We start from the raw sequence: 48,279 nt of genomic DNA, 5'->3' as shown, positions 1-48,279 counted from the left end.
GAACATCTTCAAATACCCCCAAGAAACCGATTTATCTCAATCGTTCAATCAATTACTTCTTTATGCTTAATAATTCAACATTGAGAGATAAATATCCTTCTTATGACGGTCAGGTTAATGGGGTTTTTGCAGTGAAATCATTAATTTATTCATTAATAAGAGTGTTTGGGGGATAGTTTTGGTTACAAGATTTTTGAAATTTCCATATAATTTTTTATAAACAAAAATCAATTTTCATGGTTCTTTTATCCTCGAATTTGTATAGGCTTATTTTGCTCAATATACAGCATTAGACGGTAGTATAAGCAAAAGTGGTTAATCCTTCACAGAAGCTATATATCTCATAAGGAAAATACGGATTATATTGAGCTATACCATAGGGAGAAGGAAACACGTTGCACTAATATTACCGATATTATTAATTTGACAATACATCGTACCAAACAACAAAGTAAAATAACGAACAATACTTCTGAAAGTGCTAAAACGCAAATGACCAAAGAATGTTCGGCTTACCTCGGTATGTGAGGGAAAAGATACGCAGACAGCTCCTATCAGTAATAACTCGGAAATGTTTCTTGATTCAACTGTATTTAGTGCAACTAGAGCAATTGATACGAAAGCATCCGAGGTTATGACTCCCAATGGCCTTCTGGTCACACGGGGTACCACTTTGAGGTCGATTCAGGATCATATTCCCTGAGTAATGATAGAAAAAATGCACCGTCACTTTGAAAGGTCATCCAGAAGATGCGAATGGATTCGCGCTACTGGCGATGCTTACTTAAACTGTTACATTTGGTGCAAATTAACAGTCATCACCTCATAGAAAAAACGGGTAACTATCTTATAAAGATTACCCGCTTTTACTTGTTTGTAAAGATTACTTAAGAGGTATTGATAGACGTCAACCGACTTGGAGTATTAGAGCAACTCTAAGGGACCTGATGAATGTTTTTTAGGATTATCATGCAGTTAATGCTGTAAATCTTGATGGCAGGTATTCTTCTGAATGTTTTATAACGGCAAAGCCGAGAACCAGCTTTGGAATATTTTGGCGAGCGTTATATGGCTACAGCCTTTGTCGTTATGCCATAAGACTTCTTGCAATCTCCACCAAGAAAGGATTAGACTTCCACCCTGGTTTTAGGCTTTTTACCGGGGTCTCTTTTCTATAGACATTAAATAACCTAAAAATTAATTGTTCTATCTTACCCTAAATCCTTATTGTTTAGGCTAGAATCCTTGTCTATCCGATAAAGGCCTTTTTATTGAATAGAGTTAGCAATTTTTATAATTTCATCTTCTTCTAATTCGCCTGTAATTTGAAGTAAAATACCTCTCGATTGCCAATTTAGAGTACAAATATTATTTTTACTTTTAAATAACATGGCTGGATTTCCATTAATCAGTAGATTCTTAACGCTTGTATCATCGGTATCATATAATGAACCTCGTGATGAAGCGTTAGAACTATTTTGTTGGTTGAAAATAATTACTTTATTCTTAAACTCATATTCAATGTCAACTTGATAGATATCTGCCCCTAGATTTGTGACAGTAACCTTTCTGATTTTAGTTTCAAGGGGAAGGTAACTCGGCTCTGCTAATTTAAAAGGAACTATTGTTTTAGCTTGTGACAAAGTAACTTCTTTCGAAATAGCAGAACCTAGATTTTTTACCTGAGGTACACCAGTTTCATCGGGTTGTTTATAGATTTCAGTCTTATTTTGTGTAGTTTGGCCTACTATATAATTAAAAAATCCCACTATCTTTTCCCCAAAGGCATTGGAGATAGTTGGTTTAATCAAGCTAATGGAACCGGCAATAAGAAAAATTACAGCAACCCAGGCTATTCTCTTTCGAAATATATTGGAATATTTTCTCTGGTAAATTATATTCTCTTTTCCTAACTCATCTTCAATCTTTTCCCACTGTTCATCAACATTTGGAAGCTCAATTTGAGATTTTAACTCTAATGTTATTTTTTCTTTAATAAGCTCATCAAGTTCATTTTTAGGTATAGGCATTAGAGTCCACCCCCTATTTCTTTGTTAAAAGTCTCCTCAATCAAGCTTCGGAAGCTTTTCCTAGCTCTAAGTAATCTTATTTTTGCATTAGAAATATTTATACCCAATAAATCACATATTTGCCGAAGGGGTAAATCCGTAATATATTTTAGGACTAAGATTTCAGCTTCTTGGTCCTTTAATTGTTTTAGGACATTCTGAACGTCATTTTTTATATCTACGCTCTCCTCTATATCTTTTGAGTATAAGTTTTGATGAATATCAGTTAGAGAAATGATTTTATCTTCGGATTGCTTTTTTAATAAATGTTTAGCTTCGTTAATAGCAATTGAAGTTACCCATGAAACAAACTTATCTTTATTTTTTAGATCGTTTATCTTTTTAAAGGCAATTATAAAAGCCTGTTGAACGGCTTCTTCGGCAATATACCGATCATTAGTATAAAAATATATTGTTAAAAAGATCTTAGTATAATTTTGTTTAAATAAAAGGTTGAATGACTCCAGCTGGTCTGTTTTATCGATAAATGATCCCATCATTCCTCGCCTCCTTATTACTCATTACTTTTCTAGTTTACTTACAAAATTACCTTTTTCTGTTATAGGTCTAAAGTCCTATTTTATAAAAAGAATAAAAAGGACCATGGTGCGTGTTGGATTAGACCCTAAGAGCAAAAAGTGGGTTAGTAAATATTCTCTAGGGATGCATCAACGTCTTGGCATTGCACAAGCAATTATGGAATATCTTTCTATTCCTATATTGGAGGGGCCCATGAATGGTTTAGATAGGCATGGTGTCGAAGATATCAGACAGCTTTTGCTGAAGCTTAAAGATGAGGGGAAAACTATTTTAATTACCTCCCATAGCTCGGATGATATTGATAGGTAATGCGATACGATATGCGAAATGGACGCAGGAATATTGGCTACAATTCGGTAGAGCTTTCCTTCAAAAGTCCCTCATTAAAATATCTACTTTTTGTATAGTAATTTAAGCATCCTATATTCCTACAATTTCTAGTAACTTATGGTTAAACATTCCACAAAATGTCCATAAAGTTATTCATATAGCAAAAGTAACCTTTTTCATTGGGTCCTATAAAATTAAGCGTCAAATTTGACGCTTACAAAACAAAAATCAATACACATTTAGAAAGTCCTAAAGCTAACGATCATTTCAAAATACAATTTGCCTATATCGCTTACGCTCAAAGCCATAACTTACCTGTTGGCGCCTATATTGCTGAAGTCTCTGCAGGCGGGCCTGCCGACAAAGCCGGAATCAAGCAAGGGGATGTCATCACTAAGATTAACGATAGTACCGTAAAAAATTCCGGTGATTTAATTCGTGAGCTCTATAAATATAAAGCAGGCGATACCGTTAAGATTACCCTTATTCGCGATGGCAAGACTCAAGATGTCCAAGCTACGCTCGGCGAACTGCAATCCAATTAAGGGTTGCTGATAACTTATGGTCATGTAGATTCACGTATATCCGTTCACTTAGGCACTTCGGAGCTGGTTCACTCGCTTTCGAAGCAGCTACGCCAAACCCCAGGGAACTCGACCTGATGTGAACCACTGGCTTCGCTACGCTACGAAAGCTTCGTTTACCTGCACGCCCCTTCGTGAATCGTTCACTTCTATACGTGAATCTACGCTATCGGGCATAATCGTTATTTTATTTATCTATATGTAGCTCCGCGCTTTCGCCGACTTTTAACGGAGAATCCTCAGCCAACCGGACCTTTATTTTAACGCTTTTTTTATCCTTGTTGGCTGAGGTTTGCATATCCTTAGGGGTATACTGGGCTTCTAAATCGATAAAACTGACCGTTCCCTTGTACTCCCCGTTTCCGCTTCTGATCACTAATTCCTGACCATAGTCAATTTTCGAAAGATACTCCTCTGGGAGATAGGCGACCAAATACTTTTCGGTTTCAACCGCAATATCCGCCAAATTTGATCCGGCAGACACTAGCGCCCCTAATCCATAATTGGAACTGATAATCGTTCCATCTCCCAGGGCTGTTATCTTATATTTTGTTAACTTCTCTTCTTTTTGACGGATCTGACTTTCTGTCAGGTCAATATCAGCTTGGGCCGAGGTTATTTTCTCCGAATCTCCCTTTTTTTCTAATAAAACTAATTTTTGATTCGCATTATCCAATTGGGTTTTGGCAGCTGCCAGATCAAGTTCTGCAAGCTGCTTTTTATTTTTTGCAGCATCAAGAGCCGTTTGCGCGATTGTCCCTTCATGAAATAAAGCCTGAGCCGTCTCATAATCCTTTTGAGCGCTGTCGAAGGCAATTTGCGCTCGCTCGATCGCTTTTTGCGCAAGGATAACATTGTTTTCTCCCTGCTTAATTTCCGCAGGGTCACTTCCCCCTGTTAAATCCTTGAGTACAGCTTGTTTTATCCGAAGTGCTGCTTTCAGCTGTTCCAGAGCATACTGTTCATCGCTGTCATCCAATTTTGCAATAAGATCTCCCGATTTTACGTGCTGTCCCAGTTCAATCGGTAATTGGATGATTTTCCCGGGAACTTCGCTATAGTGAGACAGGATTTGGGTTTCTACCACGCCTTTCAGCACTAGGCTTGTGCTTTGCTGAAAAGGGGAACACCCCGCAAGGGTTAAGCAGAAAAATAGCAGGCCGGCGATTTTAAAGGCGCATTTCATTGAAATTCCCCCAAACTTAAATGCGACGGTATTTCTTAAGCATCAGTGTATTGAGTACCATAAAAAGGAGAGAACATCCGAGAAGGATCACCAGATCTTCGGCAATGACCGCTAATCCGCTTCCTCTTAACATGACTTCAGTCAAGGCATCTGCCACATAATAAAGGGGCATCGCCCGTCCCCAAAGCTGGATTGAAGGCGGCAGATCAAACAATCCGGAAAAGAAGAGCTGCGGAATAATCACAATCGGAATAAACTGCACCATTTGAAATTCATTGCTCGCCGCAGTAGAGACCAAAATTCCTAAGGTGAGAGCAACAATCGCAGCCAATAAGGTAATGAGAGTGATTAAGGCGAAAGAGCCAACCATCATGACCTTCAGAACATAAACGCAATACCAGGAAAAGATTAAGGACTGTAAAACGGTAAACAGTCCAAAACCAAGAACATAGCCCACAACAATTTCCCAGCGTCGCAAGGGCATGGAAAGAAGCTTTTCCAAAGTACCGCTCGTTCTTTCCTGCAGAAAAGAAATTCCAGCAACTAAAAAGACAAAGAAAAAAATGACAAAACCAATCAAAGTTGCGCCAAAATTATCGAACGAGGATAAGTCCTCCGTACCATAAATGTAATTGACCTCTGGACGCAGATCAGGACGCTGTATCGTGTTGCCAGCCTTAGCTTTTTCGAACGCCGCTATGGCTGTTTTTGCTTTGGTCGGGTTGCTCCCATCAACTTCAATTATCGATTTACCATTGACCATATTGAGTGTGGCCACGACTTTTCTCTGCTCCAAAGCGTCCCGTGCTTCATTTTGGCTAAAGCGGGAAACCGTCACATTATTTTTCTCAAGATTTTGGATATAGTTTTCGGGAGCATTGATCACCCCTACTTTAACTGCGGTTGACGAATCAGCCAAAATAAAATAGACCAAAGTGATCAAAAAAATGGGGGCAACCAGCATCAAGGCCAGAGTCCGCTTATCATGACGCAGTTGATTTAAAATCCGCAATGTCAAGGCTCTAACCCTCATACTGATTTCCTCCATAATAAATAAACGCATCTTCAAGGCTGTGGACACCTATTCTATCCTGTAATTCACGAGACGTCCCCTTCGCAATCAAACGTCCCTCTCGCATCATCGCCAGATTATGACATTTATCCGCCTCATCCATGACATGGGTCGTGACAAGAATTGTAACGCCTTGATCAGCAAGCAAGTTAAGCTCCTGCCAAATGCTTTTTCTGAGGACCGGATCAATGCCAACGGTGGGTTCATCCAAGATTAGGACAGGTGGATTATGTAAAATTGCAATAGCCAGGGAAAGGCGCCGTTTCATCCCTCCCGAATACGACTGAACCGGTTTGTTTAAATGATCGGAAAGATTGACAAGCTGCATAACTTCAGCAGTTCTTGTCTTAATCTGGGCTTTGGACATTCCATACATTGAGCCGAAAAACTTCAGGTTTTCAGCAGCTGTCAGGGACGAGTAAAGTGCATCACCTTGAGCCATATACCCAATCCTTTTCATTAAACTGAGTTTGGGCATGCGTTCTCCTAAGACATAGGCTTCCCCGGAAGTGGGTTCAAGAATTCCAGCCATAATCTTTACAATCGTCGTTTTTCCGCACCCCGAAGGACCCAATAAACCATAGATATGGCCATAAGGAATTTGTAAATCAACATCCTTCAAAATACGCTTTTTGCCGAAATCCCGATTAACGCTCTTGAGGACGATACAACTTTCTTCCATCATTGTTCCTCATTCTTTAGCAAAGCGTAATAGATCGTCCCATTCTCTTGGATTCTTTGAGCCTTACCTTGAAAGACTAAATGCTCTAGATGAGACATGGCTTCCCCGGACGCAAACCATTTCTGTGTTCCGGGGAAGTCTTCCCATTTATCATAACTTAGCGACCACTGCATTTCGGCTGCAGTCTGACTGGCTGTTTTCTTCTCCTTACGAATAATTTGGGAAACCTCATCTAAACGCTCCCCATGATGAGCAATGATTTCTTCAATCCGCTTCCGATAATCTTTGATAATACTGCGATGTGCCGGAAAGACCGTATCGATATCAAGCTCGTATATTTTATTGAGGCTTTGAATAAAGCTACCCAAACTATCGAATTCATGAGCCCAAAACGTAATATTCGGTGTAATCTCATTAAGAATATGGTCACCGGAAAAGAACAGCTTATTTCTTCTATCGAATAACCCAATGTGCCCCGGTGTATGTCCCGGAATATCTACAATTTCCAGCTCATATGAACCGATTTCGATAACATCACCCTCAGCGAGTGGGTAATATTCTAAAATTTCAGTCGACTTTTTACCAAATTCCTTGGACCCGGTGAAACCCTCTTTTCCTAAATCAAGTGCATTATTTAATTCCGCGTATACACTGGAGCCCCAAGTCCTCGTGAAATTAAGCAGCCTGCCGTCCTTGTTGCTGATCAGAACCTTACAGCCTAATTTCTTTAAGTCATCAGCCAATCCGGTATGATCGGGATGCATATGAGTTAAAAGCAAATCCGTTTTTGCAAGGTCGATGTTAAGTTCCTCTACACCCGCCAGAAAAGCATCTTTGCAAACCTTAGTGTTAAATCCCGTATCGATGATGAGATTTCGTTTAGCCGATACAAAAATATAACTATTCAGTGCTTTTAACGGATTATTGGGAAGAGGAATTTCGTTGAGGTAAATCTTCGGGAATACTTCACGTACCATTTTATCACCTCATTTTCCGACTGTTCTTATAGTTTAACACAAGTGTCCCTTTATTTTCTATTCACAAAAACGCCTTGTTTGATAATCTGCCGGTCATCAAGATACAAATCCGGTTTAAGAATAATTCCATCCAAGTGACAATTTGCCTTGTTTACACCGCCAAAGGATGTATTCGTACCGAAGGCAATATGTACCGTACCATAAACTTTCTCATCCTCTAAAATAATTCCACACAAGAGGGCATTTTTATTCGTTCCGATTCCCAACTCACCGACACTGGCATTTTGTTCATTATCAAAGAGAATTTGCAGCTTATCCGCATCCTTCCCTTCAAGTTTTACGAGCTTGCCTTCAGAAATTGTCGCATGGAGAGGTTCGGTAAGTTTGCCTACGCCAACCATACTCCCATCAATAACCGTCTCACCGTTCGCTGTCCCTTCAAGCGGGGCGATATAAGCTTCCCCTGAAGGAAGATTTCCTGAAGATCCGGATTGCTTATAAACCCCTGTGCTTGCTAAACCTTTTCTGCCGTGGAGGCTCATGGTTAAGGCAAAACCATCTTTGACAATTTTAGCGTTCTCCGCTTTAGACAGCAATTCCGTGATTTCTCGTGTTAACTTTTCAACTTCATTATAGTCAGCCGTAATGGCCCCTTCGGAAAACATGGCCTCGGTTATCCCCGGCATGGTAGCAACCCTTGCGCCTTGCTTAACCGCGTTGATTCGGGCATTCGTATGGGTTAAAGAGGCTGCGGTTGGGCAGATCACAACATCGGCTTCGGCCATAGCCTTGGCAACGGGAACCGGAGGCTCCTCCCCGCTCACTTTTCGAGCCTTCATCACCAAAAGTATTGCCTCGGCACCCATCTCTTTCGCTTCTTCATAAAGGGCTTGACCGATGTCAAATTTAACATCATCAGTCAAAACCAAAACTTTTTCATTTTCTTTAACATCCAAGCAGTCCTTTAAGACAACCCTGCATCCTTTTTTCAATGACATATAAAATCCCTCATTCTCATAATTATCGTAGACCCTAAAGAAAAGCAATGGCGCACTAGGGCTGTCGCAAAACAGTCCCTGGTGCGCCCATAATTATGGACTATTACAAAAGACCCGAAAGCGTAGTTTCTCCCCTTCGAGGATAAGTCGACTAAGGCTTGAGTTTCGTACCTCAACTCAGAGCCAGTCTCCTATAGCGCATAGAAGTGAACGATTCGCGGAGGGACGTGCAGGTGAACAAAGCTTTCGTAGCCGAAAGCCCGTGAAGGGGTTTCGCGCTTTAGCTTAGCTCAGCCAGTGGTTCACATCAGGTATTGCCCAGGGGTTTGGCTGCGCTGCTACGAAGGCGAAGTGAACCAGTCCCGGAGCGCCAAAGTACGTGAGTCTCCGGTGGAGATTCACGCCCGAAGGTACGGATATGCGCGAAACTACACGACCACAGCTTTTTTTTATTCACTATTTTCCAAGCGTCTGCAAATGGGTCATTTTCCCATACTTTGCCTCGATCTTCTGATATTCTTCCGGGTCATAGAATTTACATTGACCCCGTCCGAAGGCTTTGGCAACTTCTAACATGAAACGTCCCGCTTCTTCCATATCAACGAAGTGACTGGCACCTGAAGCCGATCCGGGAACAGGCGCTTCTGTAGTAATTGCTACACCGACGACAGGCGCGGCCGTAGCCGTTGCCGGCTGAAGAATACTATTGATATGATACAAATCATTGCCGTAGGGCGTTATATCTTGAGTCGATAAAGCAAATACGTAAGGCAACCGTCCGGTCGTAGTTTGCATGATATTCAGAAGATCATCACTGACCCTTAAGATATATCCTTCTTTGACTGTGGGGGAAATCGCAAATCCGCGCGTATTAACGATATTATTGCCTTTGGTTGTATCACAAGAAAGAATAGCATCTAATTCTCCATTGACTTCTTCCTCATTGACAACCGACATTTCCACAGGAGATCCCATGAACGGTACAGGAATATGGGGTTGTGTCGGAGCATCGGGACATACATGCGTCTTGACAACCACATCGCCCTCAAGATAATCCCCTTTCTGCTGCATATCCAGCAGCTTCGCAGCAACCGTTAGGGCGACCAAGGCCCCATCTCCATCTGAGACCATGCCGATAACTTCCGGTCTTGCTCCCAATCCGCCCAGACGCCCAAGAAGGCCGATTGTCGGAGCATTTCCACCGTTTATTTTACCGTTTTTCCCGGCAATGCGCACTTGAATAAAATCCGTGCTTCCTTGTTTACCGGTGATTTTTTTAACGGTTACATCTGTTGCACTATAATGATGGATTAAAAAATCCTTAACCACAAAACCATTGGCATCCGCACGATCAATAAGCTCATAGATCTCCATTAACTGTTTTAATAACATAAGTACTCCCCACCTTTTCTCTCTGTATACAGAACTCTGAATTTCTCTCTTTTAAAGCTGTTTTAAGCCATTGCTAGAGTCTTTTTGTCAACAACTCGTAAGTGTATGGTTTGCGGTCTTTAAGGTAAGGAATTTGGTGGCGGGCCGATACCAAAATATCGAGATCTATTTGAGCAAAGATCAGATCTTCTTGGAAGCGTGCGGCTTCAACAAGGGTTTTGCCCCGGGGATCGACAATCTTACTTTTACCATGCATAACAAGATCCTCGCCTTCCCGGCCTACGCGATTAACGGCGGCGAGAAAAACGCGGTTTTCTAAAGCTCGGCAGGGAATATTGATATCCCAAATATCCTCATCTTCTTGACACCAAGCCGAAGGGACAAAAATAATCTCCGCACCTTGAAGGGTAAGCGCCCGGGCTGTTTCCGGAAAGCCCATATCATAACAGATCATGATGCCTATTTTCCCAAACTCAGTTTCGAATACAGGATACGAATTACCAGCCGTAAAATAGTGGCCCTCGGTCGAATAAGCATGGCTTTTGCGATAAACTCCTTGGACAAAACCATGCTTATTAATTAAAACAGCACTGTTATGAACGATTCCCGGCATTGTACCCTTTTCAATCATCGGTAAAATCACATAGATACCGAGTTTTTGAGCTAACAATCCGATACGTGCAGTCGTAGGGCCGGGAATAGGTTCAGCCAGTTCCCAGAGTTTATCCCCGAGCAGATCCTGACGATATCCGGTTGTTCCCAGCTCGGGAAAACAAATAATGTCTGCCCCTTTTGATGATGCCTTTTTAATATAGCGTTCAACCTTTTCTAAATTTGCCGAAAGGTTTCCGAGCTCACAATCGTTTTGACCCAGTGCAATCGTTACTTGTCGGCTCATCCCTACTCCTCCCTTACAACATCAAATTACCGGCTGCTTTTACCCGAATCTTTGTTGCATTTCCCGGTAAATAAGCGAGCGGAACATCATCTATTTCAACAATTTCGATCGTTTTCGGATCTGCCCCGGCCTTAGTCGCTTCTTGAATCGCCATTTCTTTGGCAAGAGCTATTGCTCCTTCACGTCCCAGCTCATCAATCGAGAAAACCCGTTCAATCTGCCCGCTCACTTGCGCAATCGCTGAACCAATTGCATTGGCAACTTCATAATGTTCCGGCCTTAAAATGTGGGAGGCCCCTTGCAGCTCATCCGGAAGGATCACGCTTCCTCCTCCGACAAAAATAACCGGAATTGGATCTGCACTTGTTTTCATTTTATCGATAACATCTTCTGTCATCGTCATGATCTTTTCGTAGGCAGAGTTCAGTTGCTCTTGATCGAGGTCTTGTACTTTTTGGGGATCTCCGATGTTTGCTTTGCCAAGGGCTGTAACAACATCAGTGGCTGTTAAGATATCCCCGCCAAAGACGCGGGCCTTTTGTGTAATCTGGTAACCTACACTGTCAGGACCAACGGTTGCCCCTTTATCTGTAAAGCGAACCAAGGAGCCGCCCCCCAGACCAATGGAAATCAAGTCAGGCATCCGGAAATTAGTCCGGACTCCGCCGATTTCAACAGCTATCGATGATTCACGAGGAAATCCATTGACTAAGACACCCACATCCGTAGTTGTCCCTCCTACATCGACGACAAGCGCATTTTGATTCTTGGCAAGATATGAAGCGCCCCGAATGCTGTTTGTCGGTCCGCAGGCAACCGTCAAAATCGGATAACGGATTGCATAATCCACACTCATTAAAGTTCCATCATTTTGACCAAAATAAACGTTTGCCGATACTCCTTCCCGCTTGAGCGCATCAACAAAACTTTGGGCTGTTATTTTAGCAACATCAACCAGGGCGGCATTTAAAACTGTGGCATTTTCCCGTTCCAGAAGACCAATGCTCCCAATTTCATGCGAAAGCGAAATTGGGATATCTCCAAGCTCCTCGCGCATAATTTCAGCAGCCCGAAGTTCATGGGCATTTGATACAGGTGCAAAAACCGAGGTTATCGCTACCGAGTTGGTTTTTCCCTTAACCTCACGGGCAATAGAACGAAGGGCTTCTTCATCCAAAGGAGCTATTTCCCGACCATCAAATTCAAAACCGCCATGAACTAAAAATTGCATATTGCCAATCGCTTGTTTTAGATCTTGCGGCCAGCCTGTCAGCGGCTTGATTGCGGAAGTTGCCGGCAGCCCGATACGAATAGCGGCGACTTGATTCAGTCTTTTGCGCTCGACAATCGCATTGGTCGCATGGGTCGTGCCCAGCATGGCGTATTTGATTTCACTGCGTTTAATCGTGATTTGACTCAAGACTTCGGCCATCGCTCGATCAATGCCTGTCGTTACATCTTCTGTCGTGGGGGTTTTAATTTTGGCAATCGGCCTTAATTGGTCATCGAGGACAACCGCATCAGTATTTGTTCCTCCAACATCAATTCCAATACGATAAGCCATTATTCTCGTCCTCCTTTACCGTTCCTTTTGATCCGTTCTTCCACTGGAATATAGTCAAGATCATAGCCAAAATAGCGCGGGCCGGCGGTTGCAATTCCTTTGGCCGTACGCCATTGATCATTGCAGGGAATGCCGATAACGACACCGCGCGCTCCGTAACGCAGCCCTTCAGTGGTTATAGGCAGTGCCGTCTCCTGATCAAGCACGGCAATCAAGTCAGGGGCAGTCGCTAAAATTTCCGTTTCAGTTTGAGCCACAAGATTCTCATTTTGGAAATTCAGGGTTAACGTATGCCCTTTATATTGTTCGACTCCCTCAAATTTGCTTTCACCCCGGACAAAACCACCATCCGTTTTGCGCGAAATGCTGACAACTTTACCGCGAAACAGTTCAAAGCCCCCAACAACAGAAAGAACGGTACTGATCGGTTCTTGGTGATGTTCTTTCGCCTCACGAATCGCTCGTCCGATCTTTTCCGTAAGTGTTATAATTCCATGAATTCCGGATTCTTTAACTTGCCTCCCGCTCATCGGATAAATGGCCAGCATGACTGAACCACCCATCTCAACCGTTGCATTGCGGGCTAACCGCTCGGTCCAAACGTTATTAATCGTATTCAGCAGCAAGCTATTACCCTTTTCATCGCTGAGCATCATCGGTGTTGCTGATACATTATGCAAATGGAAGGTTACCATTTGAAGCTCGGGAAAGGCCCGACCCATGCCATCAGAATCGATGACAGGAAGTCCTAAACGCGCTGCCAGGGCAAGCGGAATCATTGAATTGACACCGCCGGCTTCAATGGGCATCGTGGCAAAAACCTTTTTGCCCAAATACTCTTTTAAAGCGTCAAAGGAACCAATAACCTCTTCACCGTTCGGTACCTTTTCAACGAGAACGGTAGGCGCTCCCATCATGGCTGTCGGTACAACTAACGCATCCTCAGGGATTTCATCCGCATCGAGAAGCTTAATCGGACCAAATTCCTCTATCGCTTGAATGGCCATGAGTTTACCGACATAAGGATCTCCTCCTCCGCCGGTGCCCATCACAGCGGCTCCGATGGCGATATCTTCAATTGCCTGGATATCGAGTATACGCATAAAAATCCTTCCTTTCCACTGATTAATCGGATATATAAGGATAGGGAAGAGCAGGCGCTCCCCCTATAACTTATGGCTATCATTGATTCACTAAATTATAAAATTTGATCCGTTTTCGCAAATTGAACGTTCTCTTGTTTTGTATAAGCACCGTAAGCTTTCATACCTACGAAATAGAGGATGGCCGCCGTAAGAAGAGAGTTAATGGCCGGAATTCCGAAATCTTTCACTAGGTAACCGACCAAGAAGGAAACGATCCATGCAATAATGGTAATCGGATTCCACTTTTCGCATTCTTGCGGTAATTTCTCCATTGCCCGAGTTTGATCCAGCTCTTGACGATTGCGTTTTAAGACATAATAATCGATAACGATGATCCCGGCGACCGGAGGAATGGCCACCCCAAGTAAGGTCAGAAAGCTTTGGAAGTAGTTGATAATACCGATCATCGATAGAAAAGTTCCGATGATGCCAATGACCCATGTCGCCTTCGTACGACTTATTTTCACATTAAAGAGAGCATTAATCATGGTGGTTATTCCCAAACTGGAGGAGTATAAGTTAATATCGTTAAGTTTAACGGTAGAAAAGATAACAATAGCAGCACCAAGCCAACCTGTAAGAGAAAGCATAATATCGACAACATTACTGGTGCCTACGGCATGGGCCATAAGAACTGCAATAAGGTTCATACCCAGTTCACCGACAAAGGTACCAATCAAAGTCATCCAAAAGACTTCTTTACCGTTCTTCAAAAAGCGGCTTGTGTCTGGCGTCGTCACAGCTCCGATCATGAATCCCCCTGCGACCATGGTTGTAGCAACACCGAAGCTAAGTGCGGGTCCGGGAGCAGCAGAGTGAATCAGTGCACCCAGATTTTGACCGGAAAGCATATGGTAAGCTGCAAACAGTACAGCAGCAATAAAGAGGGGAACAAAAATATCAGCTGTTGCACTAAGGACCTTAAAACCGAAAACAACGATCAAGGTAATACCCATTCCCGTAATAATAGCCCAAATCGGGGTATTGAAAATCCCGGTTGCTTTATATAGTCCCTCTGCAAACACTGAGTTTTGAACCCCAAACCATCCCATCAGAGAGACAGCAATAACACCACCGATGATAGCAGATCCCATTTTACCAAAACCTGACCAACGCGAGAGTAAACTTGTCGAAAGCCCTTCATTGGCAGCCGCAGCCCCGATAGCCCAGCTCACCACTTGGAGTAAAACGCTTCCGCACATGGTTGCCCAAAATGCTCCCCAAAAAGTCATCCCGAAACCCAGAGCAGCTCCCAGCATCAGCTGAGAAACACAAGCCAGAGATCCGATTCTAATGACTAGAACTTCCCACATAGGACGGCGGGCATCCATCGGCACTCTTGACAATGAGTAGTCATCACCTGAATTCGCCATCGATAATTCCTCCTTTTCCTTATAAAAAACGTATAAGACCCATAAGTCCTCCGAACGGAACATGCCGTCCTTTCTTGAACCTTATTAACCTAGTGTACCATTACAGAATGGATACAACCATGTTCTGTATTACAAAAAAAGCAAGGAACATTTATGTGGAATGCACAAATGTCCTTGCAGCATGGCTATACTAATAATTATCAGGCTTATGCCCGATGTCCTTACCTCAGCAAATACCAGGTTATTAAAAGATGATAGACAAAGCTCTGCTGGGCAGAACTAAGATCCAATTCGGCAATTTCCTCAATTCGCTCCAATCGATATTTTACAGAGTTGCGATGAATATATAGACGTTTGGCAGTCTCCTGCATATTTTTTCCCTGTTCAAGGTAGATAAACAGCGTTTTTAAGAGCTCGCTCCCCGTTTCTTGGTCATAAAGGAGAAGCTTTCCCAGCCTTTTATGAAATAAATCGGATAGTTCCTGATTTTTCACAGCATCGGCTAAGATTTTGTAGACTTCGATTTTTTTATAGGGAACTAAGCAGTACTGGGCATACATTTTTAATGTAATTTCGATGGCCTTTCTAGCCTCTAGATAACTTTGATAAACGTTCCAGAGCAAGCATTGGGTCCCCATTCCTATATGAATCCGTCCCTTAGCATCCCCTACATGCCGGTCAATCCATAGCTGAAGGACATCTAACCAGAATATTTCTTCTCCTTTTTGAGAAGGCAAAAGAAGAAGAATTTGTGCCCCTCTTCTTTCCATATACGAACTCAGTTTTTTCCGTTTTCCTTCACTCTTCAATAAATTCTTCAATTCTTCAAGAATGGGCTCATCTAAATCGAAATCAATGCCTTCAATAATTCCAATCTGCCAGAGTTTATCCGGCGCAAAATTTAACTGACGCGCCTTTTTCTGGACCTCAAATTCCGAGGGGGGTAACTCCGAAAGGAGTTCATCAATAAAGTTACCTCTTAGCCTTGCTTCTGTCTGTTCAGCCGTCTTCATACGCATAAGCTCTAATGAAAAAACAACCCTGGCCTGATCAACGCAAACCTTTTCCATGGCATCTAAGGATTCTTTATAAACGATTAACCTCGCTACAGCCTGCTTATTCACAATGATATCCCATTTTAGGCACCCTTTTGAAGATAAAATTACATCCTTGGGGGCTTGGGCGATCACCTTACCCCCATTATCCACAATGGCAATCGGGTTATCTAATATTCCGGATACACTCTCAGCAAGAGCCTGGATCCCTTGATTCTCCAAGACCATGTTCGTAAGCTTAGTCCCAATTTCTTCAGCCCGGCTTAAAAGGACCATTTGCCGATTAAGGACCAACTCCATCACCGAATGCGTAATATCAATGAAAGGAATATCAACCGGAATTGCAATAATCGGTAATTGAAAACGATTGCTGATCTCAATCATTTCTTCCGGGATCTCATGGATAAACCGTCCGGGTTTAAAAGCGAGGGCAGCCGCTCCTGCCTGGGCTAAATCCTCAACTAATTTAATCAAAAGCTTCGGTTCATTGCGGATGGAATAGGTTGTCGTAAGGAGAATTTCCTCCTCCCTAAGCCAAGGTTTAATTTCCGGTATTTCCATATTATCAATGGAACGGACAATTCGGTCTAAGCCTTCATGCCCACTCACAACTGTTGCATCTTTAAAGATAGGGAGGCGTAATACTTCCCTGACCGTGACACCTTGCTTATTTTGAATTGATTCCGTAAAAACACCCCCTGCCTTTTGACCCTAGTAAGCATTATACACCCTATCCTTATCATCCAACTTTTCTTTTAAAAAATAAGCGTCCTATAATTATTCGGTTATCCCGGATAACTATAGGACGCTTTTGCCATTTGCTTAAGAATTCGCGGGAAGATTATTTACTCAATTCTAACATTCGATCCAAGGCCTTGATGGCGTCTGCAGTGATCTTCTCATCAACTGTAATTTGATTGACAACCTTCCCCTGATTGAGATTATCGAGGGCCCAGAGGAGATGAGGCTGGCTGATTCGCCCCATCATTGTGCATAAGCAGCTGCCTTCATTGAGGCTGATAATCCTCTTATCCGGATTTTGTTGAGCTAAACGCTGCACCAGGTTAAGCTCTGTGCCGATCGCCCAAATACTCCCCGCCCTAGCTTCAGAAACCTGACGAATGATAAAGTCTGTGGAACCGCTGAGATCCGCCTTTGCCACCACATCATGACTGCATTCCGGATGGACAATGACTTTGATTCCGGGATATTTCTTGCGAACTTCATCCACCTGCTCAGGTTTAAACCGAAGATGGACCGGACAATAGCCATCCCAGAGAATCAGTTGCGGAGCCTCTTTAGGAAGCTCAACTTCGTCTGAGTTTTCTCGATTCCAAAGAAGAATATCCTGGTCCCGTAATCCCCATTGCAGTCCGGTATTGCGACCCAGATGTTCATCCGGTAAAAATAGAATTCTTTTTCCGTCATCTAATAATTGCTTAAAAATCTTCGGGGCATTTGAAGAGGTACACGTCATTCCGCCATTCCGTCCACAAAATGCTTTGACCTCGGCACTTGAATTAACATATGTCACCGGAACGAAGGTTTCGGAATACTTCGCCATAAGGTGCTGCCAGCATGCTTCCACATCCTCAAGCTCAGCCATATCTGCCATAGGACAACCCGCCCCCAAGTCCGGCAAAATAACCCTTTGCTCAGAAGAGGTCAACATATCCGCTGTTTCACCCATGAAATGAACACCACAGAAAACGATATACTCTGCTTCTTTTTCTTGAGCCGCAAGCTGGGCTAGTTTTAGGGAATCCCCCCGATAATCGGCGTAACGAATAACCTCATCCCGCTGATAATGATGACCGAGAATCACTAATTTCGAGCCCATATTCGCTTTGATCGCACGAATCCGTTCGTCGCGCTCCTTCTCATCCATCAGGACATAGTCATCCGGTATGGGTTGCTGTCTTTTAAACATTACTTTTCTCCCCGCTTACGATATTCAAGCTCAGATCCAAGGCCTTGACCGAATGCGTCAGCCACCCCAGCGAGATTAAATCCACGCCAGTTGAGGCGATTTCTACTAAGGAATCTAAGGTAATCCCCCCTGAGGCTTCGACCAAAACCCTCTTGTCAATGAGCTGAACCGCTTGCCTCATCAGCGCTGTGGACATATTATCAAGCATAATGATATCGACAGGATTCTGAAGCGCTTCCTCAACCTGTTCGATGGTTTCCGTTTCAACTTCGACCTTAACCATATGTCCCACCTTGGCTCGGACTAAGCCCACTGCCTCCGTAATTCCACCCGCTGCCGCAATATGATTGTCTTTAATGAGAATCGCATCAAACAATCCGAAACGGTGGTTATAGCCGCCGCCCGTTTTCACCGCATTTTTGTCCAACCCTCTCAAGCCGGGCATTGTTTTACGCGTATCGACGATATGGCAGTCAAAGTCCTTGATGCATTCCACTGCTTTATTCGTCTCTGTCGCGATACCTGACAGGCGTTGCAGCAAATTAAGCGCAACCCGTTCTCCGCTTAAAAGCGCACGCGTTCTTCCTTCAATCACGGCTACCGCTTGTCCCGAGGTAACCCGTTCACCATCCTGCACGCTTGCCCGAAAATCCACCTTCTCATCAAGCATTGTAAACACTTTTTTCGCAATATCCAAACCGGCGATAATTCCTTCAGCTTTAGCCGAAATTCGCGCTGCTGAAAAATGATCCTCGGGAATAATCGTTTCTGTCGTCAAATCTTGAAACCCAATATCCTCATTGAGAGCCTGTCTGATCATGTCCTCATAATATAGGGGGTTCATGCGGATTGCCTCCTTAAGTTCAAATGTTTCGGCTGCCAGGCAGGATCAACATTAGGATAATCCAACCGGTAATGACTCCCCCTGCTTTCCAAACGCTGCAGTGCCGAAGAAGTCATAAGTTTCGCCACAAGAATCATATTTTTAAGTTCGACATCACCGGCATCGACTTCTTTTTCAAGTTGGCTGAGCTTTTGATAAGCTTTCATCATCCCCGTATTCTCGCGAATAATCCCGACAAGAGACCACATTAGATGCTGCAGGGTCTGAACTCGTACATCCTTTAAATCAATGGGTTTATACTCCTGCGTAATTTCTTTTTCCGCCGAACTTGGCTTTAAGGAATCCACATTGGGTAAAACAAAATTCCCGCTTTGTGAGTGCAAATCCTGGGCCACTCTCTTCCCAAAAACCAATCCCTCCAGCAAAGAATTGCTCGCTAAACGATTGGCACCATGAACCCCCGTATTGGCGCACTCTCCGCAAGCGGATAAACCCTTAATATTTGTCCGTCCAAAGCTATCCGTCTGAATCCCCCCCATGAAGAAGTGGGCTGCCGGAGTAATCGGGATGAGATCCTGACTTGGATCAAGCCCTAACGAATGGATTTTGGCATAAATATTCGGAAAGCGATGCCCGAAATGATCACCCAGAGCAGAAGCATCAAGGTAAACGTGATGCCCTTTTTGCTGCTCATCCACAATGGCCCGAGTGACAACATCCCGTGGCGCTAAATCAGCCCGCGGATGATAATTGGGCATAAAACGCTCACGTTCTTCTGTCACAAGTACGGCTCCTTCACCCCGAACTGCTTCGGAAATGAGAAAAAGAGGATTATCCTCCGAAGCCAATGCCGTCGGATGAAATTGAACAAATTCCAGATCACTGAGTACTGCCCCGGCTTTCCAGGCCAGTGCCAAGCCTTCACCCGTACTCAGCAATGAATTCGTCGTTCGCCCGTAAAGCTCACCGATACCGCCTGTCGCGAGAACAACACTTCGGGCAAGAATCCGCTTAAGTCCTTCTGGGGTTCTAACGACAGCCCCATAACAACGCCCTCCTTCAACAAGAAGAAGCTCTGCTCGAGTTTCCGGGAGGAATTTCACGTTTTGTTCTTGAACCTTTCGGAAAAGCGTCTCCCAAACTGCGGCCCCGGTATCATCTCCTCGGTGAATCACTCGGGCCAGGCTGTGAGCCCCTTCCCGTCCCAGTGCAAGCTCACCGGAATTTGTTCTATCAAAGCACATCCCCATTTTAATTAACTCGTCAATAATGTGGGGGGCTTCTTGTGTTAAAATATGAACGGTCTTTTCTTGACAGGCTCCGGCCCCTGCGATCAAGGTATCTTGGGTATGCACTTCCGGAGAATCATTTTTCCCTACGGCTGCTGCAATCCCGCCTTGAGCTAAGGTTGAATTACATAAATCCGGCCGATCTTTTGCAATAATCATAACCTCACCATAAGAGGATGCTCCCAGAGCAGCAGATAGGCCTGCTATACCGCTGCCGATAATTAGAAAATCCGTCTTCATGTTTTGCATTTTCAACCCAACCCCTACTTATTTATAAGACAGTTTTTATAAGTCAGTTTTACCACTATGTCATTACATGTGTCAAGACATTTGCGTTGACAGTTGTCCATTATACCCGTAGAATCGAATTAAAGTAGGTGATTAAATGCCAGCTAAAAAAGGAAAATCCGGTCTGGAACGGCGCGAATTTTTACTCGAAATGCTCAAAAAAAGTTCAGAACCTCTTAAAGCCGCTCTACTCGCTCAAATCACCGGAGTCAGTCGTCAAGTCATTGTCCAGGATATGGCACTGCTTCGTGCTAAAGAAGAACCTATCCTTTCAACTTCTCAGGGTTATGTCTATATTAATGATTCTCCTTCACAAGGCGTTCAGCGGGTCATTTTTAGCCGACACTCAGCTCAAGATACAAAACGAGAATTAACGCTGCTGGTTGACCTCGGTATAAAAGTTCTTGATGTCGGAGTTGACCATTCTGTTTATGGGAAAATTTTTCGTCCGCTTAATGTTAAAAGCCGCCTCGATGTACAAAACTTTCTCTCGCAAATGACACAGAAAGAAGCCACTTTGCTTTCTTCTCTCACCGATGGCCTCCACCTCCATACCTTAGAAGCCCCGTCAGTTGAACTACTGGATAAAGCCTGCAAAGTTCTTGCCGAAGAAGGCTTTTTGGTCGAGTGGTAAATTCTACTTTCCAAATTGTGGCAATTCAATAAGGCGCCGCGTATGATGTACTATCTTAACAGAAGGGGGAAATTCAAATGGCATTTGGCGCTGGCGTAGCAGGTTGTGGTCCCAACTTTTTACCGGGTATTGCGATCGTAGTCGTTATTATTCTTCTACTGATTGCGATGGGTATCGTTTTTTAAGATCATCTTTAATGGATAGAAGGAGGACGGAATAATGTACGGACTTGGTGCAGGTTTCGGCGGCGCATGCGGCTGTGGCGGCGGTCTTTTTTCCGGCGGTGTCGGAGTAGGAATTATTGCAATAGCTATATTGATTCTTATCGCCCTTGGCGTTATCTTCTAATAACGTAACAGTGCCCCAGAAGCTTCTTCTGGGGCACCCGTTTTCTGGCAAAGTTAATTAGCGATATTTCGCCCTAATCTAACCTGTTGTATTAATCGCTTACAATAATGGATATAATCAACTTATGTGAAGCGTTTAAGGACGAGGATACCCGGATAAGAAGGTGCATGCATGCGAAAGAAATGGTTGGTCCTAATATTGCTCATAATAGGTTTAGGAGTTACAAGCGCCTTTATCTTACATAGCTACAAGAACTTCAAGGTACAACAAGGTTTTGTCCCTATACCGTTATCTTTTGATCCCTACACTTCTGTTTCTTCATATGATTGGAACGGTAATCTCGTCAGCATCCAGGGTGGCTTTGTCAAAGGAAAAATAAGTGAAAACTCTAACCGGGAAAGCTTACTGTTGCGATCCCTTTCACCGACACCCCTCATTACGTTTAAGAGTGAAACTGAAAAGTCATGCAACGTTAGATTAGAAAACGTGAATCCCGCGCAGATAAAGACCAATGACTCAATAGGGAATCTTGAGACGATTGATCCACACACCATTGCATTCACGGTAGACCTACAGGCGAATCAACCAAAAACCATTCAATTTGAACTTACTACTGATGAGAATCCCGAAGTAATAATGCTTGGCGATAATAGAAACGGTTACGGTACATTTTCTCAAATCATCGACCAAATCAATAGTATCAAACCTGCATTTGTTGTAGACAACGGTGATCTTGTCTATGGAGGAGAACCCAATCGCTATCGACTCTTTTATGAAACTATTTCCAAGCTCCAAGTTCCGCTCTATACAACTTTGGGAAATCACGACATCCGAGAAAACGGTCTTCCTATATATACAGGGCTTTTTGGACCTGCTTACTACTCTTTTGACTATTTGCAAAACCACTTTATTTTTTTGGATAGTTCTAGGGGGTGGGCGGAAAAAACTGCAATTTCTCCCGAACAATATCGTTGGCTGGAGTCTGATCTTCAAAAAGCACAGGGAAAACGAATTTTCGTGGTTTCCCACATTCCTCCCACTGATCCCCGATCCAATGTTACTCCGAATACTTATCCCGAATCGCCAAAAACGAGTACACTGCAGAATATAATGAACAAGTTAAGCGGTACCAGTAATATAGATCATGCCTTTAACGACAAAGACGAATCTAAAAAATTTGAAGACCTGATGACTAAGTATAAGGTTGATACTGTTTTTTTGTCGCACATTCACAGCTTTTATAGTTTTGTAAAAGGCAACGTAAGATACGTAATTACCGGGGGGGCCGGTGCTGAACTCCTGTCTAAAGGCAGTGAATATCACTACATTCGCGTTCATATAACCGAAGAAGAGAATTATTTGGAAATCGTCGAATTACCCTCTCCACCTAATCAAATAATCGATAGATATTGGGCTGCGGCACAGTTATTCATCAGTTCTACCTATAAAGAGTATTCTTCGCTTGTTGTAGCTATTGGTATATTTATAGCTTTGATAGTAGCCTGGATACTTTGGGTATTAAGACAACAGTGGTGGCCGTTCCTGAAAAAGTTAGGCCGCTGGATTTACGAAGTTATAAGACTTTCTATTCTTAAATACAAGGAAATCGTTCGGGGCAAATAATCAGGCGGCGCTTAATATTTATCAATAATTACACCGAATGAAGAGGCCTTAATATGTGGATTCCCTATTAAAGAATTGAGTTCTTCCTTTGAGCCTTGAACGATGACCCCCAATAAGGGGACCTTGGATGGGTCTGTATAACCTTTGGAATGGAGTTCATCATATATTTTTTGGTATTGAGGATAGGTTTTTAGATCGAAAAGAAAGTTATTGTAACCGAATCCAAAAGCACCCTCATCCGGCCGATAAACACTCACGCCAAGAGCTTCAAATTCACGGATGAATGCGGCCTTCGCATCGTACTCCCTGGCTTCAGTTGAATACCTTTGAACATCTTCGCTTTTATACGTATCAACCCAATACCAGCTGGCATTAGCATTAGGCAGGATCTGCGATATTTCCGAAATCGTATAGGGTTGATCAAAGGACAAAGCGACTTCTATAATCTTATTCCCAGAAAGTTCCCCCAAATGATCTAAATCATTCTTATATTCTTTATAGGAAACCTCAGGGTGGAAGAAGATCATCTTGTAATACCCGAACTCCCAATAGCTCGTTGGCCATTCCCCTTCACTATGACCACCTACAGTACGTCCTCTCGTCATTATCAATTGGGGGACTATGCCAAAAGGTTGAACTCTGTTTTCTAAAACAACCGGTCTGCCGCCTACTTTACGACTTATGGTATAATCACTCAACCCTCCTAAAAAGCCAAAATCATCTACGGTAGAACTGATATATCCATTAGGGACGGTTAATCTTACAAAGGCCTCCAGCCTCTGAAAAGCATTATTGCTTGCGTGTACCGTTAGGAGAAAATTACCTGCATTAAACAAAATCATTACGAACACAGCCACGATGACCGAGATGAGGACTGTCTTTTTGGTTGATTTTCGTTTGCCCTTTTTAATGGCTTTGTCAAGTTGATCCTCATCAAAGATTTGGTCCAACCGGCTATCTATGGGTTGATCATTCTTTTGGTCTGTCATCGCGTCCCATTCCTCCATACTCTTTTAAATTCATTACGAGCCCGATACAAATAGGTTTTGACTGTCTGCTCGGGGAACCCCAACATTCTTCCAATCTCTTTATTCGACAAGTCCATATCGTATTTTAAGATTAACAATTCCTTATAACTGGTTTTTATCCCATTCAGACACTCGCGTATTTCATAGGCCCTTTCCTTTACCAAGTGAACGTCCTCAACCTGTTGATCAGCGGAAAAGCTCTCTAAAAAACGGTTCTCGTCAAGAAGCAATACCTCGCGGGCAGCCGTTTTCTTAAGGTAATTACGATAATTATTAAGAGCCACCTTAAAAATCCAAGCAGAAAGCTTTTGCGGATCCACATCTTCAAAATGCTCAATGGCCTTAACAAAGCTATCGTGAACAAGCTCCTCAGCCACTTCCTTCCGGCAGCCATGCTTTAACAAATATCGATATACAATTAACGCATGGTCGTTATAGAATTGAGTCAGTACATCTTTTTTCATAAAGGTAACCCTTCCCCAATTATTCTGGGCTCTATATATTAAGACAATTATGGCATCAAAAAGTATACACTTAATTGTTTCTGCAAATAAAAAAGGCATACCTCCTGCTACTTTCTTTACAAAAGGTATGCGTCGCCCTTTAATATGAAGAAAGCGCAGTCCCCTGACCAGGGAAAGCGCTCTCTCCGTATCTCATATTCACTTATTCTTTGCGTAACTGCCATAATGAAAGAGGCGAATTCCAAAGTCTGTAATAGGCCGAAATAAGGAACTAAAATGCCACATCAACCGGCCGCTAAGCGTCCCAATGATAATGCCGGCAATAACATCCGTCGGCCAGTGAACACCGGTATAAAGGCGGGCCACAGCATTAAGGACTGCTAAAACAGTAAAACTGACAGTGATCCATTTAGACGCTTTTCCCCAGGATGCAGCTGCAAATCCAAAACTACCTGTTGTATGATCACTGGGAAAAGAAGCATCCGGACTATGGGGAATAAGTTGAGTAAACGTACCCTCATTTAGAACCACAAACGGACGCGGCCGGAAGTAGATATGCGATATAATCACATTGATAATTAACCCTAACACACCTGCAAAACCCATAATAATCAGGGCATGCCGCTGTTTAACTTCGGCCTTGGGCAGAGTCAGCCAGGCGATAACAAAGAGAACTATATAGAGTTCAAGCGAGTATTGGGCGATAAACCCCAATATCTTATCCATCAATTCGTGATGACCTGCGAATTGATTAAAAAAGTGATATACTTGCACGTCAAATGAGTTCATTTCCTAAAATTCCTTTCCTTATGTCTTGGATAAATCAAAAACGACAAACTATATTATAGTATATTCTCTTTATCAAAACCTGAATGTTTCCTTAAATTTTGATTAAAAATGATGCCTATAGGAGGGATCTTTGAGTGGGCTTCAAGCGCAACCTAATTCTTGCGGGGATCAGTCTTTTTATTTTAACGATAATTCTATTCAACTTTAAATGGCCCTTAAACTTTACTTTCGGGGATCACCATTCAGAAGTAAAATCGGCAGAACAGGTTGCCCCGACTTCAGACCCGTCAAATTCAACTCCCACACCTGCACTAACCCCAGATAATCAAGACAAGCCAAAATTAAGCGAGTTTCCCAAAGAGGGCATCCCCGTTCTTATGTACCATTCTATCAGTACGATTCCCGGTAATACCCTCGGTGTTCCGGTTAAACAATTTACCGAAGAAATGGAATGGCTTCATCGCCAAAATTATCATTCTTTATCCCTTGAAGAGTTTTACCAGGCTTTAGCTAACGGAACCCCGGTACCGGAAAAGCCCATTTTGCTCACGTTTGATGACGGATATTCGGATAATTATAATGATGCCTGGCCGATCTTACGCCAATATGGCTTTAGGGCTACCTTTTTCATTACCACGAATTCCGTAGGCCCTGGGATGATGAACTGGGATCAACTGAATGACCTCGCCCGCCAAGGAAACTCCATCGGCAGCCATACGGTAAATCATTTAGACCTAGCGACACTTTCTGATAAACAACAAAAAAGCGAGCTTACAAATTCAAAGCAGGAACTTGAAAAAAACCTGGGCATCAGCGAAATTGCGCTTTGCTTTCCATCCGGCCGTTATAATAAAACAACACTGGATTTGATGCCGGAACTCGGATACAAGCTCGGTTTTACAACGCAACCCGGTAAAGTCCATTTAGGTGACGACCTATTGACGCTCAAACGCGTACGCATTTCCGGCGGGATGTCTCTTGCTTCCTTCCGGGAACTATTTCCCTAAACACGCAAATCTTTACTGGTCTGACGTGTAATCGGTATAATCCGGCTTGAACCATTTTATTCCTATACTTTTCTTACCCGTATTGTCCTGGGGATTGCGCTGTATTTCTTCTTCATTAATCGGGTTTAGGTTGAGAAGTAAGTAAGTGTTATCCGGATCATCAACATAAAAAGTAAGGCCGCGAATTTCATCCATTTCAGGGATACTTGTACCTAATACCGGGTCGTCAATGATGTTAACATTGATGTAGGTCTTGCCCTCTACTTGCGCAACCGAATAATGAACATATTTATGACTTCTCGCATAATTCAACAAACGTGAAGTGCGCGCAACAAGTATTTTCCCGTCATCATTATAGCTTTTAAGTAAATTTAGAGATTGTACTCCTTCCGGGGTAAAAGGAAATTCTTGACTTTCTTTGCCCAAATGCTGAGTCACGATTGAATACTTTCCTTCTTGGTCGAGTTGATCTAACCGTGCTTTTGTGATTTGACGTGATATCAACGGTGTTTCCCAGGTCCAATCTAGCTTCCCCTTATTTAAATCATGGGTATAGCGATGGAAACCCCATACCTTCTGACCATCCCGTAAATCAATGGGAAATAGGGGATCATCCCAGCTAAACTGATTTGATCCGGCGGAATTCCAGACATAACGAATCCCATTCTTCAGGGTTAAATCTGTATGGTAATACGGTGATTTAGGATTATCACCTTCTTGATAGTCAAAAAAATGGCTCTTTGGGCTATAGGCCCCAAAATTTTGGGCATTTGTCGGACTACCATGATTGATCCAAACTTCAGGTTTAAATCCGCTCTGATTCATTTCCTTCCATGCAGCGACAGCTAAATCCCGTGTGAATTTAATCGAACGATCATTTCTGGAGAAATCCCCGAAAGTATGGATTGAATCAATCCACCCTGCTTTAAAGTAATGGACAATCTTCTCAGCATCTTTCGGCTTATTCGGATCAGTTCCTTGGAAATAGGACATCGAATAGTCAACAGAATGTCCCTCTCCATCCACTTTTCCCGATGTGTCATTTGCAATGTAAAACCAGGTAGAATCTCCAATATCTAAACCCAAACCCGGCCCATAGGGGGTTTGTTCCTTCGTGTTTAAAAAACGGTGATACGTCTCAAACTTCTCCACAGTGTTCATATCTGTATCGGAAGAAATCGCCAACATCGCATCATAGGGATAGGGAAATTTCCGTACCAGATCAGCATGCTTTGTCGCGGTTGTTTCTTGGAGAGCGTTCTTTACTGTATCAGAGACATTAGGAATAGCGGATTGGGACGTCGTATCAGCTATTCCATTCGCTTTCATTTTAGAAGCGTGTATAAGCACTGCCGCTCCGATGATGACTATGAGGAGACTAAGCGCAATAATCACCGTTATCCTTCGTCTTTTCATCATTCGTCTTGTTGTACGGCGACGCCCAGCCTTAGAATGCTCTATCACACTAAGTTACTCCTTCCGTTTAGTCCTCTTCTTTTTCTAAAAATAACTGGCCAACATGCTCATCATAGGCAAACAGCTCCGCATACCTACCCCAATCTATAATCGTGTTAAGCTGATTTTGAGCCTCTTCTTCACCAAAATGACGGGTTAGTATATTTAGAAAAAATTCTTCCGGCATCTTCCCATTTGATTTAGAATTTAAAGCCGAAAAGACTGTATTTAGACTTCCCACACGTTGCAAAGCCTGTTCTCTAAAGATTTCTTTTCTCTCTAAAACTGTTGCTTCAGCAAACGCTTTCCCGATAGGGGTTAGTTCAATATCCCCTTCCTTAATCATTACCAGTTGCAGCATTGAGGCAGCTTCCACAATCGGCAAAAGGTCTTCAAGGTCTAGATTCAGTTGGTCTCCTAATTTATATAAATCTGTTTTTTGACCGATATCCTCAAGTAACTCGATAAAACCCGTTAAAGCTCCGGAACGTGCGTTAGGTAACTGAGCTAATTTCTTGGTTTTATCTTCTTTGTAAGTTGCAGCTCCAACCTCTTTGGTCGTCAAAATCGAATAGATTTTGTCTACCAGAGCTGTAAACATTCTATCTTGTTTATCCCGCCAGTGCGGTAAGTTAATTGGAATATTGGCAACTACTCTAGCCGGGTCTCTGGATAAAACGACTGCCCGATTAGCCATATATACCGCTTCTTCAATCCCATGGGTTACCATAATGATTGACTTTGTGGGTATCCGTTTCTCCATCCAAAGCTCCAGTAAATCACGTTTCAGGTTCTCGGCGGTTAACACGTCCAAGGCGGAAAACGGCTCATCCATCAACAAGAGATCCGGTTCCATCACCAAAGCCCGGCCCAGTCCAACCCTTTGTTTCATACCACCGGAGAGTTCTTTGGGGTAAGCTCTTTCAAACCCGTCTAATCCTATCATATCAATAATTTCTATGGCCTTTTCTTCTTTCTGCTTTTCGTCAAGGCTATGGTTATTCTTTAAACCCAACTTGACGTTTTCCAAAACGGTAAGCCACGGAAACAAGGCAAAGGATTGAAAGACCATACTCATTCCCGTTCTGAATCCTTCACCGCTTTCATTTTTGTAGTATACTTTCCCCTGACTCGGTTCTACCAATCCGGCAATGATTCGCAGCAAAGTCGATTTACCGGAACCGGAGGGTCCCAAGATAGCCACAAATTCGCCTTCCTGTATTTCCAAGTTTATATCGGAAAGTACAGTAGAATTATTGTTTCCGGGCAAGTCATAGGTCTTAAAGATATGATCCAATTTGATTAATGCTTCTGCCATAAGACTAACCCTCCTTCTAGGCGATATTGAATTTCTCGTTTGCGAGTTTATATAACTTTCGCCAAATCAGTCGATTGGTAAAAACGACAATCAGAGCCATTACTGTAATTCCCCAAATAATTTTCGGCCAGTTGCCTTCATAGGTTGCAGAGGCTATATAAGCCCCTAAACCGGTAGCGATCAAATCATGGTTTTGCCAGGAGACAATTTCGGAAACAATGCTTGCATTCCATGCTCCGCCGCTGGCAGTAATCCAACCGGTAACAAGATAGGGAAATATCGCCGGTAGAATGAGCTTTTTCCATCTTTCGTAGCAATTAAGCCCTAAAACCGTACTGGCTTCCTTTAAATCATTGGGAATTGCTAAAGCACCGGCGATGACATTAAAGAGAATGTACCATTGTGTACCTAAAATCATCAGGGGCACGGCACCTATTTCAATGCTTATATGGTAGTTAAGATAAAATAGAGTGATAAAAGGGAAAACCATGTTGGCCGGGAAAGAAGCCGCAATTTGAATCAAAGGTTGGGCGAAACGAGCAAGTTTGGGGTTTAATCCGATGGACACGCCCACAGGTACAGTCCACAGGGTGCCGATCAACGTCCCCGCCAAGACACGCAAGAAAGTATAACCCCCATAGCCAATAGCCTTAAGCAAATCGCTTTGACTGAGCTGCAAAACCAATAAGAGTCCATCAAAAACATGATTGATTATAACATAAATTACTCCAAAGGCTGCGCCCCATTTGAGTAAACGGACCCAAAATTTTATAAGGGTGTTTTCTTTTAGATTAAGCTTATTACGATTAATTCCTTTGATTGATGATTTGATTTTTAAGGCGATGGTCCTGACAACAGTTTGTACTTGAGAAATGACAACAGACTTTCTCAATAGATCCAAAAACCAGGATTTCTGCTCATCACCTTCAGACTGCTCCATCTTGAATTTCTGCGACCAGGCAACCAGAGGTCGCCAAAACAATTGGTCTACAACAACAATCGTAATTATCATTGTGACAATGGATAGATAAATTGCATTTATATCTCCCTTGTCAATAGCTGTTGCCATGTAAGAACCAATTCCCGGTAGTTTAATATCTTTACCTAAAACTGTAATGGCCTCACTGGCGGCGAGGAAAAACCAACCTCCTCCGAATGACATCATACTATTCCAAACCAATCCGATCATGGAATAAGGGAGTTCCAGCTTGGTAAATTTACTGAATACGGACATATTTGTCATAGCGGAAACTTCCCGCAACTCGCTTGGGATGGCCGTTACCGAGTAGTAAAAGCTAAACGTCATGTTCCATGCCTGCCCGGTAAAGATCGCAAAAATCGAGGCTAACTCGGGTCCGAGCATACTGCCGGGAAATAAGCCGATCAACCCTGTGACGGTCACTGACAAGAAACCTAAAACCGGAATGGATTGTAAAATATCAAGTAATGGAACCATAACTATACTCGCACTTTTATTATAGGCAGCAATATGACCATAGACAAAAGTAAATACAAGAGACAAACCATAGGCTAAGAACATTCTTATCAAAGACCGTCCGGCATAATAAGGAAGCAGCAGAGGATCAAGGCTTATCTCAGAGATCTGCTCAGGAACAACGGGGGCTTTCATTCCGCTTCCCAGGGAAAGTATAAAGTAAAGTAAGCCAAAGGATAAAACAATGACTAAAATATCTACCCACCCAAATTTCCTTGTCTGTTGAGTTTGAATAAATTCCCTACGCATCAGTAACACTTCCAATCCACACCACTATCTTATGGCTGCCTTTAGTTTGCAATAGTGGCAATAAAAATAACCTGGGAAAAGCACACAAAAAGTGTACAGCCCAGGTTAATAACCAAGCCTCGCTTTCCCCGCTCGTTTGAGTTTTGGCACTACACGACGTAGAATGAACATTCCATTCAGCCACCTTAAGTAAAACCTTAATCCGGTAATACCTGTTCTACCCATTGGCGTCTCTCGACATTTCCGGGCAGTGGCCTTTGTTCGTATAGGAGCCTCACCTAACGAAGAATTCAATTATATTGAAGGATAATACTATTCTCAGCATTTGTCAATTGAAAATTCAAAGTCATACCTGCAGACTCGCCTTATAATCGTAAATTAACTGCCTGAACTGCTCAACACATGCCCCCTGCAGAATCAAACCTTGGGCCGTTTGAAAAAGGTGTTTGTGTACATCTTCCCTGCTCCCTAAGAAACCGATCATTTGCTTAAGGCCGGGGTCCTGAGTCATCGTAAAATGTTGATTGTATAAAGCTTGGGCTCGTATCTCTGCTTCAGCATCCGCTTGAAGCATGGCAATGGGATCAAGACTTTGATCAACATAGCTGAGATTCCAAGGCGTTCCTTGGGAATTCACATAACTGAGCGGAGGTCCGCCTAACCGCTTGATCGCCACCGCAATCATTTCCATATGACTTGCTTCTTCAGCCGCAATCATTCCTAAGAGTTTAGCTACATAAGGATTAGGCATGTTCGCTCTGTGATTTTGATATTGAGTTGCGGCCGAAAACTCACTGTCCTTTCCCCCGTAATGTTCGAGAAGAATTTGACCAAACCTGGGATCTTGACGTTCGACCTGAACCGGATACAAAAGTCTGTTGCAAAAGGTAAACATGATCCTCCCCCCTAAATCAGAGCCTACCTCACTATATGAAAACTAGAACCTATTGCTACTTAACAGCACCACTTAATGGGCGAGAAGCTTAATGATTTGCCGTTTATAATCTATAAACGCATCCGAAACCAAAAATGCATCTCCACGGGGTCGTGGTATATCGATAACAATCTCAGAAGCAATCATCCCCGGCGGGCCCGTCATAATGTAGACCCTGTCCGAAAGAAAAATCGCTTCATCAATATCGTGCGTTATAAACAAGGCGGACATATTAATGCGATCCATCAGTGCCAGATACCATTGGTGCATTGCACTTTTGGTGATGGCATCCAGAGCCGAAAAAGGCTCATCGAAAAGGGCAACATCCTGGGAGAACAAATACGTTCTTAAAAGTGCGGCGCGTTGGCGCATGCCTCCTGAGAGCTGCGTTGGATACTTCTTTTGCGTACCCGCCAGTCCAAACTCCGCAAAAAGGCTCAACGCCTGCTCTCGGGCCTCACTTTTGCGCATCCCGCGAATGAAAAGCGGCAAGGCAACATTATCAAGCACCGTCATATGGGGCTGCAACAGATCCTTTTGCTGCATATAGCTCACTTTGCCCGCTTGTCCGGTGATATCCTCACCATTAAGGAATACTTGTCCCCTATCCGGATGAAGGACACCGGCAATCACGTTAAACAAGGTGCTTTTTCCGATACCGCTTACACCGAGCAGGCTCACTAACTCGTTTTCTCTAAGGCTGATATTGATATCCTTAATAATGAGTTCACCCGCATAACATTTAGAGATATTTCGTGTCTCAAGTTTTGTTGCCGCCATTTTCACTCCTATACGCTAGCTTATCCTATTGTGGCAGATACGCATTGGTAAAGCCTGCTCCGGCCTCAAGTTTCTTGGGGATAAGCTTCTGGTCATACATCCAAGCATAGAAATTGTTCCACCGATCCGGATCGATATAACCCCACTGTTTGACCTCAGCTTTATACTGATCGGCTAAATACTTCTGACCTGCCTTTGCAATCTCGGGGTCAATCTCAGGCACATTCTTTACCAAGATATTAGCAGCCTCATCAGGGTTGTCAATAGCATATTCATATCCTTTGGCAACAGCGGCTAGAAACTTCTTCGCTGTCTCCGGATTTTCCTTAAGATAGGTCTGGCTCGTGGCAATGACCGGGGTATAGTAATCCAATACCGGATCAATATCCTTAAAGGCAAAGAAATGGGTATCCAACCCCTTCACCTGAGTGGCCACTCCCTCCCATCCGTAATAAACCCATACCGCATCAACATTACTTTGCAAAGCTGACATAATATCGGTTACTGTGTTTGGGATCATTTTTACTTTGTCGTAGTTTCCGCCATCCTTGGTGATCACTTGTTTCAAGATTGCCTTTTCAACAGGGGTATCCCAGGTTGCATATACCTTATTCTCCATATCCTTGGGTCTTTGGATATTATCCTTTTTTAAAGAAATAATTCCAGAGGTATTGTGCTGCAAAATGGTTCCTACGGCTACAACATCCAAAGGACTATCCGATGTTAAGGCAGACGCAATTTCCTCCTGGAAACTAACGCCGAAATCGGCCTTGCCCGAAGCTATCAAGGGCAGAGCCCCTCCTTCAGGCGGCTGAATGATGTCGACGTCCAAGCCGGCATCTTTAAAATACCCCAGTTCTTGAGCCACATATAGTCCGGTATGGTTGGTATTGGGGGTCCAGTCCAGAACAAACGTAATCTTTTTAGGGGTTTGCTCGGCAGATTTCGGCGTATTGCTCTGCCCGCATCCCGCTAATCCTATCACCATAAAAAGCACCATGATCATCGCCATTAACTTTTTCTTCACGAAGCCATCTCCTTAACATTATACAGAATTCTTTTCCTTCTCAATCTGTGTCCAAGGCATTGTTTTTCGCTCCAGCAGCTCTACGCCTTTCATCAATAACAGACTCAATATAACAATCAGAAAAATAACAGCAAACATTTTATCAAAAGCATAGGATTTGCGCACCCGGGTCATATATACGCCCAGTCCGCTGTTCCCGCCCAGCCATTCCGCGATGACTGCGCCAACGATGGAATAAGAAACCGATATTTTAAGACCTGAGAAAAAACCGGGCAGGGCATTAGGCAGCTTAATATAACGATAGATCTGCCGCTTATTAGCTCCCATCGCCCGCATTAGATTCATGGCATCCGCATCAGAGGATTTAAATCCACCCAAAAGAGCAATGGTCATCGGGAAAAAACATGTTAAGACCACCAGTGTTATTTTAGGAGCCATATCATACCCTAACCACAGCACCAGCAGCGGTGCAAGCGCAACGGTAGGAATGGTCTGAGTGATGACTAAAATGGGATGCATTGCTTTATACAAACCCTCATACCGGTCCATCATAAGGGCAATAATAAATGCTAAAACAATACTGATACCCAGTCCGCTAAACGCTTCAGTGAGCGTTACCCGAGCATGCTGCATCAGTTCCGGAAACGAACGAACGAAAGCTCGAAGCACATCCGCCGGCGAAGGCAGCATAAACTTGGGAACCAGGCCAATTTCGGTCACCAAATACCATAACAGGAACAAAAAGAGTAATAGTGCTGTCGGATAAAGCTTATTGGTGATGCTTTGTAACCTTTTCATCGATCGTCAAAATCCCGCCTTCCGGCTTATAACTTATTTTTACATAGGACATGACACTGGGGGCACCTTCCTCGATACAAATCAGCTGACAGCGTTTTACGATGTCCATAAGCTGCTCATATTCTCCTTCAATGGTTGTTTCAAAGGGACCCACATATGTATTTAATCCCGTCGATTTTATGTAGGCGATCACCTTATCCACGACACGAATCAGTTCTTCGTCCTCAACTTTCGGTAAAACTTGAATTGCAACGCTCGCATTAATCATGTGTAACTACTCCTCCTTATTGGTATTTTGCTAAAGGAAACTTACTTCAGGTGGAGTTTTGACTCCATCTGAAGTTTAGTTGACTTATCCAGGGACTTAGCGCCACTTATCTCCGACTTAAGAAATGGGAGTCTTAGTGGCGGTTAGTCATCGGATAAATTAAAAAAACCTTCTGACTGGCAGAAGGTTTTATTCACAGGATGCACATCATGTGATACATGGATTTTGTCCCTCCGCTAGCATTACCTAGATCAGGTCATTGGGTCGGAAACACTATTTCCCTCTCAGCCGATTGTTCAGCTCCCCCACAACTTTATGAATTTAATTCATCATAGCACTAGGATATCTACATGTCAACTTAGATCTGTTCTTCATATTATTCCACTTCATGCATTATGCCATCATATACATAATTCTGTCCGAAAAGCTAATGTTTTTGGTGTCCCATTTACGCGGCGGACAATCCATGATTTGATAAGGAATACCCAACTCGTGGATAAATTGAGAAAATCTCTGATCAAACCAGGGAGGCGCCCAAGCCCCTGATCGGCAGATATGAACCGCCGATACATTAATCCCTGAATTCAAGTCAGATAATGACGGGTATTGAACCTTAAACATCTTGTTGATAGACCTGAAGTTCTCCGGTTTCTCGGCGGTAAAAGGACTATAAATAATCTCTGCCTGACGTATACGTTTTTCTTTGAGAAGCTTCCCCAGCCAATTTGCGCAGTTAACTTCAAAATCAAGCGAAGATAGGCCCCCATAGCCCAAATCTGCATGGGCGTCGAAAAGGTACACTGTTTCGATGCCATTCGCACGGGCAATATCATACGATAAGGCATGCGAGCCGGACACATAGACCTTTACGTCTTTTTCAAGATGAAAGATTTGAAAAATCTCATTCCAAAATTGGTCTAGCTTTGAGGATAATCGGAAATACTTCTGGATATTTGCCCCGCTTTCTTTCATTAGAATATACCGCTTATACCACAAATCAGTAATGGTCCTTTTATTTTCGGTATACGACCCCCAATTTCTCTTTTGAATGTAGATGAAATAATCCCAATCGATCGATAATAAGCTTTCTCCCATCGTCAACCACCTCCGAACAACCAACAATGGGTATAGGCTTTTAACCCTTTTTATGATTTCAAGTTATAAGGGTTCAGGGATATCTTCTCGAAGAGAAACACGGAAACGAGATTGAGATTTGAGAAATGAAATAAAGAGAATTGTGTGCCAAGAAGGAAGAACCCTGAACCCTTTTTATACTATGCAGTTGAGAACCGCACTAGACGTGCGGTTCTCTTTTTGTTTATTCCCCGTCGGGCATAATCTCTTCGATTGATTCAATCATGCTGATGTTGACAACGTCCCCATCTGTAAGCGTAATAAGATGTTCCGATTGAAGCTTGCCTATAAAACTGTCTTCAATGGCTTGGAGATCCTTTTCTGTTAAATACGCTTGACCCAAAAACCGCTCCTCGGTTTTTGCAATTGTATAAACAGCGTAGAGTTTTGACAAACGGCTCACCCTTTCCAAAAAGCTTGTTTTTGGATTGTATAATTAAATACTAACAGTTGCATTATGGCGTTGTCAAACTCATTAGAATAAATTGAAACCTTCATCATCATCATCGTCTTCTTTTAAGGAGAGATCCTGATCCCCTGCGGCAACGCAGGCTTGCTTAACCTGGGGATATCCGATCGTTCCTTCGACACCGACAACCCCTTTAATTTCGCAATCAGCTGCTCCGGGAACACGGAATTTATGAATATCAAGCATGGGGATAGCCGTTTCTTTTGGTTCAGGAAGTTGGGGTATATAGCTGTAAGGATAACGATAACCCCGATAGTAAACCTCTCCTAGATTTTCGGTAAATGGCGAGATGAATTCCCACACAACATCTTTCATCCGAGTCACCTCGAAGAAACGACCGCCTACCCCTTCAGTAATAAAGGTATTGCCATTCGGAAGACGTTGAGCCGTACTGGTTAACGGACTATAAAAACGATAATCATTAATTAATGGTTCACCATAACCCATAAGTTCACTGGCTGTAAGTTGCCAAACCACTTTCATGGTTACAGGGTTTAATTCAAGAACACGAGAACGGTCAGCAAGATTGACTTTTGTACCATCTTTGGAAACGTTGCTGGGTGCGCCATAACCAGACCAACCGCCATTATCAAAGATCAGGATGTTTCCTGCTCCGGGAAGTCCCTGGGGAATCATATGAACATGGTGTTGTCCGATAATTTGTCCGATTTTCCGCAGCCTCGGATCGTCGGCAAAATCAGGTCCCATTTTCCAAACGACTTTACCGGTTTCCTTGGAAATAATCGCAATGAAATTGGCCTCACGGGAATCCCAAATGATGTTATCCGGATGGAAACGCTCATCCCCTTTATCGTACCATTTGTTGGGGCCGAGAACGCTCATGGAGTTAATGTGCAGCCAGTCGCCCATTCCGCCGCCCGCTTCATGCATGTTCGGATTTTTATAGATGGCTAATTTAGCAGCAGCACTGAAACCATATTCTTTAAAGTGGTCTACCGCATGCCATTCCCAAACAATATTTCCTTCCCAGTCCACTTCAATGATAACATCATCCAAAAGTTGTTTGTCAGAGATCTTCTTGTTATAACAGTTGTCATGGCAAAGGATTAAGGTGTTGCCACTATCGGTCTTACAATCCATTCCCGGCACATAGTAACCGACAGGGTTGCCTTCTCTTTGATAATCATGGTGCTGACGGGCCATCCAGCGCGGCTCTTCGCCTTCATCTTCAATATACTCTTTTTTACTGAATTCCCAAACCACTTTACCTTCCCAATCCACTTGGATAAGGTCGATTTGGTCTTGATAACCGAATTTAGCATTTCTTCGGCCACGGCTTCCCATGACATAACCCCCGGGAAGCAATTTATTAGGCATTCCAAGAAGATCTTTAAATACACGAACAACATTACCATTCATGTCAATAATTACACAACCTAAACCGGGTGCATTAATCATCGTGTATCCGTTATAACATTTTTCCGGATTATACATTGTAACACCTGTAGGATGAATAAAAGGCTGACCCATTTTAACAACACTCCTTACCTATGCAAAACTGGCAAAGCAGTCTTTATTTGTCTCTATTGACCTTGAACCGTAAATTTATTTTGTAAACGCATGACCTTATCCAGTTTTTCCTCAACCAGCAAATCAGCTACAAGATAGGTTGGTTTGTTTTCTTTCTTAGAAACTTCAAAAATACGGCTCATGGTATCATAAATCAAGCCGGCATTTTTGAAGGCCCGTTCTTTATTGAATCCATGGAACTCATCCGCTACGGCAATAAGCCCGCCGGCATTAGCTACATAATCCGGTGCATAAAGAATACCCATTTCATGAAGTTTATCGCCATGGCGAGGCTCGGCTAACTGGTTGTTTGCCGCACCGCAAATTGCTTTACACGTTAATAGAGGAATTGTTTCGTCGTTAATAATGGCTCCTAAGGCATTTGGAGAGAAGATATCGCATTTTATCCTAAGGATCTCATCCGGTTTAACCATGGTAACTTCTGGATGTGCTTCTTTGACAAGCTTTACATTATCTTCGAAAATATCAGTTGCAAAAACCTTTGCCCCTTCATCAAGGAGATGTTGGGTGAGAACTTTACCCACTTTACCAAGACCTTGAACGGCAACCGTTAATCCTTTTAGGGAATCCGTTCCGAAAGCCGCTTTGGCCGTTGCTTTCATCGCTTTGTATACCCCAAATGCGGTAATAATTCCGGAATTTCCGCTGCCGCCGTACTCTTCAGGCAAGCCATTAACAAATTTCGTTTGTTTGTGTGCGGAAACAAAGTCCATTCCTACCGTTCCGACATCAGTTCCTGTCCAAAAACGTCCCTTCAAGGTTTCAACAAAAGTTCCTAAAGCTTGAAATAGCTCATCGGATTTATCCTTTCTGGCATCACCGATGATCACGGTTTTACCGCCGCCGCACATAACATTAGAAACTGCGCACTTATAAGTCATTCCGCGGGAAAGACGAAGTACATCTGTGATGGCATCTTGTTCGCTCTCATAATTCCACATCCGACAGCCGCCAAGAGCGGGTCCTAGAGTTGTATCATGAATACCAATAATCGCTTTAAGTCCGGTCGTTTTATCATAATTAAAAATCAATTGTTCGTGACCGTATTTCTCCATTTGTTCAAAAATGCTAAAAACTTGGTCCCTCTTATCTTGTGGCATCTTAATTCTCCCCTTGATTCTTGATTTTTGATTATATTTTAGTCTTCTTAGTCTTCTTAGTCTTCGGCCTTTGCAGCAATTGCAGGTTTACGAACAGGCGTATTGTCCGACCGCCATATTGCAAACCCTGTATAGCCATAAGTTATTGAAAATATCGGAACGATCCAGCACATAATCGCATAGGGTGCATATTCAAAGGCACTTACTCCAAGCACGCCCAGGATATAGAAAGCATGCACACTCCAAGGCAAAAGAGGACTCGCAATACATCCGCTATCTTCAACGGTTCGGGAAAGAACCCTCAGATTGATATCTCTTTCTTTAAAGACAGGAGCATACGCACGTGCAGGAATAATCATGGCAATCGCTTGACTCCCTGTACCAATTAACATGATATAGCTTGCAAAAATAACGGAAATAATCAGTCGTCCGGTATTGGTAGCCCATTTTAAACTGGCCTGAACAATAGCTTCCAATACCCCAATCTTTTCTAACACTCCGCCAAAAGAAACGGCAGCGATCAACAACATAACTGTACCCGTGATACTGTTAATTCCCCCGCGGGTAAGCAACGAGTCCAATTGTTTAACACCGGAGTTTCCGACATAACCCTTGATCGATGCGTTAATAATTTCAATCATTGACTGTCCTTGGAAAATCACCGCAACTATAGCCCCAAGAACAACAGATATCATAAGAAGAGGGACCGCCGGAACTCGGCGATAAGCTAAAATAATCAATAATAAAGGTGGAACTAAGGTCCATAGTGAAAGATCGAAGGTTCCCTCAAGTGCTTGAAGGAGAGTTGCGACATCCGTTCCTAAATTGTTTCCGCCGCCGTGGTTCAAACCCACAATAAGGTAAATGATAGCCGTTACCACAGCAGCAGGTATTGTTGTCCACATCATCGAACCAATATGGCTAAACAGATCAACTTCGCTAACCGAAGAAGCAATATTTGTCGAATCAGATACCGGAGACATCTTATCCCCGAAATACGCTCCTGAAACTATAGAACCCACAACCCATGGCAGCGGATAGCCCAAGGCCTGACCCACACCCAATAAAGCAATACCTACTGTTCCCATCGTACCAAACGATGTTCCGGTCGCAGTTGAAGCAACAACACATAATAAGAAAGTTGTAACCAAAAAAAACGATGGAGATATAAGTTTTAAGCCCCAGTAGATGATCGTTGGAATAGTACCGGCAAGAATCCAAACACCAATTAACATACCTACAGCGATTAAGATTAAAATAGCAATATGGACCCGGTAAATAGAATCAAACATTCCCTTTTGCATTTCATCCCAGGAATATCCCCAGAACTTTCCGATTAAAGAAGCAATTGCCGCTGCAATAATAATCGGGAGAAGCGCGGGCAGCTTGGCAACAGCCGTACCCCAAAGAATAACAAGTACCGGAATTACAAATGCCACAACAGCTTCAATTAACCCTGGTTTTTTGGGACAACCATCTGTCATCATAATAGACCTCTCCATTCCGTTTCAAATTCGACACGGGCAACCCAGATCATGGTACTTTTAAAGATGCATATTTATTTGGAGTGTCTCACCCAATGATAATTGTTTATTCTTCCTTTCTCTAGAATTCTAAATCCGTAGAAGGAGGTATTCCGCTAATTAGCGAAATAAGTCCCATGCATGGTTACCTTCTAAGTTGATTATATTATCGGAGTCTTTCAAAATCTGTTGTCAAATTAACAACTTTGAAACTTATTTAACAAGCGATACGTCTTTTTCCCTAACACTTTGAAATAAAAGATTGATTAACATTAAAAAGTATGCTATCTTCTTTGTGGTGAAAATAACAAAGTCTAGAATGATCAGTACAAAGGGGGATTCTCTTTGGATGAATATTCAGAAGGATTTGAATTACTGGGTTCTCCTTGGATACGTAAAAGCACGCATACTGAGTGGAATACCCTCACTATACACGGTGTCCTTAAACAATTTAAAAAGAAAGAAATAATCATACACAGTGGTGAACACATTGATTGTATCTATTATTTAAAAAAGGGACGAATTAAAACAGTTGCCCTAAGTCCTTCCGGGAGTCAAAAAATTCTTTGGTATATTGACGCCGGTTGCATTTTTGGCGAAACAGCTTTTTTTAACCAAAAACCCTGTGACTATAACTTCCTCGCTATGGCAGATTGCGAAGTATATATTTATCCTAAAGATATCGTAATGCAGGAAATAATCCCGAAATATCCCGAGCTTACTTTGTCTATTATTAGAACGCTTTCGCGAAAGGTTCATATTTTATCGACGCAAGTTGAAGATTGTGTTTTTAATAAACCCCTTATACGCGTAGCTAAACTCATCTACCTCCTGTACCAAGGGCATATCCTTACAGACAAAAACGGAACCGCGACTATTTCTCTTTCTCAAGAGGATATAGCCAGTACGCTAGGGATGCACCGAGTTACAGTCAACCAAGTTCTAAAACATTTGAAGGAACTCCAAGCGTTAGAAGACCACACGCATCTAATTATCGTCAAAGACCTTGAAAAGTTAAAAGAAATTTTTACCGAAAGATAGGGGCTGTCGCAATAACAGCCCCTTTTTCGTGCGCAAAAGACCCGAGGGCGTTGCGCAATATGTGTTATGTCTAACAGCTATACCGTGATCTGAATCACGGCTTCTTTTTTTCATTCCGTTAAACTTAATTGTGAAAGGGGGAATAAGCAATGAATATTGATCTATTGAAAAATCAGCATTTGTCCATACGGAAACTGGTTCACGAGATCGAACTCGGGATTAACTCAGAAGATGTGGCAGAGCAGGCCTTTCACTTATCTTTAAAGATCAGTCAACTTTCCGGAATCTTAGGTCTCCATTTAAAAGCGGAGGATGAATATCTTTACCCGACATTAGAGCGTTCTAAAAACGAAAATATACCCAAGATTGCTCAGCAGTTTAATCTGGAAATGAGAAATTTATCGGCGAAGTTTATGGAATATAAAAACACCTACATGATCGCATCGAACATTAAAGCTGAACCTCAAAAGTTTGTGGCAGAATCCAAAACCGTTATTTCCGCGCTGAAAAATCGCCTGAATATTGAAGACCAAAAGTTATATCCGTTGCTTTAGCTATTGATTTCTTAAATATTGGAGTGATTTAAGTGAAAAAAGATAAATTCAGACTAACTCGGCGCCAATTCCTTAATGCAACCGCTGCCGCAGGAGTTTTAATCGGAACGTCAGGAGCCGTAGGATTTGCCAAGAGCGCCGCTGCCGAGGGTGAGGATACAGCACCGAATCTGAAAACCGTTCGCACAACATGTTCTCCAAATTGTACGGGGGCCTGTGGACTGAATGCCATTGTCGAAGATAACGAAATCAAGGCGATTGAGCAAGCGGCAGATTATCCTGAATCCGAGTATAACCCCAGGGGCTGTCTCAAGGGATTGTCCATGATGAACCTTGTCTATGGACCGGATCGCCTAAAAACGCCATTGATTCAGAAGGGTAAACCAGGCTCTGACGAATTGCAGCCATCAACATGGGATGAGGCCCTGGATTTTACAGCAAAGCGTCTTAAGGAAATTGCCGAAAAATATGGTCCCGAATCCATCGGCGTAGCTTTTCAGGTCGGCGGAACAGGCTATGTACAAAAAGGAGCCGTATCGCGGTTGGCTACCCTGGCAGGTTGGAACATCCATCATGCCTATGATCAAAATGGAGATTTGCCCATGTTCTGGCCGATGACCTTTGGCGTACAATCGGAGGAACTTGAACCGCGCGAATGGTTAAATTCACGCTATATTGCTATTTTTGGTTCAAATATCATGGCAACCCGCCTTCCGGACGCTCATTTTCTGGTTGAGGCGAGAAATCGCGGCGCTAAGATTGTCGTATTCGACCCTAACTTTAGTCCAACGGCGGCTAAAGCGGACGAATGGGTACCGCTTAACGTGAGCAGTGATGGCGCGGTTGCCCTTGGAATTTCAAAAGTGATCGTTGATGAGAAACTCTATGATGAGGCCTTCATTAAAACGTTTACGGATTTGCCACTCCTTATCCGTACCGATAATGGAAAACGAATCAAGGCAGAGGAGGTCCAGGACTTAAGCAAACCTGCCGATGTACCTGCTTATCGGGAGTCCTATGTCGCTTATAATGGACAATTCATTGCCATTCATCCTGAAAAACTGGATCTTCCGCTGGACATCACGCTTGAGAGCGAAGTCGAGGTCCCCCTCAAGAGCGGGGAAAAGGTCAAGGCTAAGCCCGCATTTTTACTTCTTAAAGAAAGCTTAGAAAAATATACTCCCGAGGAAGTGGAAAAAGAATCAGGAGTTAAAAAGGACACGCTCGTCCGTATTGCCCATGAAATGGCTGCAACAAAACCGCTTCATATTGTCTACGGTGCAAGTAATTATCAATGGTACCACGGGGATCTCAAGGGGCGGGCTCTTGCCTTAATTAACGTTTTAACCGGAAACCTCGGACAATCCGGGTCGGGAATTTCAACCTATGCCGGACAATACCGCATCCGTCTTAAAGTGGCAGAGTGGTGGGTTCCGGAAGGACGAAAACAAAACTGGCTGCCCTTCCTCTATATGCTCAATGGCCCCACGAAAACAATGAAAGCCAAGTATCCCAAGAACGGCATCAAGGCCTTGATCTTTGGGTGGGGAAATCCTTTTGATCAGCACAATATGTCCAATATTCTTCGGTCAAAAGTAGAGTCCGGGGAGCTTGAATTAGTGGTGACGATGGATTTCCAAATGACGACAAGCTGTAAATATAGTCATGTCGTCCTGCCGGCCGTAACATGGTATGAAAAAACGGATCTTGTGGCAACCCCTGTTCATCCTTATCTGCAATTACAGCAGCCGGCGATCACACCTGTTTACGAGGGAAAACCCGAACTTTGGATCATGAGAGAACTGGCCAAACGCTTAAATCCCGAGTTTGAGAAATACTTCTATCCCGGTTTGGATGCCGATCAAGCAGCCGAAGAGGCGATCAAACTGATGTTAAGTACCGGGGGACCTACCGTTGAGGGGATTACGCTGGAACAGCTGAAAAAGGGACCGGTTCGCTTAAAATCGGAAGTGCCCGGTAATCGTCAAATTCCCTTTTATGAGCAAGTCCAGTATAAAAAACCGTTCCCTCCGGTTAGTCTTCCCGTAAAACTTGAACAGACAGCACAGTTTGTTAAAAGCGGAAGAATAGAGTTCTATAAAGATGAGGATATCTTTCTTCAAGCGGGAGAAGCCTTGCCGGTTCATAAGCCTCCCTTTGAAGAAAGCGAGTATGCCCTCAATCCACAAGCCCGTGAAAAATATACGTTTAGCTATATCACTCGGAATGCCATCTACCGTGTACACTCTACCCATTCGAACAACATCTGGATGAACGAACTTCAAGAGAGCAAGCCCCATGTTTGGCTAAATCCGGAAGATGCTTCGGAAAAAGGCATTCAGGATGGGGATGAAGTCGAAATCTATAATGATCGCGGCACGGTTACCGCTTTTGCGATCGTTGATCCGGGGGCAGGGCGGAAAGTCGCCGTCTTTGAAGAGGGTTGGTGGAATCGGTATTTAAAAGGGGCTTCGTATAACTCATTAACGTATCCATTTATTAAGCCGACTCACGAGGTCTATTTTGTTCCCGGAATGTGGGCTCCCAATACGGCTTGGAACGAATGCCTCTGTGACGTAAGAAAGGTGAGTGATGACCGATGAGATTGGGAATGGTCATTGATTTGGATAAATGTATCGGATGCCGCACGTGTACTGTAGCGTGCAAATCTCATAATGCCCAACCCCCCGGGACATGGTGGAATCGTGTATTTACGCCGGGAAGTTCACATCATCAGACTGCCATAGGCGAGGGCGAACATTTGCAAATGAGCTTTCTTCCCGTATCCTGCCAAATGTGTGACAATGCCCCCTGCCAAAAGGTTTGCCCCGTGGGAGCAACCTATACGGATGAACGCGGTGTCGTACTTGTTAATTATGACCGCTGTATTGGATGCCGTTATTGCATTGCAGCTTGTCCCTATAATGTCCGCCAGTTTAACTGGGAAGATCCCCGCAAAGCAAAAGAACGAGTCGGTTATAAAGAAGACTACGATTATGGATATCCAACCGATGTCAGGGATAAACAAGGACAGCTTGTTTACACCCCCAATCGTCCACAAGGGGTCGTAGAGAAATGCACCTTCTGTTTTCAATACACCTCAAAAGGTGAAGATCCGGCCTGTGTTCGTTCATGTCCCTCGAAAGCCCGGATTTTTGGTGATCTTGATGATCCTGATTCTGAAGTAAGCCGTTTGATTCGTGATCGTCAGGCCTTTCGCCTTAAAGAAGAGTTGGGGACTAAGCCTAAAGTCTACTATCTCCCGGCTAGCAAGCCCAATCGTTAAACCAGCACATTAAATGGTATAAGAGGTGTTAGAAATGGCAATAAACAATAAGCGGCTCAATGGTGTGCTTGCATTTGGCATTGTCCTTATTTTAATCAGTCTGAGCGTTTGGGGGTTTCAACTCAAGCAAGGTCTTATTGTCACGGATATGAGAAATTCCTTTAGTTGGGGACTTTATATTGCGACCTTTGCCTTTTTTGTAGGAATAGCAGCGGGAGGACTTATTGTCTCATCCTCTGTCTATTTGTTTAATTTAGAGAAGTTAAAGCCTTTGACGAAGATCGCCTCATTATCGGCCTTCGCCTGCTCACTTGCGGCAGGAGCGATGATTTTGCCGGACATGGGACGCGTGGGGCGGATCTTTAATATGTTTCTTCATCCTAATTTTCGGTCACCGCTTATTTGGGATGTTATCGTCATCAGTTCGTATCTCGTTGTGACCTTCCTCAGTGTTTACTTCCAGCTTCTTCCTGATTGGAAGGAGGAAGGACGGGGCTTTTGGAATGGATGGACAAAGAAGCACTCATTCGAAGAAATTCAAGCGTTTTCTAAGAAATGGTCCAAGCGCGTCGCAATCATCGGTCTTCCGATTGCCATTCTCATTCATACGGTTACGGCTTTGATATTTGCCACCCAAGCCTCGCGGGGCTGGTGGAATACGGCGATTCTTCCACCCGACTTTATCTCGGTTGCCGTTGCCTCGGGAACAGCCTTGGTTCTTTTGATTTCCCTTCTTTTTGCCGGCAAGGATCGGTTTGCCGAGTATCATGATGCATTCAAAATTTTAGCGGGTATTGTCGCGGGGGCCCTAGTTTTTCATTTTTTCTTTGTTGCCGTAGATTTACTGATCCATGCTTGGTGGGGGAAACCTGAGGCCCATGAACTTTTCTCACTTATTTTTGGACGCTATGGTTTGGTTTATGCAACCGAAATCCTCTTACCGGGCTTTACCATGATTTATTTCTTTACCCAGAAAGGTAAAAGTTCCCGAAAATCCTTTGTTCTTGGATCTGTTCTCCTTTTCATCGGCGTTTTTGCCCATCGGATGATGCTGATGTTCCCGTCATTTAACGCGATCCCTTTAAGTCTTAATATCAATGGCACAGGAATTGAAAATTGGGCTTATCCCGTTGCCGTGGGGCAATATCAAGAAGGGGTATCAACATTCGTCAGTTCTTGGTCGTATTTTCCCACTTTGCCTGAAATGGCTATTGCGTTGCTTCCTTTTGGGATCGTTATATTTGTGGTATCGTTCTTCCTTAAAAAGTATACTTTTTTACCGGGTAAAAAGGTTAGTTAATTGCCAAAGCCGCAAGGATAAAAAATCTTTGCGGCTTTTTCCTATGCAGGTAACTTTTCTAAGTTCGGGCACTAATTTCTATTGCTCGCTGTAAACTCTTGCTTCCTCTTCTCCTCGGAGTACTCTTAATGTACCAAAGGCCAAAGATTCCATTTCATTTTCCCCGGGCATTATTTCAACAGGTGCAATAAACTCGACACGCTTTTTAATCCAGGAAGTTAACATTTCTGAATAAGCCACGCCTCCGGTAAGAATAATCGCATCGACTTTCCCCTCGACGACTGTTGCCAGTTCACCGATTCCTTTAGCCACTTGATAAGCCATGGCTTCATAGACAAGCTTTGCTTCTTCATTCCCGTTTAAGATCATCTCTTCGACTTCTCGGGCATCTTTGGTGTTAAGATATGCCTTTAACCCGCCATTCCCGCGCACTTTTTTTAGCATTGTATTTTCGTCATACTTCCCGGAATAGCAAAGATTAATAAGGTCTTTACAGAATACTCTCCCCGATCCCTCAGGAGAGAACGGGCCATCGTCATCAGGAATGACGTCTACCAATTGTCCCCTTTCATGGACATTTAAGGAGATGCCTCCGCCCAAATGAGCGACAATAAAATTCATATCACTATATTTTCGGCCTAGTTTTTTAGCTAATTTTATAGCCATTGCTCTTGTGTTCAAGGCATGGCTGGAACTGGCTCTAGTGATCTCCGGCATACCGGATATACGAGCAATCGGTTTGAGTTCATCTACGCGGACAGAATCATAAATATAGGCTGAAATACCTGCTAAATTAGCTATTTCATAAGCAATTAAAGCCCCTAAATTCGAAGCATGTTCCATTGCCGGGTTATTTATTAACCGATCAAGCATTTGTTGATTAACGATATAGGCCCCCGATTTTACGGAAGGAAGCATTCCGCCCCTTCCCACCACAGCGGACAATTGATCAACATCAAAACCATGCTTTCTTAGGCAGGAGAGTACAACGTCTTTTCTCATTTCAAATTGCTCCTGCACTTTGGCATATTTCTCAATTTCCTTGTGCGGATGATTTAACGTTTCACAAAATAGTTCTTTTTCATCTTCATACAATGCTATTTTAGTCGAAGTAGAACCGGGATTGATCGCTAAAATCTTATACCCCATACACTCGTGTCCCTCCATAAACATTCTGTGGACCCTAAACTAAATTCATTCCTACTTCGAGCGCTTTCAGATTCAAGTCTACAAACTGAGGTTTAACATTATCTATAATAATCTTCGCCCAATTGATGTCGTTAAGTTTCATCGATTGGATAATCATACCGAGTAAAATGACATTCATAACCTTTGGATTTCCCAGCTCTTCCGCATGTTTAGCCGCATCAATGACTGTGGTTTGAACTTTGCCGGAGAGCTCTTCGATTATGCCTGTCGGATAATCCGCTTTTCCGATGATAATGGGCATTGATGCGATTTCATAATCGTTAACGACAACTTTTCCCTCAGGTTTTAAATACTCCAGCCATCTTAACGCTTCCATCTTTTCAAAGGATACCAGCATATCTGCTCCACCGATTTCAATCACCGGAGATTCAACCTTATCACCATATCTTACTTGTGATGAAACAGATCCACCTCTTTGTGACATTCCGTGAATTTCACTCATTTTAACATCATATCCGGCTTCCATAAGGCCCATTGTCAAGAGTTTACTTGCAAGTATTGTACCCTGTCCCCCTACCCCAACTAATAGAATGCTCTTTGTCATTTATATAGCCATTCCTTTCGCTTCGCTCAAGGCACAAAACAGCATGAAATATGTTGCCTTCGAGCTAATTTCTTACTATTCTACAGCCATAGGGATAACAGTTAACTACAAATCACGAGGAGGTGAGTGGGCTGC

Annotated in this window: 45 protein-coding genes, 1 pseudogene and 2 riboswitches; of the genes and pseudogenes, 12 read left to right on the top strand and 34 right to left on the bottom strand. The window is 43.2% G+C overall.

Annotated features, from left to right (window positions below):
* Nucleotides 1–896: 896 nt before the first annotated feature.
* Nucleotides 897–1,098: pseudogene (locus VB077_RS08550) on the top strand (phosphodiester glycosidase family protein); the annotation flags it as partial.
* A gap of 170 nt (nt 1,099–1,268) precedes the next feature.
* Here the strand turns inward: VB077_RS08550 and VB077_RS08545 are convergent.
* Nucleotides 1,269–2,030 carry a DUF4367 domain-containing protein gene (locus tag VB077_RS08545; protein ID WP_323414805.1) on the bottom strand — a complete coding sequence of 254 codons (762 nt, stop codon included), beginning with the start codon at nt 2,028–2,030 and terminating at the stop codon, nt 1,269–1,271.
* Nucleotides 2,030–2,569, bottom strand: coding sequence for a sigma-70 family RNA polymerase sigma factor (locus VB077_RS08540; RefSeq protein WP_323414804.1), 540 nt, complete (start codon nt 2,567–2,569; stop codon nt 2,030–2,032). The genes VB077_RS08545 and VB077_RS08540 overlap by 1 nt, the downstream gene beginning before the upstream one ends.
* A 103-nt stretch (nt 2,570–2,672) precedes the next feature.
* On the opposite strand from VB077_RS08540, the gene VB077_RS08535 reads away from it, so the two are divergent.
* Both VB077_RS08535 and VB077_RS08530 read left to right on the top strand, forming a co-directional pair.
* Nucleotides 2,673–2,918 (top strand): hypothetical protein, encoded by a 246-nt coding sequence (locus VB077_RS08535; protein WP_416337047.1) that lies wholly within the window; start codon nt 2,673–2,675, stop codon nt 2,916–2,918.
* A gap of 200 nt (nt 2,919–3,118) precedes the next feature.
* A complete protein-coding gene (locus tag VB077_RS08530; protein ID WP_323414803.1) occupies nt 3,119–3,484 on the top strand; it encodes a PDZ domain-containing protein in 366 nt (121 codons plus the stop codon).
* Nucleotides 3,485–3,710: 226 nt separating this feature from the next.
* Here VB077_RS08530 and VB077_RS08525 read toward each other — a convergent pair whose 3' ends face one another.
* The 14 genes from VB077_RS08525 to VB077_RS08460 all read right to left on the bottom strand — a co-directional run bounded on the left by VB077_RS08525 (nt 3,711) and on the right by VB077_RS08460 (nt 20,177).
* On the bottom strand, nt 3,711–4,709 hold the full coding sequence (locus VB077_RS08525) for an HlyD family secretion protein (protein ID WP_323414802.1): 999 nt from the start codon (nt 4,707–4,709) through the stop codon (nt 3,711–3,713).
* Between the two features lie 16 nt (nt 4,710–4,725).
* Nucleotides 4,726–5,742: an ABC transporter permease gene (locus VB077_RS08520; RefSeq protein ID WP_323414801.1), complete on the bottom strand. Its 1,017-nt coding sequence runs from the start codon at nt 5,740–5,742 to the stop codon at nt 4,726–4,728.
* The gene (locus tag VB077_RS08515; RefSeq protein WP_323414800.1) at nt 5,732–6,466 is read right to left on the bottom strand and encodes an ABC transporter ATP-binding protein; all 735 of its coding nucleotides are present in this window, start codon (nt 6,464–6,466) and stop codon (nt 5,732–5,734) included. The genes VB077_RS08520 and VB077_RS08515 overlap by 11 nt, the downstream gene beginning before the upstream one ends.
* The gene (locus VB077_RS08510) at nt 6,463–7,440 is read right to left on the bottom strand and encodes an MBL fold metallo-hydrolase (RefSeq protein ID WP_323414799.1); all 978 of its coding nucleotides are present in this window, start codon (nt 7,438–7,440) and stop codon (nt 6,463–6,465) included. Before VB077_RS08510 ends, VB077_RS08515 begins: the two co-directional genes overlap by 4 nt.
* A 50-nt stretch (nt 7,441–7,490) precedes the next feature.
* Nucleotides 7,491–8,438, bottom strand: a complete 948-nt coding sequence (locus tag VB077_RS08505) for an aminopeptidase (protein ID WP_323414798.1) — start codon at nt 8,436–8,438, stop codon at nt 7,491–7,493.
* Nucleotides 8,439–8,894: 456 nt separating this feature from the next.
* A complete protein-coding gene (locus VB077_RS08500; RefSeq protein WP_323414797.1) occupies nt 8,895–9,830 on the bottom strand; it encodes a DUF1177 domain-containing protein in 936 nt (311 codons plus the stop codon).
* A 73-nt stretch (nt 9,831–9,903) separates the two neighbouring features.
* Nucleotides 9,904–10,728 (bottom strand): nitrilase-related carbon-nitrogen hydrolase, encoded by an 825-nt coding sequence (locus tag VB077_RS08495; protein ID WP_323414796.1) that lies wholly within the window; start codon nt 10,726–10,728, stop codon nt 9,904–9,906.
* A gap of 13 nt (nt 10,729–10,741) precedes the next feature.
* Complete coding sequence (locus VB077_RS08490; RefSeq protein WP_323414795.1) at nt 10,742–12,292, bottom strand: hydantoinase/oxoprolinase family protein; 1,551 nt, start codon at nt 12,290–12,292, stop codon at nt 10,742–10,744.
* Nucleotides 12,292–13,395, bottom strand: a complete 1,104-nt coding sequence (locus VB077_RS08485; RefSeq protein ID WP_323414794.1) for a DUF917 domain-containing protein — start codon at nt 13,393–13,395, stop codon at nt 12,292–12,294. Before VB077_RS08485 ends, VB077_RS08490 begins: the two co-directional genes overlap by 1 nt.
* A gap of 95 nt (nt 13,396–13,490) precedes the next feature.
* Nucleotides 13,491–14,810 (bottom strand): cytosine permease, encoded by a 1,320-nt coding sequence (locus VB077_RS08480; RefSeq protein WP_323414793.1) that lies wholly within the window; start codon nt 14,808–14,810, stop codon nt 13,491–13,493.
* A 221-nt stretch (nt 14,811–15,031) separates the two neighbouring features.
* Nucleotides 15,032–16,543 carry a PucR family transcriptional regulator gene (locus VB077_RS08475; protein WP_323414807.1) on the bottom strand — a complete coding sequence of 504 codons (1,512 nt, stop codon included), beginning with the start codon at nt 16,541–16,543 and terminating at the stop codon, nt 15,032–15,034.
* A 163-nt stretch (nt 16,544–16,706) separates the two neighbouring features.
* Nucleotides 16,707–17,795 (bottom strand): quinolinate synthase NadA, encoded by a 1,089-nt coding sequence (gene nadA, locus VB077_RS08470; RefSeq protein WP_323414792.1) that lies wholly within the window; start codon nt 17,793–17,795, stop codon nt 16,707–16,709.
* On the bottom strand, nt 17,788–18,639 hold the full coding sequence (gene nadC / locus VB077_RS08465; protein WP_323414791.1) for a carboxylating nicotinate-nucleotide diphosphorylase: 852 nt from the start codon (nt 18,637–18,639) through the stop codon (nt 17,788–17,790). The genes nadA and nadC overlap by 8 nt, the downstream gene beginning before the upstream one ends.
* Nucleotides 18,636–20,177, bottom strand: a complete 1,542-nt coding sequence (locus tag VB077_RS08460; RefSeq protein WP_323414790.1) for an L-aspartate oxidase — start codon at nt 20,175–20,177, stop codon at nt 18,636–18,638. The genes nadC and VB077_RS08460 overlap by 4 nt, the downstream gene beginning before the upstream one ends.
* Before the next feature lie 136 nt (nt 20,178–20,313).
* On the opposite strand from VB077_RS08460, the gene VB077_RS08455 reads away from it, so the two are divergent.
* The 3 genes from VB077_RS08455 (at nt 20,314) to VB077_RS08445 (ending at nt 22,821) form a co-directional block, all read left to right on the top strand.
* A complete protein-coding gene (locus tag VB077_RS08455; protein WP_323414789.1) occupies nt 20,314–20,850 on the top strand; it encodes a transcription repressor NadR in 537 nt (178 codons plus the stop codon).
* Between the two features lie 219 nt (nt 20,851–21,069).
* Nucleotides 21,070–21,198, top strand: a complete 129-nt coding sequence (locus tag VB077_RS08450; protein ID WP_323414788.1) for a hypothetical protein — start codon at nt 21,070–21,072, stop codon at nt 21,196–21,198.
* A 171-nt stretch (nt 21,199–21,369) separates the two neighbouring features.
* Nucleotides 21,370–22,821, top strand: coding sequence for a metallophosphoesterase family protein (locus VB077_RS08445; RefSeq protein WP_323414787.1), 1,452 nt, complete (start codon nt 21,370–21,372; stop codon nt 22,819–22,821).
* Between the two features lie 11 nt (nt 22,822–22,832).
* On the opposite strand, the gene VB077_RS08440 is transcribed toward VB077_RS08445, so the two are convergent.
* The 3 genes from VB077_RS08440 to VB077_RS08430 all read right to left on the bottom strand — a co-directional run bounded on the left by VB077_RS08440 (nt 22,833) and on the right by VB077_RS08430 (nt 25,102).
* A complete protein-coding gene (locus VB077_RS08440) occupies nt 22,833–23,810 on the bottom strand; it encodes an anti sigma factor C-terminal domain-containing protein (RefSeq protein ID WP_323414786.1) in 978 nt (325 codons plus the stop codon).
* The gene (locus VB077_RS08435) at nt 23,807–24,313 is read right to left on the bottom strand and encodes an RNA polymerase sigma factor (RefSeq protein WP_323414785.1); all 507 of its coding nucleotides are present in this window, start codon (nt 24,311–24,313) and stop codon (nt 23,807–23,809) included. Before VB077_RS08435 ends, VB077_RS08440 begins: the two co-directional genes overlap by 4 nt.
* Before the next feature lie 198 nt (nt 24,314–24,511).
* Complete coding sequence (locus VB077_RS08430; RefSeq protein WP_323414784.1) at nt 24,512–25,102, bottom strand: undecaprenyl-diphosphatase; 591 nt, start codon at nt 25,100–25,102, stop codon at nt 24,512–24,514.
* Between the two features lie 134 nt (nt 25,103–25,236).
* On the opposite strand from VB077_RS08430, the gene VB077_RS08425 reads away from it, so the two are divergent.
* A complete protein-coding gene (locus VB077_RS08425) occupies nt 25,237–26,109 on the top strand; it encodes a polysaccharide deacetylase family protein (protein ID WP_323414783.1) in 873 nt (290 codons plus the stop codon).
* Nucleotides 26,110–26,121: 12 nt separating this feature from the next.
* Here VB077_RS08425 and VB077_RS08420 read toward each other — a convergent pair whose 3' ends face one another.
* The 13 genes from VB077_RS08420 to nhaC form a co-directional block, all read right to left on the bottom strand.
* On the bottom strand, nt 26,122–27,573 hold the full coding sequence (locus VB077_RS08420) for a hypothetical protein (protein ID WP_323414782.1): 1,452 nt from the start codon (nt 27,571–27,573) through the stop codon (nt 26,122–26,124).
* Nucleotides 27,574–27,592: 19 nt separating this feature from the next.
* Nucleotides 27,593–28,882: a nitrate/sulfonate/bicarbonate ABC transporter ATP-binding protein gene (locus VB077_RS08415; RefSeq protein WP_323414781.1), complete on the bottom strand. Its 1,290-nt coding sequence runs from the start codon at nt 28,880–28,882 to the stop codon at nt 27,593–27,595.
* A 16-nt stretch (nt 28,883–28,898) separates the two neighbouring features.
* Nucleotides 28,899–30,626 carry an ABC transporter permease gene (locus VB077_RS08410; RefSeq protein ID WP_323414780.1) on the bottom strand — a complete coding sequence of 576 codons (1,728 nt, stop codon included), beginning with the start codon at nt 30,624–30,626 and terminating at the stop codon, nt 28,899–28,901.
* A 120-nt stretch (nt 30,627–30,746) separates the two neighbouring features.
* Nucleotides 30,747–30,919, bottom strand: a riboswitch (M-box (ykoK) riboswitch).
* 53 nt (nt 30,920–30,972) lie between these two features.
* Nucleotides 30,973–31,521, bottom strand: a complete 549-nt coding sequence (locus VB077_RS08405; protein ID WP_323414779.1) for a manganese catalase family protein — start codon at nt 31,519–31,521, stop codon at nt 30,973–30,975.
* Nucleotides 31,522–31,593: 72 nt separating this feature from the next.
* Nucleotides 31,594–32,340: an ABC transporter ATP-binding protein gene (locus VB077_RS08400; protein WP_323414778.1), complete on the bottom strand. Its 747-nt coding sequence runs from the start codon at nt 32,338–32,340 to the stop codon at nt 31,594–31,596.
* Nucleotides 32,341–32,365: 25 nt separating this feature from the next.
* On the bottom strand, nt 32,366–33,367 hold the full coding sequence (locus VB077_RS08395) for an ABC transporter substrate-binding protein (protein ID WP_323414777.1): 1,002 nt from the start codon (nt 33,365–33,367) through the stop codon (nt 32,366–32,368).
* Nucleotides 33,368–33,385: 18 nt separating this feature from the next.
* Nucleotides 33,386–34,165, bottom strand: a complete 780-nt coding sequence (locus tag VB077_RS08390; RefSeq protein WP_323414776.1) for an ABC transporter permease — start codon at nt 34,163–34,165, stop codon at nt 33,386–33,388.
* Nucleotides 34,137–34,433 carry a thiamine-binding protein gene (locus tag VB077_RS08385; protein WP_416337046.1) on the bottom strand — a complete coding sequence of 99 codons (297 nt, stop codon included), beginning with the start codon at nt 34,431–34,433 and terminating at the stop codon, nt 34,137–34,139. Before VB077_RS08385 ends, VB077_RS08390 begins: the two co-directional genes overlap by 29 nt.
* 210 nt (nt 34,434–34,643) lie before the next feature.
* Nucleotides 34,644–34,750, bottom strand: a riboswitch (TPP riboswitch).
* Nucleotides 34,751–34,826: 76 nt separating this feature from the next.
* Nucleotides 34,827–35,528, bottom strand: a complete 702-nt coding sequence (locus VB077_RS08380) for an arginase (protein ID WP_323414775.1) — start codon at nt 35,526–35,528, stop codon at nt 34,827–34,829.
* A gap of 223 nt (nt 35,529–35,751) precedes the next feature.
* Nucleotides 35,752–35,970 (bottom strand): hypothetical protein, encoded by a 219-nt coding sequence (locus VB077_RS08375; RefSeq protein WP_323414774.1) that lies wholly within the window; start codon nt 35,968–35,970, stop codon nt 35,752–35,754.
* Nucleotides 35,971–36,042: 72 nt separating this feature from the next.
* On the bottom strand, nt 36,043–37,527 hold the full coding sequence (locus VB077_RS08370) for an aryl-sulfate sulfotransferase (protein ID WP_323414773.1): 1,485 nt from the start codon (nt 37,525–37,527) through the stop codon (nt 36,043–36,045).
* Nucleotides 37,528–37,580: 53 nt separating this feature from the next.
* The gene (locus VB077_RS08365; RefSeq protein WP_323414772.1) at nt 37,581–38,687 is read right to left on the bottom strand and encodes a Leu/Phe/Val dehydrogenase; all 1,107 of its coding nucleotides are present in this window, start codon (nt 38,685–38,687) and stop codon (nt 37,581–37,583) included.
* Between the two features lie 56 nt (nt 38,688–38,743).
* Entirely contained in the window at nt 38,744–40,174 is a 1,431-nt protein-coding gene (gene nhaC, locus VB077_RS08360; protein WP_323414771.1) for a Na+/H+ antiporter NhaC, read from the bottom strand.
* Nucleotides 40,175–40,555: 381 nt separating this feature from the next.
* Between nhaC and VB077_RS08355 the strand changes: the two genes are divergently transcribed.
* The 5 genes from VB077_RS08355 (at nt 40,556) to nrfD (ending at nt 46,391) form a co-directional block, all read left to right on the top strand.
* The gene (locus VB077_RS08355) at nt 40,556–41,251 is read left to right on the top strand and encodes a Crp/Fnr family transcriptional regulator (RefSeq protein WP_323414770.1); all 696 of its coding nucleotides are present in this window, start codon (nt 40,556–40,558) and stop codon (nt 41,249–41,251) included.
* Nucleotides 41,252–41,400: 149 nt separating this feature from the next.
* Complete coding sequence (locus tag VB077_RS08350; protein WP_323414769.1) at nt 41,401–41,805, top strand: hemerythrin domain-containing protein; 405 nt, start codon at nt 41,401–41,403, stop codon at nt 41,803–41,805.
* Nucleotides 41,806–41,837: 32 nt separating this feature from the next.
* Nucleotides 41,838–44,408: a molybdopterin-dependent oxidoreductase gene (locus VB077_RS08345; RefSeq protein ID WP_323414768.1), complete on the top strand. Its 2,571-nt coding sequence runs from the start codon at nt 41,838–41,840 to the stop codon at nt 44,406–44,408.
* Nucleotides 44,405–45,091: a 4Fe-4S dicluster domain-containing protein gene (locus VB077_RS08340; protein WP_323414767.1), complete on the top strand. Its 687-nt coding sequence runs from the start codon at nt 44,405–44,407 to the stop codon at nt 45,089–45,091. The genes VB077_RS08345 and VB077_RS08340 overlap by 4 nt, the downstream gene beginning before the upstream one ends.
* A 34-nt stretch (nt 45,092–45,125) precedes the next feature.
* Complete coding sequence (gene nrfD / locus VB077_RS08335) at nt 45,126–46,391, top strand: NrfD/PsrC family molybdoenzyme membrane anchor subunit (protein WP_323414766.1); 1,266 nt, start codon at nt 45,126–45,128, stop codon at nt 46,389–46,391.
* 78 nt (nt 46,392–46,469) lie between these two features.
* Here nrfD and buk read toward each other — a convergent pair whose 3' ends face one another.
* Together buk and VB077_RS08325 are read right to left on the bottom strand one after the other, a co-directional pair.
* Nucleotides 46,470–47,540 carry a butyrate kinase gene (gene buk / locus VB077_RS08330; RefSeq protein WP_323414765.1) on the bottom strand — a complete coding sequence of 357 codons (1,071 nt, stop codon included), beginning with the start codon at nt 47,538–47,540 and terminating at the stop codon, nt 46,470–46,472.
* Nucleotides 47,541–47,574: 34 nt separating this feature from the next.
* A complete protein-coding gene (locus VB077_RS08325) occupies nt 47,575–48,144 on the bottom strand; it encodes an indolepyruvate oxidoreductase subunit beta (protein ID WP_323414764.1) in 570 nt (189 codons plus the stop codon).
* Nucleotides 48,145–48,279: the final 135 nt, after the last annotated feature.

The sequence above is a fragment of the Desulfitobacterium sp. genome (assembly GCF_034927245.1).
Lineage (GTDB): Bacteria > Bacillota > Desulfitobacteriia > Desulfitobacteriales > Desulfitobacteriaceae > Desulfitobacterium_A.
The sequence above is the reverse complement of the archived record's forward strand: the minus strand, read 5'-3'. Positions and strand labels throughout refer to the sequence as shown.

Coding starts and splice junctions, on each gene's coding strand:
- VB077_RS08545 (WP_323414805.1), bottom strand. CDS start 2,030: ATGCCTATACCTAAAAATGAACTTGATGAGCTTATTAAAGAAAAAATA.
- VB077_RS08540 (WP_323414804.1), bottom strand. CDS start 2,569: ATGATGGGATCATTTATCGATAAAACAGACCAGCTGGAGTCATTCAAC.
- VB077_RS08535 (WP_416337047.1), top strand. CDS start 2,673: ATGGTGCGTGTTGGATTAGACCCTAAGAGCAAAAAGTGGGTTAGTAAA.
- VB077_RS08525 (WP_323414802.1), bottom strand. CDS start 4,709: ATGAAATGCGCCTTTAAAATCGCCGGCCTGCTATTTTTCTGCTTAACC.
- VB077_RS08520 (WP_323414801.1), bottom strand. CDS start 5,742: ATGAGGGTTAGAGCCTTGACATTGCGGATTTTAAATCAACTGCGTCAT.
- VB077_RS08515 (WP_323414800.1), bottom strand. CDS start 6,466: ATGATGGAAGAAAGTTGTATCGTCCTCAAGAGCGTTAATCGGGATTTC.
- VB077_RS08510 (WP_323414799.1), bottom strand. CDS start 7,440: ATGGTACGTGAAGTATTCCCGAAGATTTACCTCAACGAAATTCCTCTT.
- VB077_RS08505 (WP_323414798.1), bottom strand. CDS start 8,438: ATGTCATTGAAAAAAGGATGCAGGGTTGTCTTAAAGGACTGCTTGGAT.
- VB077_RS08500 (WP_323414797.1), bottom strand. CDS start 9,830: ATGTTATTAAAACAGTTAATGGAGATCTATGAGCTTATTGATCGTGCG.
- VB077_RS08495 (WP_323414796.1), bottom strand. CDS start 10,728: ATGAGCCGACAAGTAACGATTGCACTGGGTCAAAACGATTGTGAGCTC.
- VB077_RS08490 (WP_323414795.1), bottom strand. CDS start 12,292: ATGGCTTATCGTATTGGAATTGATGTTGGAGGAACAAATACTGATGCG.
- VB077_RS08485 (WP_323414794.1), bottom strand. CDS start 13,395: ATGCGTATACTCGATATCCAGGCAATTGAAGATATCGCCATCGGAGCC.
- VB077_RS08480 (WP_323414793.1), bottom strand. CDS start 14,810: ATGGCGAATTCAGGTGATGACTACTCATTGTCAAGAGTGCCGATGGAT.
- nadA (WP_323414792.1), bottom strand. CDS start 17,795: ATGTTTAAAAGACAGCAACCCATACCGGATGACTATGTCCTGATGGAT.
- nadC (WP_323414791.1), bottom strand. CDS start 18,639: ATGAACCCCCTATATTATGAGGACATGATCAGACAGGCTCTCAATGAG.
- VB077_RS08460 (WP_323414790.1), bottom strand. CDS start 20,177: ATGCAAAACATGAAGACGGATTTTCTAATTATCGGCAGCGGTATAGCA.
- VB077_RS08455 (WP_323414789.1), top strand. CDS start 20,314: ATGCCAGCTAAAAAAGGAAAATCCGGTCTGGAACGGCGCGAATTTTTA.
- VB077_RS08450 (WP_323414788.1), top strand. CDS start 21,070: ATGTACGGACTTGGTGCAGGTTTCGGCGGCGCATGCGGCTGTGGCGGC.
- VB077_RS08445 (WP_323414787.1), top strand. CDS start 21,370: ATGCGAAAGAAATGGTTGGTCCTAATATTGCTCATAATAGGTTTAGGA.
- VB077_RS08440 (WP_323414786.1), bottom strand. CDS start 23,810: ATGACAGACCAAAAGAATGATCAACCCATAGATAGCCGGTTGGACCAA.
- VB077_RS08435 (WP_323414785.1), bottom strand. CDS start 24,313: ATGAAAAAAGATGTACTGACTCAATTCTATAACGACCATGCGTTAATT.
- VB077_RS08430 (WP_323414784.1), bottom strand. CDS start 25,102: ATGAACTCATTTGACGTGCAAGTATATCACTTTTTTAATCAATTCGCA.
- VB077_RS08415 (WP_323414781.1), bottom strand. CDS start 28,882: ATGGCAGAAGCATTAATCAAATTGGATCATATCTTTAAGACCTATGAC.
- VB077_RS08410 (WP_323414780.1), bottom strand. CDS start 30,626: ATGCGTAGGGAATTTATTCAAACTCAACAGACAAGGAAATTTGGGTGG.
- VB077_RS08405 (WP_323414779.1), bottom strand. CDS start 31,521: ATGTTTACCTTTTGCAACAGACTTTTGTATCCGGTTCAGGTCGAACGT.
- VB077_RS08400 (WP_323414778.1), bottom strand. CDS start 32,340: ATGGCGGCAACAAAACTTGAGACACGAAATATCTCTAAATGTTATGCG.
- VB077_RS08390 (WP_323414776.1), bottom strand. CDS start 34,165: ATGAAAAGGTTACAAAGCATCACCAATAAGCTTTATCCGACAGCACTA.
- VB077_RS08385 (WP_416337046.1), bottom strand. CDS start 34,433: ATGATTAATGCGAGCGTTGCAATTCAAGTTTTACCGAAAGTTGAGGAC.
- VB077_RS08380 (WP_323414775.1), bottom strand. CDS start 35,528: ATGGGAGAAAGCTTATTATCGATCGATTGGGATTATTTCATCTACATT.
- VB077_RS08370 (WP_323414773.1), bottom strand. CDS start 37,527: ATGGGTCAGCCTTTTATTCATCCTACAGGTGTTACAATGTATAATCCG.
- VB077_RS08365 (WP_323414772.1), bottom strand. CDS start 38,687: ATGCCACAAGATAAGAGGGACCAAGTTTTTAGCATTTTTGAACAAATG.
- nhaC (WP_323414771.1), bottom strand. CDS start 40,174: ATGATGACAGATGGTTGTCCCAAAAAACCAGGGTTAATTGAAGCTGTT.
- VB077_RS08350 (WP_323414769.1), top strand. CDS start 41,401: ATGAATATTGATCTATTGAAAAATCAGCATTTGTCCATACGGAAACTG.
- VB077_RS08340 (WP_323414767.1), top strand. CDS start 44,405: ATGAGATTGGGAATGGTCATTGATTTGGATAAATGTATCGGATGCCGC.
- nrfD (WP_323414766.1), top strand. CDS start 45,126: ATGGCAATAAACAATAAGCGGCTCAATGGTGTGCTTGCATTTGGCATT.
- buk (WP_323414765.1), bottom strand. CDS start 47,540: ATGGGGTATAAGATTTTAGCGATCAATCCCGGTTCTACTTCGACTAAA.
- VB077_RS08325 (WP_323414764.1), bottom strand. CDS start 48,144: ATGACAAAGAGCATTCTATTAGTTGGGGTAGGGGGACAGGGTACAATA.